The organism is Facklamia sp. P12950 (genome assembly GCF_050409465.1).
In the GTDB taxonomy this organism is placed as follows: Bacteria; Bacillota; Bacilli; order Lactobacillales; family Aerococcaceae; genus Facklamia.
The window spans coordinates 173,015-230,685 of the sequence record NZ_JBNUPK010000001.1 but is presented as its reverse complement, the minus strand read 5'-3'; the positions used below and the strand labels follow the sequence as shown (position 1 = coordinate 230,685).

Annotated in this window: 55 protein-coding genes, 1 tRNA gene and 1 other annotated feature (2 of these 57 running past the window's edge); of the genes, 11 read left to right on the top strand and 45 right to left on the bottom strand. The window is 35.3% G+C overall.

The features are described 5' to 3' along the window. The 7 genes from ACQV2Q_RS01230 to zapA all read right to left on the bottom strand — a co-directional run. A protein-coding gene (locus tag ACQV2Q_RS01230; RefSeq protein WP_428872966.1) for a hypothetical protein crosses the window boundary here: on the bottom strand, positions 1 to 135 show its 5' portion. The gene continues 1,614 nt to the left of window position 1, outside the view; only the first 135 of its 1,749 coding nucleotides appear in the window; it begins with the start codon at positions 133 to 135; its stop codon lies beyond the left edge, outside the window. 1 nt (position 136) lies between these two features. Next, positions 137 to 1,030, bottom strand: a complete 894-nt coding sequence (locus tag ACQV2Q_RS01225; protein ID WP_428872965.1) for a bifunctional hydroxymethylpyrimidine kinase/phosphomethylpyrimidine kinase — start codon at positions 1,028 to 1,030, stop codon at positions 137 to 139. Positions 1,031 to 1,147: 117 nt separating this feature from the next. Further along, entirely contained in the window at positions 1,148 to 2,254 is a 1,107-nt protein-coding gene (gene ald / locus ACQV2Q_RS01220; RefSeq protein WP_428872963.1) for an alanine dehydrogenase, read from the bottom strand. Positions 2,255 to 2,378: 124 nt separating this feature from the next. Further along, entirely contained in the window at positions 2,379 to 2,690 is a 312-nt protein-coding gene (trxA, locus tag ACQV2Q_RS01215; protein ID WP_428872961.1) for a thioredoxin, read from the bottom strand. Positions 2,691 to 2,772: 82 nt separating this feature from the next. Next, positions 2,773 to 5,130: an endonuclease MutS2 gene (locus ACQV2Q_RS01210; protein WP_428881703.1), complete on the bottom strand. Its 2,358-nt coding sequence runs from the start codon at positions 5,128 to 5,130 to the stop codon at positions 2,773 to 2,775. Positions 5,131 to 5,160: 30 nt separating this feature from the next. Beyond that, entirely contained in the window at positions 5,161 to 5,700 is a 540-nt protein-coding gene (locus ACQV2Q_RS01205) for a CvpA family protein (RefSeq protein ID WP_428872958.1), read from the bottom strand. Positions 5,701 to 5,772: 72 nt separating this feature from the next. Further along, entirely contained in the window at positions 5,773 to 6,021 is a 249-nt protein-coding gene (zapA, locus tag ACQV2Q_RS01200; protein ID WP_428872956.1) for a cell division protein ZapA, read from the bottom strand. Between the two features lie 135 nt (positions 6,022 to 6,156). On the opposite strand from zapA, the gene rnhC reads away from it, so the two are divergent. Further along, the gene (rnhC, locus tag ACQV2Q_RS01195) at positions 6,157 to 7,095 is read left to right on the top strand and encodes a ribonuclease HIII (RefSeq protein WP_428872954.1); all 939 of its coding nucleotides are present in this window, start codon (positions 6,157 to 6,159) and stop codon (positions 7,093 to 7,095) included. A 58-nt stretch (positions 7,096 to 7,153) separates the two neighbouring features. Here the strand turns inward: rnhC and ACQV2Q_RS01190 are convergent, their stop codons facing one another. The 4 genes from ACQV2Q_RS01190 to ACQV2Q_RS01175 form a co-directional block, all read right to left on the bottom strand. Beyond that, entirely contained in the window at positions 7,154 to 7,729 is a 576-nt protein-coding gene (locus ACQV2Q_RS01190; RefSeq protein ID WP_428881702.1) for an NADPH-dependent FMN reductase, read from the bottom strand. Between the two features lie 11 nt (positions 7,730 to 7,740). Beyond that, positions 7,741 to 8,361, bottom strand: coding sequence for an NADPH-dependent FMN reductase (locus ACQV2Q_RS01185; protein ID WP_428872950.1), 621 nt, complete (start codon positions 8,359 to 8,361; stop codon positions 7,741 to 7,743). Between the two features lie 32 nt (positions 8,362 to 8,393). Then, entirely contained in the window at positions 8,394 to 9,113 is a 720-nt protein-coding gene (locus ACQV2Q_RS01180; protein ID WP_428872948.1) for a DUF554 domain-containing protein, read from the bottom strand. Between the two features lie 101 nt (positions 9,114 to 9,214). Beyond that, on the bottom strand, positions 9,215 to 10,471 hold the full coding sequence (locus tag ACQV2Q_RS01175) for an AI-2E family transporter (protein WP_428872946.1): 1,257 nt from the start codon (positions 10,469 to 10,471) through the stop codon (positions 9,215 to 9,217). Positions 10,472 to 10,599: 128 nt separating this feature from the next. Here ACQV2Q_RS01175 and ACQV2Q_RS01170 point away from each other — a divergent pair, with 128 nt between their 5' ends. Next, positions 10,600 to 11,640, top strand: coding sequence for a lactonase family protein (locus tag ACQV2Q_RS01170; protein WP_428874648.1), 1,041 nt, complete (start codon positions 10,600 to 10,602; stop codon positions 11,638 to 11,640). Between the two features lie 99 nt (positions 11,641 to 11,739). Here ACQV2Q_RS01170 and ACQV2Q_RS01165 read toward each other — a convergent pair whose 3' ends face one another. Then, entirely contained in the window at positions 11,740 to 12,225 is a 486-nt protein-coding gene (locus ACQV2Q_RS01165) for a PTS sugar transporter subunit IIA (protein WP_428872944.1), read from the bottom strand. Between the two features lie 148 nt (positions 12,226 to 12,373). Between ACQV2Q_RS01165 and ACQV2Q_RS01160 the strand changes: the two genes are divergently transcribed. Beyond that, a complete protein-coding gene (locus ACQV2Q_RS01160; RefSeq protein WP_428881759.1) occupies positions 12,374 to 13,189 on the top strand; it encodes an undecaprenyl-diphosphate phosphatase in 816 nt (271 codons plus the stop codon). Positions 13,190 to 13,567: 378 nt separating this feature from the next. On the opposite strand, the gene ACQV2Q_RS01155 is transcribed toward ACQV2Q_RS01160, so the two are convergent. From ACQV2Q_RS01155 to ACQV2Q_RS01125, 7 genes are all read right to left on the bottom strand, one after another. Next, positions 13,568 to 15,103: an ATP-binding cassette domain-containing protein gene (locus ACQV2Q_RS01155; RefSeq protein WP_428881701.1), complete on the bottom strand. Its 1,536-nt coding sequence runs from the start codon at positions 15,101 to 15,103 to the stop codon at positions 13,568 to 13,570. A 279-nt stretch (positions 15,104 to 15,382) separates the two neighbouring features. After that, positions 15,383 to 16,675, bottom strand: coding sequence for a serine--tRNA ligase (gene serS / locus ACQV2Q_RS01150; RefSeq protein WP_428881700.1), 1,293 nt, complete (start codon positions 16,673 to 16,675; stop codon positions 15,383 to 15,385). Between the two features lie 41 nt (positions 16,676 to 16,716). Continuing rightward, positions 16,717 to 16,940, bottom strand: a binding site (T-box leader). A gap of 33 nt (positions 16,941 to 16,973) precedes the next feature. Further along, positions 16,974 to 17,501 (bottom strand): tRNA (uridine(34)/cytosine(34)/5-carboxymethylaminomethyluridine(34)-2'-O)-methyltransferase TrmL, encoded by a 528-nt coding sequence (trmL, locus tag ACQV2Q_RS01145; protein ID WP_428872940.1) that lies wholly within the window; start codon positions 17,499 to 17,501, stop codon positions 16,974 to 16,976. Between the two features lie 3 nt (positions 17,502 to 17,504). Continuing rightward, complete coding sequence (queG, locus tag ACQV2Q_RS01140) at positions 17,505 to 18,686, bottom strand: tRNA epoxyqueuosine(34) reductase QueG (protein ID WP_428881758.1); 1,182 nt, start codon at positions 18,684 to 18,686, stop codon at positions 17,505 to 17,507. Between the two features lie 70 nt (positions 18,687 to 18,756). Continuing rightward, complete coding sequence (locus ACQV2Q_RS01135; RefSeq protein WP_428872939.1) at positions 18,757 to 19,368, bottom strand: 50S ribosomal protein L25; 612 nt, start codon at positions 19,366 to 19,368, stop codon at positions 18,757 to 18,759. Between the two features lie 653 nt (positions 19,369 to 20,021). Further along, positions 20,022 to 20,093, bottom strand: a tRNA-Arg gene (locus tag ACQV2Q_RS01130). A 120-nt stretch (positions 20,094 to 20,213) separates the two neighbouring features. Continuing rightward, positions 20,214 to 20,981: a hypothetical protein gene (locus ACQV2Q_RS01125; RefSeq protein WP_428881699.1), complete on the bottom strand. Its 768-nt coding sequence runs from the start codon at positions 20,979 to 20,981 to the stop codon at positions 20,214 to 20,216. 240 nt (positions 20,982 to 21,221) lie between these two features. On the opposite strand from ACQV2Q_RS01125, the gene ACQV2Q_RS01120 reads away from it, so the two are divergent. The 3 genes from ACQV2Q_RS01120 (at position 21,222) to ACQV2Q_RS01110 (ending at position 23,144) form a co-directional block, all read left to right on the top strand. Beyond that, positions 21,222 to 21,656 (top strand): HIT family protein, encoded by a 435-nt coding sequence (locus ACQV2Q_RS01120; RefSeq protein ID WP_428874644.1) that lies wholly within the window; start codon positions 21,222 to 21,224, stop codon positions 21,654 to 21,656. Position 21,657: 1 nt separating this feature from the next. Continuing rightward, positions 21,658 to 22,017 (top strand): YtxH domain-containing protein, encoded by a 360-nt coding sequence (locus ACQV2Q_RS01115; protein WP_428872935.1) that lies wholly within the window; start codon positions 21,658 to 21,660, stop codon positions 22,015 to 22,017. A gap of 140 nt (positions 22,018 to 22,157) precedes the next feature. Next, a complete protein-coding gene (locus ACQV2Q_RS01110) occupies positions 22,158 to 23,144 on the top strand; it encodes a peptidylprolyl isomerase (protein WP_428881698.1) in 987 nt (328 codons plus the stop codon). A 67-nt stretch (positions 23,145 to 23,211) separates the two neighbouring features. Here ACQV2Q_RS01110 and ACQV2Q_RS01105 read toward each other — a convergent pair whose 3' ends face one another. From ACQV2Q_RS01105 to ACQV2Q_RS01040, 14 genes are all read right to left on the bottom strand, one after another. Then, entirely contained in the window at positions 23,212 to 23,865 is a 654-nt protein-coding gene (locus ACQV2Q_RS01105; RefSeq protein ID WP_428881697.1) for an SRPBCC domain-containing protein, read from the bottom strand. Between the two features lie 8 nt (positions 23,866 to 23,873). After that, positions 23,874 to 24,821: a 3'-5' exoribonuclease YhaM family protein gene (locus tag ACQV2Q_RS01100; protein ID WP_428872931.1), complete on the bottom strand. Its 948-nt coding sequence runs from the start codon at positions 24,819 to 24,821 to the stop codon at positions 23,874 to 23,876. Beyond that, positions 24,822 to 27,641 (bottom strand): AAA family ATPase, encoded by a 2,820-nt coding sequence (locus ACQV2Q_RS01095; protein ID WP_428881696.1) that lies wholly within the window; start codon positions 27,639 to 27,641, stop codon positions 24,822 to 24,824. Then, positions 27,631 to 28,899, bottom strand: coding sequence for a metallophosphoesterase family protein (locus tag ACQV2Q_RS01090; RefSeq protein WP_428874640.1), 1,269 nt, complete (start codon positions 28,897 to 28,899; stop codon positions 27,631 to 27,633). The genes ACQV2Q_RS01095 and ACQV2Q_RS01090 overlap by 11 nt, the downstream gene beginning before the upstream one ends. Positions 28,900 to 28,995: 96 nt before the next feature. Further along, positions 28,996 to 29,340: a YlbF family regulator gene (locus ACQV2Q_RS01085; RefSeq protein WP_428881695.1), complete on the bottom strand. Its 345-nt coding sequence runs from the start codon at positions 29,338 to 29,340 to the stop codon at positions 28,996 to 28,998. Positions 29,341 to 29,432: 92 nt separating this feature from the next. Beyond that, positions 29,433 to 31,559, bottom strand: coding sequence for a transglycosylase domain-containing protein (locus tag ACQV2Q_RS01080; protein ID WP_428881694.1), 2,127 nt, complete (start codon positions 31,557 to 31,559; stop codon positions 29,433 to 29,435). A 218-nt stretch (positions 31,560 to 31,777) separates the two neighbouring features. Continuing rightward, the gene (glgA, locus tag ACQV2Q_RS01075; protein WP_428881692.1) at positions 31,778 to 33,229 is read right to left on the bottom strand and encodes a glycogen synthase GlgA; all 1,452 of its coding nucleotides are present in this window, start codon (positions 33,227 to 33,229) and stop codon (positions 31,778 to 31,780) included. Between the two features lie 10 nt (positions 33,230 to 33,239). Further along, positions 33,240 to 34,394, bottom strand: coding sequence for a glucose-1-phosphate adenylyltransferase subunit GlgD (glgD, locus tag ACQV2Q_RS01070; protein WP_428872924.1), 1,155 nt, complete (start codon positions 34,392 to 34,394; stop codon positions 33,240 to 33,242). Further along, complete coding sequence (locus ACQV2Q_RS01065) at positions 34,395 to 35,531, bottom strand: glucose-1-phosphate adenylyltransferase (protein ID WP_428872923.1); 1,137 nt, start codon at positions 35,529 to 35,531, stop codon at positions 34,395 to 34,397. Between the two features lies 1 nt (position 35,532). Further along, complete coding sequence (gene glgB / locus ACQV2Q_RS01060; protein WP_428881691.1) at positions 35,533 to 37,467, bottom strand: 1,4-alpha-glucan branching protein GlgB; 1,935 nt, start codon at positions 37,465 to 37,467, stop codon at positions 35,533 to 35,535. Between the two features lie 489 nt (positions 37,468 to 37,956). Continuing rightward, complete coding sequence (gene gloA / locus ACQV2Q_RS01055; protein WP_428874635.1) at positions 37,957 to 38,349, bottom strand: lactoylglutathione lyase; 393 nt, start codon at positions 38,347 to 38,349, stop codon at positions 37,957 to 37,959. 20 nt (positions 38,350 to 38,369) lie between these two features. After that, positions 38,370 to 38,777 carry a cytidine deaminase gene (gene cdd / locus ACQV2Q_RS01050; protein WP_428872834.1) on the bottom strand — a complete coding sequence of 136 codons (408 nt, stop codon included), beginning with the start codon at positions 38,775 to 38,777 and terminating at the stop codon, positions 38,370 to 38,372. Between the two features lie 36 nt (positions 38,778 to 38,813). Beyond that, positions 38,814 to 40,094 carry a hypothetical protein gene (locus ACQV2Q_RS01045; protein WP_428881690.1) on the bottom strand — a complete coding sequence of 427 codons (1,281 nt, stop codon included), beginning with the start codon at positions 40,092 to 40,094 and terminating at the stop codon, positions 38,814 to 38,816. Next, positions 40,081 to 40,332, bottom strand: coding sequence for a hypothetical protein (locus tag ACQV2Q_RS01040; protein WP_428881688.1), 252 nt, complete (start codon positions 40,330 to 40,332; stop codon positions 40,081 to 40,083). The genes ACQV2Q_RS01045 and ACQV2Q_RS01040 overlap by 14 nt, the downstream gene beginning before the upstream one ends. A 140-nt stretch (positions 40,333 to 40,472) precedes the next feature. Between ACQV2Q_RS01040 and ACQV2Q_RS01035 the strand changes: the two genes are divergently transcribed. From ACQV2Q_RS01035 to lepB, 3 genes are all read left to right on the top strand, one after another. Then, positions 40,473 to 41,306, top strand: a complete 834-nt coding sequence (locus tag ACQV2Q_RS01035) for a DUF368 domain-containing protein (protein ID WP_428881687.1) — start codon at positions 40,473 to 40,475, stop codon at positions 41,304 to 41,306. Positions 41,307 to 41,493: 187 nt separating this feature from the next. Next, positions 41,494 to 43,779, top strand: a complete 2,286-nt coding sequence (gene glgP / locus ACQV2Q_RS01030) for a glycogen/starch/alpha-glucan family phosphorylase (protein ID WP_428881686.1) — start codon at positions 41,494 to 41,496, stop codon at positions 43,777 to 43,779. Between the two features lie 354 nt (positions 43,780 to 44,133). Further along, the gene (gene lepB, locus ACQV2Q_RS01025) at positions 44,134 to 44,640 is read left to right on the top strand and encodes a signal peptidase I (protein WP_428872828.1); all 507 of its coding nucleotides are present in this window, start codon (positions 44,134 to 44,136) and stop codon (positions 44,638 to 44,640) included. A 65-nt stretch (positions 44,641 to 44,705) separates the two neighbouring features. On the opposite strand, the gene ACQV2Q_RS01020 is transcribed toward lepB, so the two are convergent. The 10 genes from ACQV2Q_RS01020 to ACQV2Q_RS00975 form a co-directional block, all read right to left on the bottom strand. Next, entirely contained in the window at positions 44,706 to 45,371 is a 666-nt protein-coding gene (locus ACQV2Q_RS01020; RefSeq protein ID WP_428875756.1) for a YggS family pyridoxal phosphate-dependent enzyme, read from the bottom strand. A gap of 10 nt (positions 45,372 to 45,381) precedes the next feature. Then, positions 45,382 to 46,317, bottom strand: coding sequence for an AEC family transporter (locus tag ACQV2Q_RS01015; protein WP_428872826.1), 936 nt, complete (start codon positions 46,315 to 46,317; stop codon positions 45,382 to 45,384). A 135-nt stretch (positions 46,318 to 46,452) separates the two neighbouring features. Further along, positions 46,453 to 47,937: an N-acetylglucosamine-specific PTS transporter subunit IIBC gene (gene nagE, locus ACQV2Q_RS01010; RefSeq protein WP_428881685.1), complete on the bottom strand. Its 1,485-nt coding sequence runs from the start codon at positions 47,935 to 47,937 to the stop codon at positions 46,453 to 46,455. Positions 47,938 to 48,135: 198 nt separating this feature from the next. Further along, positions 48,136 to 48,339: a cold-shock protein gene (locus ACQV2Q_RS01005; protein WP_258435605.1), complete on the bottom strand. Its 204-nt coding sequence runs from the start codon at positions 48,337 to 48,339 to the stop codon at positions 48,136 to 48,138. Between the two features lie 189 nt (positions 48,340 to 48,528). Continuing rightward, the gene (locus tag ACQV2Q_RS01000) at positions 48,529 to 49,059 is read right to left on the bottom strand and encodes an NADPH-dependent FMN reductase (RefSeq protein WP_428872823.1); all 531 of its coding nucleotides are present in this window, start codon (positions 49,057 to 49,059) and stop codon (positions 48,529 to 48,531) included. A 111-nt stretch (positions 49,060 to 49,170) separates the two neighbouring features. Continuing rightward, entirely contained in the window at positions 49,171 to 50,025 is an 855-nt protein-coding gene (locus ACQV2Q_RS00995; RefSeq protein WP_428872822.1) for a glutathione S-transferase C-terminal domain-containing protein, read from the bottom strand. 700 nt (positions 50,026 to 50,725) lie between these two features. Further along, positions 50,726 to 52,027, bottom strand: a complete 1,302-nt coding sequence (gene grdB, locus ACQV2Q_RS00990; protein WP_428874630.1) for a glycine reductase complex selenoprotein B — start codon at positions 52,025 to 52,027, stop codon at positions 50,726 to 50,728. 23 nt (positions 52,028 to 52,050) lie between these two features. Further along, on the bottom strand, positions 52,051 to 53,337 hold the full coding sequence (locus tag ACQV2Q_RS00985) for a glycine/sarcosine/betaine reductase component B subunit (RefSeq protein ID WP_428872819.1): 1,287 nt from the start codon (positions 53,335 to 53,337) through the stop codon (positions 52,051 to 52,053). A 36-nt stretch (positions 53,338 to 53,373) separates the two neighbouring features. Then, positions 53,374 to 53,772, bottom strand: coding sequence for a GrdX family protein (locus ACQV2Q_RS00980; RefSeq protein ID WP_428872818.1), 399 nt, complete (start codon positions 53,770 to 53,772; stop codon positions 53,374 to 53,376). 299 nt (positions 53,773 to 54,071) lie between these two features. Continuing rightward, a complete protein-coding gene (locus ACQV2Q_RS00975; protein ID WP_428872816.1) occupies positions 54,072 to 54,587 on the bottom strand; it encodes an SGNH/GDSL hydrolase family protein in 516 nt (171 codons plus the stop codon). Between the two features lie 204 nt (positions 54,588 to 54,791). On the opposite strand from ACQV2Q_RS00975, the gene ACQV2Q_RS00970 reads away from it, so the two are divergent. Beyond that, positions 54,792 to 55,019, top strand: a complete 228-nt coding sequence (locus ACQV2Q_RS00970) for a DUF3343 domain-containing protein (RefSeq protein ID WP_428872815.1) — start codon at positions 54,792 to 54,794, stop codon at positions 55,017 to 55,019. A 106-nt stretch (positions 55,020 to 55,125) separates the two neighbouring features. Next, entirely contained in the window at positions 55,126 to 55,656 is a 531-nt protein-coding gene (locus ACQV2Q_RS00965; protein WP_428881684.1) for a hypothetical protein, read from the top strand. A 684-nt stretch (positions 55,657 to 56,340) separates the two neighbouring features. Here ACQV2Q_RS00965 and grdD read toward each other — a convergent pair. Together grdD and grdC are read right to left on the bottom strand one after the other, a co-directional pair. Continuing rightward, on the bottom strand, positions 56,341 to 57,495 hold the full coding sequence (grdD, locus tag ACQV2Q_RS00960) for a glycine/sarcosine/betaine reductase complex component C subunit alpha (RefSeq protein ID WP_428874629.1): 1,155 nt from the start codon (positions 57,493 to 57,495) through the stop codon (positions 56,341 to 56,343). A 15-nt stretch (positions 57,496 to 57,510) separates the two neighbouring features. Then, on the bottom strand, positions 57,511 to 57,671 hold the end of the coding sequence (gene grdC / locus ACQV2Q_RS00955; RefSeq protein WP_428875758.1) for a glycine/sarcosine/betaine reductase complex component C subunit beta. It continues 1,387 nt past the right edge of the window; the window shows 161 of its 1,548 coding nt (coding positions 1,388-1,548); its start codon lies beyond the right edge, outside the window; it ends in the stop codon at positions 57,511 to 57,513.

Sequence of the window (57,671 nt, the reverse complement as noted above, 5' to 3'; positions counted from 1 at the left end):
GATAGGTGGTAGTGTGAGATAATAATAAACAAAGATAGCCAATGCTAATAATACATACAAATAGTTTGGATTAAATGAACGCTTGTTGGCTTTTTTATTAATCGTTTTTTCAGGTGTCACATCTTTAATAATCAATTTAAAACCCACTTTCTTTTTTCTGACTGAAATATGTAGAAATTTCTTTTATAAAAGGCTCAAAATGAATAGGACCCACATTACTTTCATTTTGACTAATAGAAAAAGGAATCATTTTCTCAATAATATCTGCTGTCAATCTAACAGAGTCTTTCAAGCTGTCACCAGCGATTCGACTGGCAGTAATGATTGAAGCAACAGTGTCTCCAGTTCCAAATATGTAACCATCAAAATACTCGTGAACTACAAGTCCTTTTTCACCCGATTGGCTGGCATAGTAGAAACCTAAGCGATTATTATCACTTCGATCATCTTTAGCTCCTGTAATAATGACATTTTTACAACCTAAAGTTAATAATTCATCGGCGATATCAGCAATCTCATTTAATCTGAAGTCCTCTTTGTAGTCTCGTCCTAAAATCAAACAAGCTTCTGTTAGATTGGGCATGACTAATTCTGCATACGGTATTAATTCACGCAAATGATGAGCGACGTCTTGATCAAAACCAGCATAGAACTGACCATGGTCCCCCATAATCGGATCCATATATAATGCAATGTTTGGATTGATTTCTTTTTCTTTTAAAAGATAGGTTTTCAAATCATCTATCTGCTGAGTATCAGCAAAATAACCCGTTAAAATTGCATCAAAATGATAGTCAACTTGCTGCCAATGGTGCAGCATTTCTTGATAAGCATTTCCCATGGAATAACGAACTAAATCCCCTTTTTCTCCAGCATGCGAAGAAAGGATTAAAGTTGGCAAAATAGTAGCTTCTAATTGGGCAGCAGCTAAAACTGGCAAATTAATTGAACCCGCTACTCTTCCGGCACCAGGAATATCATTAACAACTAAAATAGTATTTGAATAATTATTGCGATTAAGTGAAAACATAAGAACCCCCTACATTTATATAATCATAGTACCTCTTTTAAGCAAATAAATAAAGATAATTCATACTAAAAAAATAGCAGAGACATTGTCTCTGCTAGGGTGAGTGGTTTATCTTGTTTATAAAACTGTTTCAATATCAAAAAACTCTCTGTCTTGCGATTCAGCCACGGCAATGGATGTTAGATGTCCAAGATAAGTATTGATACCTAATAAAATCGCATCATTTTGCTTGGCAGCTTCTTTAATGCCTGCCCTAGCAATTTCTTTAGCATATTGTAAAGTAGCATTGGTCAAAGCAATGGTGGAAGTTCTTGGGACAGCTCCTGGAATATTAGCCACTGCATAATGAATAATATCATGTTTAAGGAAAATCGGTTCCTTATGAGTAGTTGGTTTAGTTGTCTCAAAGTTTCCACCTTGGTCAACTGCAATATCAATTAAAACGGAACCTGGTCTCATTTCTTGAATGGTTTCTTCTTTAACAAGAACTGGTGCACGGCGTCCAGCTATTAAAACTGATCCGACAACTACGTCTGAATCGATCACAGCTTTATGAATGTTTGTTTCATTCGACATCAATGTCTGTACACCATTACCAAGAATATTTTCAATCTCAGCCAAACGTTGTGGATTAATATCAAGAATTGTCACATTAGCACCTAAACCGTAAGCCAATTTAGCGGTATTAAAACCGACAACCCCTCCACCAATCACTGTCACATTGGCACGACGAACACCTGGTACACCACCAAATAAAATACCTGGACCACCGTGGTTCTTTTCTAATAAACGCGCTCCGATTTGAACAGCCATTCGACCGGCTACTTCAGACATGGGTGTTAATAAAGGAAGTGTCCCCTTATCGGCAACCGTTTCATAGGCTACTCCAATCACACCCTTATCGAGCAAGGCTTGTGTTAATTCTAGTTCAGGAGCAAGATGTAAATAGGTAAATAGAATGAGTCCTTCATAAAAATAGTCATATTCCTCTTTAACTGGCTCTTTCACTTTAATAACCATTTCTGCTTTCCAAACTTCTGCAGCTGTTTCAACGATACTTGCTCCAGCATCAATATATTCATGATCAGTAAACCCTGAACCCAATCCAGCCTCTTTTTCAACAATTATCTCATTTCCAGCTGAAACAAGTTCTTTAATATTATTAGGGGTGAGTCCTACACGATCTTCATTTGCTTTCAATTCTCTAGGTACTCCAATTTTCATTAATAAATCCCTCCTTTGTTTTTTTATTATACCACATGCTCTTTTCATCACAAATAAATTATATGATTATATCTTAAAATTTAAAGGGCCCAGCTTCTGAAGTTGGGCCCTTTTCTTAGTTATTCTAAATATGCTTTTTAAGCACCTCAGTCAAACGATCTTTATCATGAAAACCGACAAGTTTTTCTACAACCTGTCCATCTTTTTTTATAACCATGGTTGGAATGGACATAATACCGAATTCACCGGCTATTTTAGTTTCTTCATCGACATTCATCTTGAAGAAATTTACTTGTCCTTCCATCTCTTCTGATAATTCATCAATAATTGGAGATTGCATGCGACACGGTCCACACCATGGTGCCCAAAAATCTACAATGCTTACTCCTTGTGCTGTTTTCGTTTGAAATTCTGAATCTGTAATTGCCTTAACCATCTTAAAGCCCCTTTCACTAATCACGTTGATAGATGTATCTTAGCACATCAAAAAGGTCTTTGACTATTTATATGCTTACTAACTAATCGAAGTAAACCCTTGTTGAACCATCTCCTCCAGCGTTTGGTGGGGAGTATTCGAAGTGATCGACATGAGGATGATTGCTTAATTGATCTTTGACACCCTGTCTCAATGCTCCTGTACCCTTACCATGGATAATGGTGACCAGTGAATGGTTGGATAGAAGAGCTTGGTCTAAATACTGTTTCAACTTACTCATCGCTTCTTCGTACCTCAAACCACGTATATCTAAAGTCGTTTTTACCTTAGATCCAGCTTGCCTTTGTACATTAACCTTCTGCTTAGGCTCAACCTTACCAATCGGTTTTAGCTCGTCAGCCGCAATCTTCATCTTAATAATGCCCATTTGAACAACATACTCATTTTTTTCAACTTGTTCAAGCACAGTTCCTCTTTGTCCATAGGATAAGACCTCGACATCATCGCCCACCTGAATCTTTTTAGACTTTTTAACCCGTTTTAAGACTTTATTCTTTTTCAAGTTTTCTGGTTGTTTTAATTGATCAAAAGCCTTTTTCTTGTCGATTAAAACATGTTCTTTAATGGTTTGATTTTGTCCTTGGACTAACTGTAAGTCTCGAATTTCTTGCAGCAATTCTTCGGCCTCTTTTTGAGCTTGTTCCACTTTCTCATTAGTCTGACGCTTAGCTTTTTCAACTAAGTCATGCTTTTGCTCAAGATAGCGGTCATATTCAGTTCGTAAATCTTGCCATAAGAGTTCTGCTTTTTCTAAGAAAGCTTGAGCTTCTTTATTTTTTAGCTCACTTTCTCTTCTTTCACGCTCTAATTTAGCAACCATTTCGTTCAAAGATTGACTATCTTGTGAAATTCCTTCTTGAGCCCCCTCTAATATATCTTGTCTCAAGCCTAATCTTCTTGAGATTTCAATAGCATTGGACCGACCAGGTACACCTATCATTAAGCGATAAGTTGGCGATAAGGTCTGAACATCAAATTCCATAGAGGCATTAATTGTTTTTGCTCGTTCATGGGCATAAACTTTTAATTCCGGATAATGAGTTGTTGCTAAAACAGTAGCCCCTACTTTCCTTAAATAATCTAAAATAGAAATAGCTAAGGCTGCACCTTCTTGCGGATCAGTTCCAGAACCGAGTTCATCAAATAAAACGAGGGATTGATAGTCTGCTTCTTCGACTATATTCACAATATTCGTCATATGACTGGAGAAGGTAGAAAGAGACTGCTCAATGGACTGCTCATCTCCAATATCAGCATAAATCGATTGGAAAACGCCTAATTGAGAACCAGAATCGCAAGGAACATGAAGTCCTGATTGTCCCATTAATTGAATGAGACCAATCGTTTTTAAAATAATCGTCTTACCACCGGTGTTAGGACCTGTGATTAAGAGAATATGATAGTTTTCACCAATTAATATATCATTTGCTACAATATCGTCCGAATCAATTAAAGGATGTCTGGCTTGCCATAGAGCTACTTGGTTATCAATTGAAAAAACAGGCTTTGTCGCCTTAATCGCTTTAGCATACTCAGCTTTAGATTGAATAAAATCTAATTGGGCAATCATGGATTGATTATGTTTAATTTCTTCAACATAAGGCGCAATCATTAAAGATATTTCAAGAAGAATTCTTTCAATTTCGGTACGCTCATCTATCTCCAATTGGGCTAAGCGATTATTTAACTCCACAACAACCTTCGGTTCCATAAAGACTGTCTGACCAGTTGCTGACTGATCATGAATGGTACCACCAAATTGACCTTTATACTCCGCCTTAACGGGTAGAACATAACGATCGTTCCTGATAGTTATTAAGCGATCGCTCAACTGATTCCCTTTAGTTTTTAGTAATTGATTCAGTTGGTTGCGGATTTGATTTTCTGTTTGACTTTGATTTTTTCTAATAGCTGCCAATTGAGTGGATGCGGAATTTAAAACCGCCCCCTCATCACTTACCGTTGATTGTATTTCTTTGATAACTTGTGGAAGACTCACGCATTGATCCACCCAATACTTCAATGAAGGATAGATTTTTTCTTCAGCTTCTAAATCAGCAAAAAATTGTGTTACTTGATTGGTAGTAGTCAATAGGCGGCCAATTTGTCCTAACTCCTTAGGGTTTAAAGCAGCTGAAATCTCCAGCCGTCTAAAGGACATACTTAACGCTACTAAGCGAGGAATAGGTATGTTCTTACCTTGTTGAAGAATTGCTAAATTTTCTTCCACTTCCTCTTGCCATTTTTGAATTGTTTCCAAATCGGTGGATGGCTGCATTTTGAGAATCTTAGATTTAGCCATCTCGGTATTTGCAAAGTGGGAGACTTGCTGAATAATTTTATGATACTCTAATTTCTCCAAAGTTTTACTATTAGTCATCAAAGATTCCCCCTTTCCTATTAATAATCATTAGGATCCCAAGCCAAACTTCCCTACAAAGTCGGTCAAAATAGGCGTGGAATCCACCATTCTAAAAATCAATGGGTTGTTAACAAATTGCTGTTGGATAAATTCTATAGGAATTAACGATAATAAGTATAAAACCATAAATACGATAAAATAGACAACAGCGAAATTGAGTACACCACCAATTAACCGATTACTAATATTTAAAACACTATAATAAGTTACTTTGGTAAATAAAATGGATAATACATTCGTTAACAACCAGCCGATTAACCAGATAATTAGAAAAGTAATCAATTTATAGAAAGTTTGATCGAGTAGAAAAGTTTGAGCTTCCGTATATAGAGCGAGTTGACTATCTGGTTGGACAGCTGGAAATGGTATAATCATCTCCACCCACTTGCTCAAAACATCAAAATATTGTGTAGCAATGATATAGGTAATAATATAACCTAACAATCTTACAATCTGCATAATCATTCCTGACCGATAGCCAGAGTAAAAGGCGAAGGCCAAAATTAAAATTACAATAACACTTAACATAAAGTACCCCCTCTAATGATTTCCTCATTAGTCCTGTTCAAAAAATTCATAATCATTCTATTTCTTTAAAAATTAGCCTAAGCCTAGTCTTTTCTCTAGCGCTGCAATTTTTTCTTCTTTTGTAATCTGGTCTGAAATAGCATTAATTGCCATCAAAATAGCGCGATCTTCTTGAGTCAAATTGGGATCAAGTTCTTTTAATTGTTGTAATTGTTGAGTCAGTAATTGAACAACTGCATCCATGTGCTCTCTCGAACGATGACCCACAATGGTATAGACTCTGCCTTCAATCAATGCCTTATAACGGTTCTTCTCTTCCATGTAATCTCCTCTTTAAGCTTGATTCTCCCACTATTTTACCAAAAGTCCCTCTATAATGCACCTTTCCTATACGAATATTAAAGAAGATGGTAAACTGATAATTATGATAGCCAATTCATAAAAGGTGGGATATAAATGAACAGCGTCACTCTCGAAGTAAACCCAGCAACTCTTAAAGTTATGGAAGAAAATTACCAAAGACACTTAATTGACCCCGTTCCCTATAGCCTCTTTAGAGCTAAATTAGCTTATGTAACCATTACAGCTTATAAATCTGGCAAAGTCCTCTTTCAAGGAAAAGCAGCTGAAGAAGAAGCGCGAATATGGGCTAAAGACTTGCCTCAATCAATCCACACGAATTTTCTCGAAAACAACACTCATTTACCTGACCGGATTCAATTTAAGAATTTAATTGGGTCGGATGAAGTGGGAAACGGATCTTACTTTGGACCCTTGACTGTATGTGCAGTCTATCTTCCTTTTGAAAAACAAGAATTAATTAAAGAACTTGGCGTAAAAGATTCTAAAAATTTATCTGATCATGAAATCGAAAGCATTGCGGCTAATCTCATACACTCAGTTGATTATCATTTAACAATTGCTAATCCACAAAAATACAATCAAATGATTAAAAAATATAATGCTAACGGACTTAAGGCGAGATTACATAACTTTACTATTAAAGAACTATATAAAAAACTATCTCCTGAACAGAAAAAGCAACTTGATGGAGTAATAATTGATCAATTTACGTCAGAAAAGAATTATTACCAACACTTAAAAAACGAAAAGGAAGTTTATCGCGCCCATGTCTATTTTGCTAAAAGGGCCGAATCTATTCATCTGGCCGTTGCTTGTGCTTCCATTATTGCAAGAGATGCCTTTGTTAAAAAACTTCATTCGCTCGGTGAAACTTTTGGCGGCAAACTACCTTCAGGGGCAGGCAGAAATGTTGATCTTTATGCATCAAAATTAATCGACCGCTATGGGATTGAAAGTCTCAATCAAACAGCTAAACTCCATTTTGCTAACACACAAAAAGCTAAAAAGTTAAGCAAAAAATATCGTCATTAAGAAAAAGCTGCCGATTTTTATCGACAGCTTTTTTATAGTCAATGCGAGGGGCATTTATCTAGTCAATTGTAGTTTCAGGAATATTTTCCAGTTGATTGATTAATTTTACATAGCGAATAAATTTAGCTATACATTTTTCTAAATGGTCAACTGTTTTAGGGTCGGTAATGTTCCCTTCAGCATCAAATTTATTTTTAGCACCACCTAGTAAAAATTCATTTCCAGGGAAGACATAAGCATCCACTCTAGGAGACTCCAAAATTTGATCCATATGTAATTGAGCACGCGAGGTCCCTTGTTCCAAATAGGATGCTCCAATAACATACACAGGCTTATGAATAAAAGGTGTAACTTTATAAGATAGCCATTCAATTGTAGATTTTAAAGCAGGTGGAACAGTATGGATATGTTCTGAGGTGGCTATTAATATACCATCCGCTTGAAGTATTTTTTTATTTAATAACTGAATCGCCGGATGATCTGTTTGATCATTACTAGCATCAAACATCGGAATTTGGTTAATTTCAAGAATTTCTAATTCAAAATATTCAGCAAAGTGCCGCTTTATATACTGTAATAATAAACGATTAGACGAAAATTCTGCATTAGAGCCTACGATTCCTACTAATTTCATATTATCCCCCCTTACTCTTTAGCTTCGAACTGTTGATGATAGAACTTGCGAGCTTCATCCACATTTGCTTGATGCCTTTCTTGTAATAGTTCTGTGACACCAATAAATTGAAGAAAATCATTAAAATAAGCTTCTAACTGATTGACCTTATCTGGGAAAACTAAATTCCCTTCTTTATCAAAAGCCTCTAAAGAGTTCCCCATTAAAAATTCACAACCAGGCATAAGCATTGCACGAATAACTGGTGCATTCATAATTGAACGCAGGTGTTGTTGGGCTCTAGAAGTCCCTAAAACACCATAGGAAGTTCCCACAATCATTAAAGGTTTATCCACAAAAGGAAATATATTATAAGATAACCAAGATAAAGCGTTCGTCAAAGCGGCTGGAATAGAATGATCGTACTCTGCAGTAGCAATAACCACCCCATCGGCTGCCTCAATTTTTTCAGCCATTTCAATGATTACCTCAGGTAATTTTCCATCCGCTGGTTTATTAAAGATTGGCAGGCCTCGAACTTCAAGTAATTCGATATTCGCTCTATCTTGAAAATGTTTTTGAATAAATTGTAATAACTTACGATTGGTAGATTCCGTAGAATTATTTCCAACGATGCCAACAATTTTCTTCATATTATTATACCTCCATAGAATAGTATTCCTAATTAGAATAAAGATAATAGCGTCAAGAAAATAGGGGGTAAAAAGATTGCCGGTGTATAATTTAAAATCTTTAATTCAGTAATATTTAAAATATTCATGCCTAAGCCAATCAATAATAGTGACCCTACTGCAATAATCTCATTTACCACTGCTACTGATAAAATAGGAGCTAAAAAGCCTGCTAAGATTACTAATAAGCCTTGGATGATTATTACTGGAATTGCCGATAGTAAAACACCTGCTCCCAAAGATGAACTCAATAGAATGGCGGTAATGCCATCTAAGATAGACTTGGTATAGAGCGTGGTATTATCACCGGTTAATCCACTTTCTAAAGATCCTAAAATAGACATTGAACCAATACAAAAGATCATTGCTGCTGAAATAAAACCTTGCCCTAACTGACTATCAGATCCTGGTTTTGATATTTTTTTTTCAATTAATGAAATCCCATAAGTTACCTTTTGATCAATATCAATTGATTCCCCAATCATTGCTCCTACAACAACTGACAAAATCATAACAATCGTATTTTCTCCAGCTAAGGTGCCATCAATTCCAATTGCGAGCACGCATAAAGCAATACCATGCATCAATCGCTCATGGATTTTTACAGGGATTCCTGCCTTTAAACCCATACCGATTAAACTACATATAACGATTACGATACCATTAATAATTACACCCATCTTAACAAATCCTTCACATAAAATTAAGAGCATCCAAAGGATACTCTTGCTTGACTGGCGTACTATCTCACCTTGACACTTAATTATTATAAAGATAAATTCATGATTTTTCCATAGAAAACCAAGAACTAATTTTATTTTAATAATTGATTGGAATTTAGTAATTTATCAACTTGATCTTCTGCAGCAAAACCATCCTGCCCATCTTCAACCAAACACATATCAATTAAAGTTTCTTTAGAAAGCGATTGGTTCTTTAAATCATCACCATATAAATTAGAGTGTTTGCGGTAAATACGATATAGTTCTGTTACGATCACTTTAAGTACTGCAAAAGCAGGAACACCTAGAATCACACCCGTTACACCAAATATGCGCCCCGCTCCTAACAGAACAATTAAAATTGTAACTGGATGGATTTTTAAATTCGAGCTAAGAATTTGCGGTTGAATAAGTCTTCCTTCAACTAAAGCCTCAATCCCTATAACCAATAAGACCTTTATTAACATAAAAGGAGAGGCAATTAAACCAATAATTATGGCAGGAATAGCGGCAATGACTGACCCAATATAGGGAATGACATTAAGAAAAGTAGCAAGTACTCCTAAAGTAATCGCATAGTCTAGGCCTATAATGGAAAAACCAGCAGCGAAAATCATGCCCACAATAATTGCAACAATAATTTGGCCACGAATATATTGACCAATCTGATAGTGAGATTGATAAATCATAGTCTTAGTCGTTTCTCTATAGCGATCAGGAATATAATAAAGTATTTTAGGGAATAGCTTATAACCTTCTAATAAAAGATAATAAAGTAAGACAGGAATAGTAACTAAGCCGGTTACAACCGTTGAAACCGTACCTATCACGCTACCTAATCCACCAAAAGTCGATGTAATTAGCGGTTGAATTTGCTGGATAAGTCCGTTTAAATCAACACTCCCCTCTTGATTAGCCAGATTAGGAAAGACTTCATTAAAATCAGGTAGTAAAGGAAGCTTGTTAAAAACATCTTGAATTCCTGCTACATATTTAGGTAAATCATTAATAAATGAGCGCGTCTGACTTTGTACTATCGGCACGAGTGTAGCTACACCCCAAGTTACTAATAATGAGAGGCCAATAAAAATTAACCATATTGATAAATGACGGTTTACACCGCGTCTAGAGAGTTTAACCACTAAGGGCGAGAACAGATAGTACATAATGCCCGTTCCAATGAAAGGAAAGGCAAAGAAGTTCAAGAAATCAAAGAGTGGTTGAAATAAATAAGAAATTTGTGTAAAAGCATAGATTGCCAAGACAATTAAAATAAATTTTAATAGCCGAATAACATTGCGATCATTCAAGAATTCTGACTTAAATAAAAACTGATTTAATTTTCGCATCAATACCCTCCTATCCTATATGAATTCATCTCAATCATACCACAAATAGAATTAAAATGATTGGCTTAACTACGATATAAATCTACCCTTATGCTATAATACTTTTGAAGAAGAAAGGAGTCCATCTTATGAAAGAAAAATATTTTTTAGGTGGTTATACCCGTCGAGTTAATGAAGGATTAACATCGATCACTTTTGATTCTCAAAAAGAAACTTTCACAGAAAGAGAGTTAATCGATACAATTCAAAACCCCACCTATCTTGCCCTCTCAAAAGATAATCGCTATTTATTTACAATTGAAAAAGAAGAACCTTTTTCAGGAGTGGCAGTATACAAAAAAAAGCATAATGATACCTGGATTAAAAAAAATTATTTTTATCACACCAAAGCAGCAGGATGTCATCTTTTCTATTTAGATTCTAAAAAAGTCCTCTACCTATCAAACTATCATGAAGGCACTATAGAAATCTATCACTTAAATGATGATGAAATAAAACATATACAGACTGTTACCCACGATGGTTCATCTGTCCATCCTAATCAAACTCAGTCTCGTATCCACTTTACCTCTACTTTCAATCAAGATAAGTTTCTTTATGTTTGTGATTTGGGTAGTGATAAAATTTATGTATATTCCTTAGCTGAGAATGGCTCAATCTCCCATCTTGAGCAATCTTTAAATATTCCAGCTGGAACCGGTCCACGGCATTTAGCAATCCATCCTAATCAGAAATTTATCTACATTATTGGTGAGCTGAATAATACCACGATTTTATGTCATCTAAAACAAAATGGCCATTTAGAGATTATTGAAAGTTATCATAATATTCCAACCGATAGTCACCCAGAAGCCACCGGAGCTGCAATTAGAATTTCAAAAGATGGTAACTTTTTATATGTTTCGACACGCTATCAAGATCAAATTACCCTCTTTGGAGTGGATAAAACTAGCGGTAAGTTAAGCCTTCTACAAAGTATTTCATCATATGGAAAGGTTCCAAGAGATTTCTGCTTATCGCATGATGAAAAATATTTGATTGTGGCTCATCAAGATTCTGATTACCTCACTTTATTTAAGAGAAATTCTGCAAGTGGAATAATTTCTTTAACCGATACAAAAGCTTATGCTCCTGAATGCGTTTGTATATTAGCATTAAATAATAAGTAAATTTCATTAAAAAATATATTCAAAAAGTTAGTGATTAGTTAAAAATCAAAATGATTAGCAGATTCAATAGAATTTGCTAATCATTTTTTTGATAACCTTTTACCTTAATGTCACATACCCAATTTCTTGTCCTTTAGTAACTGAACCGCTAGCAGTAATCTTAAACTCATCGATGACCTCTGAACCATTAACAAAGATAACTAACATCACATTATCCTTACCTGCTGCTTCAATTTCTTGATAATCAACTTCTGAAACAGCAGTGGTTGGTGTTAAGTTATCCCCTTCATTAACCAAAGTATTAAAAGGCTTACCTTCTAATTCCACCGTATCTAATCCCATATGAAGTAGTAATTCTAAATTTTCTATTTGTATTCCCATCGCATGTTTAGTCGGAAAAACATTCATTAATTTACCCTGAACTGGTGAGTAGATGGTTGATTGACTCGGTTGAATAGCGTAGCCATCTCCCATCATTTTCTGAGAAAAAACTTGATCGTTGACTTCTTCTAAAGGAATTATTTGACCATCACAGACAGCATGTAAGCTGATTTTTTTAGCTTTTTTCTTAAATAACCCAAACATTTTATTCCTCCTCTTGACTTAATTTTATCATATTTCTTCACAGACTCCTATTTTAAGAATTGACCACATAGTGACATTTGTTTAATTGTTAGCTATAATAAGCGAGAAAAAGATCACGAGGTGATATATAGTGCAAAACCTAGAATGGATGGAATTATTAAAAATTATTTTCTTAAGTATTGTTCAAGGAATTACAGAGTGGTTACCCATTTCTTCAACTGGACACTTAATTTTAGTTGAGGAATTTATTCAATTAAATCTCAATCCAAATTTTGTTGAAATGTTTCGAACTGTTGTACAATTTGGTTCAATTTTAGCTGTAGTCGTCCTTTATTTTAATAAACTTAACCCTTTGGATTTTAAAAAGTCTAGCCAAGAAAGAAAAAATATCTGGGTAATTTGGTTTAAAGTTGCTTTTGCTACCCTGCCAGCAGGATTTCTGGGCCTATTGATCAATGATTACATGGAAGAGTATTTTAATACTCCTTATGTGGTCGCTGCTGCCTTAATCATTTATGGTTTTGCTTTCTTGTGGATTGAAAATAAAAAGCCAGCTCGTCATGCTAAACAAGTTAATACTCTTAAAAAGATTTCTTTCCCTACGGCTTTTAAAACCGGTCTATTTCAGGCCTTGTCTTTAATTCCAGGTACTTCACGGTCGGGGTCAACCATCCTCGGTGGACTTTTATTAGGAATGGAAAGAACAGTTGCGACAGAGTTTTCTTTCTTTATGTCAATACCTGTTATGTTCGGAGCTTCTTTAGTTAAGTTAAAAGACTTTGGCTTTGCTTTTACTAGTGCTGAACTTGTTTACCTCTTGGTAGGTATGTTTGTTGCCTTTCTTGTTTCCTTAATCGTCATCCGTTCACTTCTTAAATTCATCAAAACGAATGACTTTAAACCTTTCGGTTACTACCGTATTATTTTGGGTGCCGTTGTCATTTTGTATTATTTATTTAAGTAAACTAAAAGAAATAAGAGTTGACCCTATAGTGACCCCAAGAAGTTGGACCAGAAAGATGCGTACATGTTATATGTGCTTGTCTTTCTTATTTTATTGTTTTCTAAGCAGCTTGAAGTGATTGGCGATAAGCAAATCGGGCTCAGCCAGATCAGGCTTTAAGATACAAAATATATACTTCTAACTTGTTTACGTATAAGGACTTATTTTTATTTCAATTTTATGATTGTTTTTATCTTCTTTTGATTCGCATAAATAATAATTTTTTAAGTTGGTCCATCATACTCAAAGCCAATGGAAGCCCAAAAGCTAGACTTTCGGTCTCACGCTTGGACTTCGGCTTTAAAACTACTCATTAACTAAATTCATAAACGTTTGAATTTAATCAATAAGTTTAAGACCCTCTGGTTTAAGTAGATACAGTTGATGACATACCTCTTTTAAATATAAACGATCATGGGAGACGCTAATAATAGTTCCTGGAAATTCGCTTAAAACTTTCCGTATTTTTGGTTGTGAATTCGGAGAAAAATTTCGCGTCGGCTCATCTAAGAAAAGAAGATTCGCTCTCATCAAATCCATTTTTAAAAATAATAATTTTGCTTTTTGTCCTCCTGATAATTCGTTGATAGGGTGAGACATTTCCTCAGGAAGAAAATTCATACTGGCCAAAAAAGTCATTATTTGTGTTAATTCTTCGCTACTTCCTTCCTTAGCAAGTAACTGAATCGGTGTCAAATTCGTATCAACGAATTCACTATGATTTTGAGGCATATAGGCAGGTATAATTCCTTCTCTATCACCATCTTGATTGAATAAAAGCCACATATGCTTTAAAAGCGTTGATTTTCCTACCCCATTAGCTCCCACAATTCCTATTTTATCCTGTCCTTGAACCGTTAGATTAATGTTTGGTGCTAGTAAACGACCTTCAACCTTTAAATTAAAATTGCTTACCTCCATAATCTTGCGCGAATCAGCAATTGGAATGGAGTGGTTAAAAAATATCTTAATTGGGTCTTCAATTATCACTTGCTGACTTCCTTGTTGATGTTCGCGTTCAAGTCTTTTGCCCAATGACTTAACGGTCTTCATCTTTTTCGCTAGTAGTCGTCCGCTTGCTGAATCCTTAGTATGATTTAAACGATGATGCAAAGCTGACTCAAGCCTTTGTTGACGAGCAAACTTTTTAGCATATATTCTTTCATTTTGCTCAAAGTCTTTTTGCTGACTCGCGATCCTCTTATCACGATATAGAAGATAGTCCTTATAAGCTAATTTCGAAACTGTATGACATGGGTCTTTTCTATGCAACAATCGCTCTAAATGAATAATCGAAGTGGCTGTTGATTGTAGTAGCGATTCATCATGTGAAACAAATAATATTGCTTGTTTACTTTCGCTAATAAATTTTTCTAAATACCTTATTGAATCAATATCTAAATCATTAGATGGTTCATCTAGTAGAACTAAATCCGCTTGCTGAGCTGCTATCCTTAACAGTGATAATTTTATTTTTTCACCACCTGAGAGGGATCTCACTATTTGTTCAGAATGTAGTCGCTCCCAATCAAAACCTATTTTCATTCCAAATTTGATTATTTTATTATAATCCATTAAAAAGGGATCTACCTTTGCGAAAAAGAACTTTTCAATACTTAAACTAAGATCTTCCTCCTTCATTTGTTGAGGGAGGTATGCCATTTGACTGAAAGAATTAATTTTTTCGCCTTTAATAATTAGATAGTTACTAAGTGATTCATCATTCATTAACCACTTTAAGATAGTCGTTTTCCCATTACCTTCTTCGCCAATAATCGCTACTTTTTCGCCGGGATGAATAATAAAAGACAAGTCATCAATAATTTTAACGAAATCCTTACGATGGTATAAGCTTAGACTATTTACCTGTAACATAAAAAAACTCCTTTCTACTCTTGTGCCAAAAATCCATTATTAGCAGCTTAGAATAGAATAGAAGTATCCCCTATGTAACATTTGATACTTTCTAAAAAAGTTCACACTAAATAGAAGTCACTTCTACTCATGCTGCTTTCTTAGAAATTGTTCAAATGTAACACTCCTCTTAATAAGTTACTTTGATTAAAGCATATCTTTTTTTAAAATTCAAATTTCACACTCTAAATACTTATACAAAAAGCTTTCCTTAAAAAATTTTAAGAAAAGCTTTGTATGTTATCCCATTGCATTCTCTTTGGTAATTTCAGTCACTCCACCCATATAAGGTACCAATACTTCTGGAATTTTAACACTGCCGTCCGCTTGCTGGTAGTTTTCTAGGATGGCTACAACTGTTCGACCAACAGCTAAGCCAGATCCATTCAAGGTGTGAACATAATTCAACTTGCCTTCAGCGTTGCGGTAACGAATCATGGCGCGTCGCGCTTGGAAAGCTTCTGTGTTAGAGCAAGAAGATATTTCTCGATAGGTATCTTGAGCTGGAACCCAAACTTCAATATCATATGTTTTAGCGGCTGAAAAGCCCATATCTCCAGTACAAAGGGTGATTACCCGATAAGGTAGTTTTAAAGCTTGTAAGATACCTTCAGCATCTTTGACCATAAATTCTAATTCTTCATAAGAACTTTCTGGATGGGCAAATTTAACCATTTCAACCTTATGAAATTGGTGCATACGAATCAGACCTCTAGTATCACGACCGGCTGATCCGGCTTCTGATCTAAATGATGGAGACATGGCGGTAAATTTGACCGGTAACTCTTCCATTGCAATTACTTCATCTCGATAGTAGTTGGTTAGAGGAACTTCCGCTGTTGGGATTAAGACAAATTGACGATCATCACTCAACTCAAAAGTATCTTCTTTAAATTTAGGATATTGTCCTGTTCCAAACATTGACTTTTCATTAACTATATAAGGCGGTATAACTTCGGTATAACCATTTCTAGCCGTATGAGTATCTAACATAAAGTTATAAATAGCGCGCTCCAACCTTGCGCCTAACCCCTTATAGAATACAAAGCGTGAACCTGATACTTTGCCTGCTCGTTCAAAATCAAGAATGCCTAAATTCTCTGCAATATCCCAATGATTTAAAGGTTCGAAATCAAAGTCTGTAATCTGACCCCAACGGCGATTTTCAACATTATCTTCTTCATCTTCACCTATTGGTACTGATTCATGAGGTAAATTAGGTAATCCATGTTCAATTTGAGCCAAGGCAATGTCTAGCTGATTTAAAGTCTCATCTATTTCAGCTATTTCTTGCCCTATAACTTGCATGGCTTGAATCTGTTCATCCACATTTCCTTTATTGCGCTTAATAGTGGCAATTTCTTGCGAAACTTTATTACGGACCCCTTTTTTCTCTTCTACTTGAGTTAATAGAGCTCTTCTTTTTTTATCCAACTCTTTAAATTCATTTAAAATTTCTGTTTTTACTCCGCGATGACTTAATTGCTCAACTACTTCATCCATATGGTTTCTCAAATAGCGCCTATCTAACATCTTAATTCCTCCTTTATGTAATAAAAAAGAGACCTCCGTCTATTTGGGACGAAAAGGTCTCTTGTTCCGCGGTACCACCCGTTTTTAAGAATTGATTTAAATTCTTACACTTGTATCATAACGGCGATGACCGGCTTTATTTATGCTTAGCTTTCATAAAGCAGAATGAATACGTGGATTCACTGAATAAGTGATTAGCTCTCATCAACCGCTAACTTTCTGCTTGACCCTTATTTCAGATACTATTCGTACTAACTATTAAATTTATTATATTAAATAGATTTTATTTGTCAAGCTATTACCATTTAAGTCTTTGAGCCTTTTCAGTATCACGATAATGATGTATGGCTTCCAATCCTTCATAGTTCTGTTGTCTTAGAGCTTCATAAATAATAATATTAGCCGTATTAGATAAATTTAAAGAACGAATATGCTGATCATTCATCGGGATTCTTAAAGATTGATCTTTATGAGCTTGCATAAAATCTTCAGGTAGCCCAGTCGTTTCCTTACCAAAGATAAAAAACTGCTCATCAATCGTTGAATCAGCTAAATTAGCTTCGCTATAAACTCTTGGTGCAAATTTAGAAATCAAGTACAATTTACGATTACCTAAAAACTTCATAAAGGCTGGTAAACTGTCATGGTAAGTAATGTCGACATGCTCCCAATAATCTAGCCCTGCTCGTTTAAGCATTTTATCCTCAGTAGAAAAACCAAGCGGTTCAATCAAATGTAAACTAGTATTAGTTCCTGCGCAAGTTCTCGAAATATTGCCAGTATTAGCTGGCATTAGGGGCTCATAAAGTACGATATGGTTTTTCATCGTTTAACTCCTTTTAGACTTTAACTCTTTTTTATTTTTGAGACGTTCAATAGCTTTTTTCATTTCTTTGATGGTTTCTGGTTCAGATTCCTTCTGCAGTTGGTCATAAATCATACTAATCATCGCTTGATTTTTATCTCTTTGGATTACACTAACAGCATAGGCAGCAGTTGCTCGAATCACTGGTCGTGGATCTTTTTCAATTAATTCAAGCAGATGCGGCAAGGCTGTTCGGTCCCGATAATTAGCCAAAGCGATAATTGCATTTCTTTGCAAGGGCTTCTTGCCTCGCCAAGACCCCGCTAAATGTCCAAATTGTCGTTTAAAGGCTCTATTGCTAAGTGATAACATATTCTTTAATATTGGTTTTACTTCGTCTTGGATAGGCTCCATTTCAGGATGATGATGAAAATCAATGCCCTTGTTATAAGGACATGAAATCTGACAAATATCACAGCCATAAATGACATGAGTCATTTTTCGGCGATAGTCTTCAGCTAAATGTCCTTTGGTTTGAGTCTGATAGGATAAACATTTCTGCGCATTCATCTTACCGTCACCAAAAAGAGCTTGAGTAGGACAGGCTGTCACACAACGATAACAATCGCCACAACCATATGTAACCCTTTGATCTGGCATAAAAGGAATGTTCGTGATAATTTCACCTAAATAAACGTAACTGCCAAATTCTTTAGTGACCAGCAAACCATTACGACCTATAAAGCCCAATCCAGCTCTTTCAGCCACAACCACATCAATCAATTCCCCCGTATCAACCATCGGTTTAAAACGAGCATCAGGAATTTCTGCTTGGATAAGATCAATAACCCTTTGCATACGTTCTGATAAAATATGATGGTAGTCTTCCCCCCAAGAAGCACGAGCAAAACTACCACGACGTTCTTCTTTATTAGAAGCTGGTTCCTTTCTAAAGTTACTAGGATAAGCCAAAGCAATCGAAATAATTGATTGGGCCCCTTCAAAGATTTTTTCAGGATAGATTCTCTCCTCAATGATAGGATGTTCAAAACCAGTGGTATGTCCTTTCGCCTTTTGCTCTCTTAAACTTTCCTCTAAATGGTCAAAAGGTTCCGCTGTCGTAAAACCGATCTTATCCACTCCTAAGTCTTTCAGCGATTTTTTTAAAATGGATTTGACTTTAATAGCCTCTTCTTTTGAGATCAGTTTGTTCAACTCCTATCTAAAAAAAGCACCATAAACGACAAGCGTTTACAGTGCTTCATAATACAAATTTTTACTCTTCTTCTTCGTCTTTAGCACCAATTACTTCAGGTTCTATCACTTCAGTTTCTTCCTCTTCTTCTGGTTCTTCTGTTGGAGCAGAAACTGAAACGATTGTTTCAGTTGAATCTTCTAAGATTTCAACGCCTGCTGGAACTGCTAAGTCAGCAATTGTCTTAGTGTCACCAATTTCCATTCCAGTAACATCAATTTCAAATGAGTTCGGAATAGTGTCTGGTTTAGTTTCGATTTCCACTGTATTAAGTGTTTGTTCCACAATGCCAATTTTAACTGTTTCTTCGTTAATAATGCTTAATGGAACTTCAACAATAATCTTCTGATCAGCAGAGATAGCTTCTAGGTCAACTGAATAGAAAATATCTTTTAAAGCTGCTTTAGAAAAGTCTTTCAAGATTACTTTTTGCGTTTTACCGTCGTAGTTTAAATCAAAAACCGCGTTAGATCCTTCTTTTTTTAGAAGTGATTCGAATTCGCGACGATCAACTAATAAAGAAGTTGCTTCTAATTTTTGTCCATATAAAACTACTGGGATTTTACCTTCACGACGTGCTTGTTTAGAAGCACCGGTACCTGTCTTTGTTCTTAATTCTGCACTAATTGCCATATATAAGAGCTCCTTTATAACTTATTGCATATAGAATGCTAGATTTGCTGTAAATTTTTACACATAAATTATCATATCAAAAACCAGCTCACAATACCAGTGTTTTATGACTAGTCTTAGTGATTTTTCTATATAATTTTCTTTTTTGCCCTTATTCTTTTAAAAAAAAACTACAAACTTAATTTATTTATCTTTGGTAGTGGTTTTTCTACTAGTCGTTTTATCTTTTGTTGTTACTTTTTAGCGCTTTTTTTCCTTTTCATAAATATTTGAGGGATTATCTAAATCAATATTTTGTTTATCTTGATTACCTTCTTGAGCAGCCTTAATAAGAGTATAAGTTGACATCTTATAAGCATCACTTGCAATATTTGTTTTATTGGTACTATCACAAGCAGCTAATACAAGAATGGTAATAAGAAATAAACTTAGTCTTAAAAATGGGCTTTTTAATTTTCTAAGTTTTCCTTTCTAATTGCTTGTCTTCTAACTAGTTAAATCTTAGTCAACCCTTGTGCGATTGTCTAGTCAATCCCCTTATTCTAGCTAGTCTAATTTAAAATAAAAAACAGCCAATCTGGCTGAACTCTCTAAAAAGTATTTTTTAAAAAAATATGAGATTTTTTGCTAAAAATCTTTAGCTTTATTACAAATACCGCCGGAGGGAATCGAACCCCCATCGAAAGAACCGGAATCTTCCGTGATATCCATTACACTACGGCGGCCTAACGATTACTTATTATACCAAACTCAAATTGCTAAAAGCAAGAAATAAGCCAATAAAAAAGGACTAACAATTAATGATGTTAGTCCTATTCTAAAAATAAGATTGTAAAAATTATCCACTATTGGTCCATGATTGAACCTTGTCTAGACCTAAGGTAAATTATTGGTGTGGTTGTGCCATCTGGATGAAGACGCTCAATTAAAATCAAACCTGCGTCATTGGCATAATAGATACGGATTGTATCTCCGTTATTCTTTGCCATCTCTTCAACAAGCAAAACATCAGTATAAATTTCTTGACCAATTGTTAGCGAGTCCACCCTACCAATTACTTTTTTCTTAATTTCTTCTTGATAGCCTGATTTAAAAATTGTTCCTTCACTTATATCTACAGGTAGAATGAGTGAAACATTGTCATCTGAAGCATCAGCGGAATACCTCAGGTCTTCCACTACCGTATAATTATCAAAGTAAGCGAGTTCATATAGACCATCGGGCTTAATTTGATAAACGTAGGCTACGGCTTTTGTATCTGTAAACTCTGCGACTTGAAAAACTCCATTTGCATCAGGCATGAATTCCATGATGATATCTTTAGTAAAGTATTCACTTCCATCTCCCACGTATTGATAATTTAAATAATGCACATAAGGAATGAGTTGCTTAAATAGACCGACATCAGGTAGAGGGTCAAAAACAGCTTCATTACTTGTTTCAAAAATTTCTTGACTAGACGGCTCGTCAGTTTGCTCTATCCCTACTTGCTCTTCTGTCGTTTCCTCTTGGCCGTGAACTATTGCTAAAGGATTTAAATTAAAAACCAGGAAAATGCCTAAAAGAGTTAAGAGCAGGTACATTTTTTGAAATTTACTTTTATTCAAATTCATTCTACCTCCCATGTAATTGTTATTATATCTATAATATATCCTTCTTCAACATAACTATTATATCATAGCTAGTTTAAAGGAGGCTTGAGTTAAAATGGAATATTTAATGAAATTAAGCCTGTAACACGCTAATCTTATGAATTTTTTATGAAGACTCATTTTAAGATGTTATTAATAGCGTTTTCTAAAATCCTTATGATATGCTATAGAGACAAGACGTAAGTTAAAGGAGAGAAAAAAATGACAAATTGTATTTTTTGTAAGATTATCAACGGAGAGGTTCCTAGTGCTAAGGTCTATGAAGATGATGAGGTCTTTGCCTTTTTAGATATCACTCAAGTTACCAAAGGACATACTTTAGTCATACCAAAGAAACATGTTAAAGATATTTTTGAGTATGATCCAGAGTTAGCAAGTACCGTTTTTAGTCGAATTCCGAAAATTGCCGACGCCATTAAAAAAAGCATACCAGGTGTTAAGGGCATGAATATTCTCAATAACAATGGAGAAGTCGCCTATCAATCTGTTTTCCATTCACACATTCACCTGATTCCACGTTATCATAAAGAAGAAGGATTTAAATTACATTTTGAAGACCATTCAGATGGTTACACTCAGGATGAATTTCAGCAATTGGCAGCATCAATTAAACAAACAATAGAAAGTGGCGATTAGTATGAAAAATTTCCCACAAGGTTTTCTAACTGGCTTAGCTCTTGGAGTACTAGCGGGGTTAATGAATGCTAAACAATCTGGTGAGAAAACAAGACATCAACTAAAAAAGACTTATAAAGATTTTAAAGTTGATTTCCAACAAGTTGATCAAGACTATGCCCGTTTTCATTCAGCTATTCAGTCATTGACTGCAGAAGCTAAGCAAACTATGGACTTTATTTCTCATTTAACCAATCAAACTAAACAAAAAGTCATGGATGAAACAGAACCTAGAATAAGAAGAATTAAAGAAAATGTTAAGCAATTAAATGAAGATATTGAGGGAATGTCTTCAGCTAATTTAAACTCATATAAGAATTAAATTCAGGTTTTAATTTATAAAAATTATGATGTTTTTTAGAATTTCTAGCTTATATTATCTTTTCTAATCATTAAGTGTTAAGATATATTTATGCTTATGTTATAGCAAATTATAGTAGAACTATAGGAGTGAAAATTAATATGAAAAAATCAATCCGTACTTGGATTTTAACAGCAGCAAGTGTCGCACTTGTTGCATTGCCGAATTTAACAAGCGTTTCAGCTCAAGAGGGTGTAATTGCCACTATTGGAGAGACAACTATCACTGCTGAAGATTTTTATCAAGATATGAAAGAACAATTTGGCTCTACTGCTCTACGCTCAAAAATTATTGAAGCTGTTTTAATTGAAAATGTAGAAGACGCTGAAGGAGCTAAAACAAGAGCTGCTGAAGAAGTTCAGTCACAAATTCAAGAATTGGGTGGAGAAGAGGTATTCCAACAATTCTTATCTTACCAACAATTAGGTAGCGCTGAACAATATGAATACCAATTATATATCCGTAATCTTTTACAAGAAATTGTTGAAGGTCGCATCGATATGTCAGATGAAGCCATTCAAAATTTCTATGATAATGATTACCAACCAATGATGGAAGCACAGCATATTCTAGTTGATACGGAAGAAGAAGCTTTAAATGCTATTGAACGCATCAATAATGGCGAAGAATTCGATACCGTTGCTCAAGAATTATCTAAAGATGGTTCTGCAGAAAATGGTGGATTATTAGCCCCTTTCTCGCCAGGACAAATGGTTCCAGAATTTGAAGAAGCAGTTAAGTCTTTAGCTAATGGAGAAATGACGAGCGAACCTGTTCAATCTGAATTTGGCTACCACGTTATTAAAACAATCAACAATGGTGAAAAGAAACCATTAGAAGAGAGTAAAGAAGAAGTAGTTGAAGCATATAAACAAAGTAAGTATGCTGACTCTAACTTTACCTATGGAATTGTCGGAGAGCTTATTAAAAACTCTGACTTAAAGATTGAAGATCCTGAATTAAAAAATGCAGTGGATGATTTAATCAATTTAGCTGACCAACCAGAGGATGCTTCTGCTGAGGAAGTACCTGCTGCTGAAGAGGCTCCTGCTGAAGAGTCTCCTGCTGAAGAAGCGCCAGCCGAATAGAAACTATTTTAAATATAAAAAGGTTGAGGAAAATCCTCAACCTTTTTTGTTTTACTGTATTAAAATATTAAAGCGTTTCACGTGATTTTTGCTCTTTAATTAAGTTATTAACTTCTGCCATCAATGCTTTCGGCAAGTCTTTAGTATCCATTAATTCATTATGAACAATAAAGTGTTCAAGTTCATAAAGATTTATAATCCATGGAGCTACATCCTCAGCATTGGCTTCTTCTCTATCAGCAAACCAATATTCAAAAGTAAAGAGCGTAGTATCTTTTTCTCCAGGTTCGATTGTTAGAACCATATCGTCATTTTTCCATAAATAGGCCAATAAATGTCCTTCTTCAACATCTGTTAACATCAAATGATGCGCTTGTCCATTTCTTGTTACTTTAAATGACCCACCTGGTTTGCAGTCAATCATCCTCATATCTGACTTCCACTTAGATAAGTATTCATTATCAGTCAAATGGTTCCATACTGCTTCTGGAGTTGCATTAATTTCTCCTTCAAAGAATAGAGAAAAACCAAGATCAGTTTGAGGGTTTTCTACTTGTTCATGGTGACAACCACATCCATGATGGTAGTTATGTTCTGCATGATGATGGCATCCACATAAGTGCTCAGAGTTCGATTTAGAATGATTAACTTGGCATTGACTCTCATGATTAGACCCATGATTTTTGCAATTACATTTCTTTGGATTGCTATTATCTGTCATTTATTTGCCTACTTTCTGAAATTTGGTTTATAAAAACTACGACGATCCAATGGGAAAATTTGAGCACTTTCTTGACCTTCTTGTGTCTTATCTAAAACAGACAAAATCATATTAACAGTAGCATCTAAATTATCAATATGGTGAAGAATTTCTGCTTCAAGAATACGCGGTTGAACAGGACTACCATATTCCAATTTACCATGATGTGCTAGTACAACGTGCTTTAATAAAACAACGGCTTCTTTATTAGGATCAATACCAATTTGTTGACATACTTGTTCAATCATTTCTGACATAATGACGATATGACCTAACATTTTACCTTTAAAAGTATATTCGGTTGAGATAGCTCCAGATAGTTCAATTGTTTTGCCGATATCGTGAAGTATCAGTCCACCAATAAGTAGGCTAGAATTTATTTGCGGATAGATAGCCAAAAGTGCTCTAGCAATTTTCAACATAGAAACAGTATGATAACTTAAACCGCCTGCCATTGCATGATGGTTTCTTTTAGCAGCTGGATAGCTGTAAAAAGCTTCTTCATGTTCACTCAAAATTTTTCGAACAATTCGATTAATATTCGGTTCTTGAATGAGAAATAAAGCGTCATTAATCTGTTCTTTTATATCATCAATTTTCATAGAAATTCGTTCAACATAAAGTGTTGGATCGTTGGGTTCTCCTTCTTCAGCTAAACGAAGTGCTTTAATTTTTACTTGAGGACTTCCTTGATAAGTATCCCGATTAGCTCTCAGAAAAACAACCTTACCGACTTGGAATTTGTTAATTTCTTCTTCAGTAGCAGACCAATACATACCATCCATGGATCCAGAACGGTCTTGAAAACGGAAGGCAATAAATGGTTTGCCATTTCTAGCGGTTCTCACATCTGCTGCTTTAATAAGAACATAAATTCCAAATTCGTCTCCTTCATTAATCTCATATAATAAACTCATTTAGCTCTCCTCCTGGGTTGAATTCGTTTCTATTAGCTCGTCTAAGTTAATCATCGAATCAATCGCTAATGTATCCGCAGCCATTTGATCAAAAGTAAAGAATAAAACTTGATGATTTTGACTGATGGTCTCTAAAACTTTATACATGCTTGCTTTACGTATTTCGTCGAAGTTCACAAAAGCATCGTCGATTATGATAGGCATTGATACCATTGAAGAGGCATTCACTATAAAAGCTAAACGTAGAGCGACATATAATTGCTCCAAGGTTCCTTGCGAAAGTTCATGGGGTGAAAACAGCACATCTGAAAACTGTTTAACTTTGATTCCGGTTTTATTCAATTTAATTTGATCATAACGCCCATAGGTTAATTTAGAAAAAATTTCATTAGCCATTTTATTCATTTCAGGAATCGGATTATCCATTCCTTGTCTTAATGTTTGATAGATTAAATCGACAGCAATTTTTTTCTTACTCCACTCTTGAACATATTTAATGATTTCTGCTTTCTTATCTTCCAGTTTTTGTTGTAAGACTTGATAACTTCCATCTTGCTCAAGCTGATTTAAAGCCACTTCAATATTTGCACGCTGATATTGATGAGGTTGTACACGACTTTTATTAAGCGTTAATTCATTTTGAACCTTATTATATTGATTGATTAATGACTGTTTACTTTCGATAGCTGACATCTCATTTTCATAACCCCTAATCTGCTCACTATACAAGTGACGTTTTTCTTTGAGTTGCTGAATTTGATTATTGGCTTGAACTTTTTGTCTAAAGTCAACTTGGTCAAAGGAGTTTGTTGATTGATAAATTGATTCAATGATTTCTTGCTGCTCTTGTAGATGTTTTTTCTCTTGAGCAATAATATCTTGAGCATTTCTTATACGTTCCTCCATCGCTTTACCACGTTCCACTTGACGGGCGATTGAAACTTCAGTTTCTTCAACGTGGTGTATAAGAACCTTGATACTTTGATCTCCCAAAGGAAAACGCTCAAGTAGTGGAGCGATTTGTTTGCGCCATTTGGCAATCTCGACATTGAGGTCATTTCGCTCTTCTTCATATTGTTGACGAATTGTTTCAGCTTGAAAGTACTCTTTAACCGGATTCGATTTAAGAACAATTTCTGCATCTGCAGTTGGATAAAAGCCTAAGGCAACTAACCATCGTTGCTGCTCTTGTCTTTTTCTGACTAACTCTTCTTCAACCGATCGAAGATTGGCTTCTCGTTGATTGATGTCTTGACCTAGTTCTTGACTTCTATCTTGATAATGGCGCTCTTTTCTTTGTAATTCAGCCATTTTCTCAATTGCTGGAGAGGAATGAAATTTCTTTTTATATTTTAGATGCTCAAAGAAGACATAAGCGGTTGAAAGTATACCTAATCCGATTAAAATCAAAGCAATCCAACGGAAATTCGCCCCTGTCTGATTAAGTAAATGATAAATACCCATTGCTAGTCCTAAAATGATTGAAAGAGCCCCTATAAGATAATGCCTAATATTTGTAGCTTGTTGTAATTGAGCTCTTTCATTCATACGCATACTTTCTAGTTTTGCGTGCTGCTGTCTAACTGTGACAGAGTAGGTTTGCAATTCTTTTCGCTGATCTAGGAAAACTTTTCTCTCTGCTTGAATAGAATCTTTTTGTCCTTCAAAATCATCTATGGCCGCTTGAATTTCGTAACCTTGCTCGATTTCACGGTCAAACTCTGAGGACTTCTTTACTTTTTCAGGATAAAACTGTCCTTCACGAGCCAGTCGAGCCATAGTATTGGTTTGTTCTTGAATTCTTTCTAAAACGTGTTCTAAACGTAAATCCACCTTTTTAATATGGGCGGTATCACTTGACCATTGTCTCCTTTGGTCTTCGTGGTTTTTTCCCCAATTTAGACGGGTTAGGGTACTCATTTCATTGTTTAAATTGTGAATACGCTCTTGCATTTGTTGTATAGTCTTTTGACTATCATTTTTGGTCCGAACAGCCTCTTCTAATTTTTCTGGCATATCCTTATCCATTTTAGTAAAAACTAATTGCTCTAACTCTCTTTGAGCGACGAGGTCTTTTTGATAAATATCAAACCTTGTCATCAACTGATCCAATTGTCTTTGCTTTTCTTCTAAATCATGAATAGACTGATTAAGGGCTTCAATTTGATCTATTTCAGCTTGCTGTTGGTCGAACAGGTCATCATACTTCGCCATATTTTGCTTCATTTTCTCAATGGATTGACTAAGTTCTTCAAATTCCAATAACGCTTGATTAAGTTTAGGATTTTTCCCCTTTAATTTATAAAGTTGCCCCAGATCTTTTTCGAAATATTTAGCCACAGAAAGAAATTTATCTGATCCAACCGTTCCGATTGATAGGAAATAATCACCCAATTTTTCTGCATCAACATTTGACAGTTCCTGCAAATTTTGCAGTGAAAAGGCATAAAAGGAGTCAAAGAGGTTTTCATCTAATCCACTTAAGATTTGATCTAACACTAGTTGTTCAAGCTCATGCCCTTTTGTATCTGTTAAAGTTAGACCTCTATTAGTTCTTTCCACCCAAATATCTCCATGGCTAGTTTCTTTTAAAAGAATTCTGCCCCCATATACTTCACTAAGTTTGGGTTCATAGCGATTAATTTGATTGACCCGTCGATGTTTAGAAGGAAATCCGAAAAGAATACTTCGAATAAAAGATTGGAGTGTTGATTTCCCAGCTTCGTTCTGACCAAAAATCAACTGTAATTGATCATCTAAATCAAAGCGTTGATTAACCCATTTACCGTATCCATAGATATCAAGGGTGCTAATCTTCACTATCAATCGCCTCCTTAAATTCAAATCCGATTGCTTGAATCATTAACTCTTGTGCCGATCGAATAGATTCCTTCTTCAATTCTTCATCCAATGATAAATCTGACATCCTTTGCTTAATAATTGGGTGGTCAAATAATTCTGCTAGACTTTCATGATATGCTTTACCTTCTTGCATATCTTGACAAGCCGCTTGGAAGCTAGTTTTTAATGTTTTATCATATTCGAAGGCATCTAATACCATTTGACGCTCAAGCTTTACCCTAACAATAATCGCGAATTTTTCGATCGACTGGGGTTCAGTGAGTATCGATTCAACCTCACCTTTTTCAATTTGTTCTTGTATATCGATTGGCAACCGTTGTGCATTTTTTAAAGTTAAAGAAATAATCTTCGAAGGTAGGCCCTTATCAACCTCATCTTTAAAGTTATTGACTAAGGATTCTATCGCCCATAACAAATCATTAACTTGCCAGTTTTCCTGACACTCTATGATTTCATCTCTCCATTCAATTTCAGCTAAATGAATAAATTCAGATTTTACCTTTTGATCGACTTCTAAGGTGACTAAATAGGCTCCCTTGTCGCCAATCTCCAGGCGATTTCTACCTTGAGGACTACCAGCATATTGAATAAGCGGGAATGTGGATAAAGTATTTGCCTGATGGATATGTCCAAGAGCCCAGTAATCATAATTTTTTGAGATTAGTTGCTCCAATGTAAAAGGAGCATAATTTCCCTTTTGCGTCGTACTTAACAATTCCCCGTGATATAAGCCTACGGTAAAGTCCGTTTCATTGTTTTTTACAGGGAATTCTTGGGCCTTGGACTCATGAATCCAACGTTTATTATAAGAAAAACCATAGAAGCGACAAGTTTGATTATCATTTGTCTTTATATCGATATGGTCAATCGACTCATCTTTAAAGACGTAAACATTTTCAGGATATTGCATCAGTAAGCGTTGGTTATTAAGAAAGTCATGATTCCCATGACAAATAACCACTGGGATTTCTGCTGCTTTCAGTCGTTCTAATTCTTTTAAAAAAGCATGTTGAGCATAAATTGTTTGTTTTTGAGTATCATAAATATCTCCTGCAATAACAACAGCGTCTACATCTTCTTTAATAGCGTATGAAACGCCTCGATGGAATGCCTTATATGGAGCTTGGATTAGAACTTCTTGTAAGCTAGGGTATTGTTTTTGCATTCCAGCAAAGGGGCTATCTAAATGTAGGTCAGCAAAGTGCATGAAACGCATCTCGGTCTCCTCTCTCCAAAATAATTGGTTGATAAAAGCAACTGAAAGAACCTCGAAAGATAATTGTTCGATGGCTTCCAGTTGCCAAATTCAAATTTATTCAGTTGGCGCTTGATATAAGTCTTGTAGTGGCTTGGTAATAATTTGATTGATTTCTTCCATTAGAAATCCGAGTTGTTGTTCGTTTTCCATTAACTTCTTAATTAAAGGGTTTTCCATTACTTTTGCATACAAGTTTTGAACTTCTGTGATTTTCTCTTCACTCGGCTGTTCAGTCATTGTCTGAAGTGACTGTGAGACCTGACGAAACTCTTCAAACAACTGATTGCTTTCAGGATCTTTCTTTATTTCTTCGAGTGCCGATTTTACATTCAAATAAGCTGGCAACTGTCGTAATTCGCGTTCTAAAGTGTTAGCTGTATCATAAATATTAATGTTCATAATAACCTCATTTCTATATGATAATAGTATCAATTTTTAGTCTTTTTTTCAATCAAACTGAGGTGAAAGCACCCATTTTTATTGGGCGTTTTTTAAATAGGTAGGTCTAAGTTTTCGATCCAATTGATAACCTCTTGTGTTTTTTCACTACTAAAAGATTTAACCTTTTCCCAAAGATTACTTCCGTTCTCTTTAAGTGTTGAAAAAAGTTCTCCGTCAAAGTTGAAATCAACATTTTCCAACCAATCACCACCCATTTTACCATTGGTATCTGCTTCCATTTGCGAAGCGTAGCTGACTTCAAATGGTGTTTGTGGCGAGTATGCCATCATGTAAGAAGTTTGACTATTAAATAATCTCCCCATGCCAGTTGGCATAATTTCATCCAAATTAGCACTTTCTACGTCATCCAGACCAATCCATGTCGCTATCGCAAAATCTGGGGTATAACCAACCATCCAACGGTCTCGCGTTTGGGTTGAACCGTCTGATACTTCAGTTGTTCCTGTTTTACCAGCAATCAAACCTGTATTAGGGCCTGCGCCATATCCAGTACCATTGCCACCATATGTATCTAACATCATGCTGGTCATATCTGCGGCAATCGTTTTGGTCATGATTAAGTGACGTTTAGGTTTTTCGTTATCATATACAACTTTCCCAGAAATATCTTCAATTCGTCGAATAAAGTAAGATTCATTTCTTATTCCCTTATTAGCAAAAGTCGCATAAGCTGAGGCTAATTGCACAGGGCTTACTCCTGTCGAAAAAGCCCCTAAGGCCAAGGTCAACTGCTGGTCTTGTTGGGGAACTTCAATACCAAATTGATGCAGTTTATCGACTGCGGTTTGAATTCCTAATTTATCTAGTAAATAAACAGCGGATGTATTTTTACTTTGTGATAAAGCATAGTATAAGGGGACTTCTCCTCTAGGATCCGTTTGACGATTAAAGTTTTCTGGAGCAAATTGATCCTTACCATAAGCCTTAACAACATCAGGAACCATCGAATGCATATTAAATCCATTCTCAAGAGCTGGTAAATAAACTGCTAAGGGCTTAATGGTCGATCCAGGAGCACGATACATATCGCTAGCACGGTTAAAGCCGCGATAGACATATTCTCCTCTTCCTCCATAAATTGCCATAATTCCCCCAGTACGAGTATCAACTATCGCACTTGCGCTTTGAACAATCGGCGCATCATATGCCCCATCATTAAATAAATAAGCATTCTCTTGATAAGCGTTATTAAGACCTTGTTGAGCATTGATATCTAAATTAGTATAAATTCGATAGCCCTTGGACATAAGGTCTTCTTCAGGGATGTTTACCTTACGAATAGCTTCATTGATCACCGCATCAAAGTAAAATGGATATTCATGTCCAGAACTGGCTGGAACATAATTGTCTAAAAGAGGTATAGACATTGCTTTGTAATCCTCTGCGTTAGAAAATGAGATAACCCCTTCATCAGCCAAAAGATCAGCAATGACATTTCGTCGGTCAATAGCTGCTTGATAATCATCAATTGGATTATATAAGGAAGGACCTTTTAAGATACCGGTTAGAACCATTGATTGATTCTGATCTAATTGGTAAGCATTAATGCCAAAGTATTTTTGAGCCGCATCTTGAATGCCCCAGACTCCATTACCAAAGTAGGCATTGTTTAAATACATTTCAAGAATTTGATCTTTTGAATAAGTTTTCTCAATTTCAAGTGCTAGAAACAATTCTTTTAATTTACGTTGAAAAGTTTGATCCAAGCTGAGAAAAGCATTTTTAGCTAATTGCTGTGTTAAAGTGGAGCCTCCCCCACCAGAAGTATTGCGATTAATAACTAAACGCAAAAACGCTCGACCAATTCCAATTGTATCGAATCCATTGTGATCATAAAAGCGCTTGTCTTCAGTTTTAACAACTGTTTCTTGCATTAAGGGAGATATCTCATCTAAGGTCACATAGCTTCCTTTTTGCGATAAGAGTGTACCTACATATTGATCTTGTTTGTCATAGATTTCTGTTTTTGTTTGCAGGGAATCTTGCAGTTGTTTAACATCAGTCGTTTTCGCAATAAAAACCAAATAAGAGGTTAAGAATAAGGTAAGTGATAAAGCAATAAACACTAACCACTTCCATCCTCGGTAATAGCGCCAAATATTTTTGATCCCTTGAAATATTTTATGTTTACTCGATTGCATTTTAAATTTCTCCATTTAATCATTCACCTACTTTGTTAATTCTATCCTAGACAGAATTATATCGACCGCCTTCCAACTAAAGTCCGAGGTTAATCTTTTTATTAAATTATACTAAATGATTAAGAAAATTTATGAAAGATTGTATGACTTTTGCCTAAGTATTCAAATAGCCATCTAACTGATGTCTCAATGAAACATTTTTAGAAGGCTAATAATTGAAAATTAATTAAATTCTATAAATTGACAGATGTATTTAAAAGTTCATCATAAACAGCTTTATATGCTTTAGCAGGTGCAGTCCAAGAGAAATCTTTACCCATGGCTTGCTTCACTAACTTCTGCCAAACTTCCTTTTGATTAATAAAAATATCTAAGGCCATATTAATGGTAAAAAGTAAATTGTCGCGGTTAAAACCTTTAAATGAAAAACCGGTTCCCTGGCCAGTATATTTATTATAAGCTTCGACAGTATCTTTTAAGCCTCCTGTCTCATGCACCAGAGGCAGTGTGCCATAGCGCATGGCAATCATTTGCGAGAGACCACAAGGTTCAAAAGCAGATGGCATCAAGAAAATATCGCTGGCAGCATATATTTGCTGAGCCAGTCCAAGATCAAATTGAATGCAAGCTCTCAGTTGATCAGGGTATTTCTGCTCGAAATAGCGAAATGAATCTTCAAAGTGTTGGTCTCCAGTACCTAAAATAACCATTTGAACATTTTGTTGCAGTAAATCATCCATAATTTGCTCAACTAATTGCAAACCTTTTTGGTCTGTCAGCCGGCTGACGATTCCAATTAAAGGGATCTGATTATCTTGTTTAAGAGTAAGTTGCCTTTGAAGGTAGCTTTTTACTTTAGCTTTGTTTGAAAGATCTGATTGATCATAATGATAAGGCAAATAGCTGTCTGTCTTGGGATTATTGATTTCTAGATCGATTCCATTAATAATTCCTTTAAGTTTCCATTCATTTCGCCTTAATACTGCATCTAAACCTTCACCAAATTCTGGAGTTAATATTTCTTGAGCGTAGGTCGGACTGACCGTTGTTACTCGATCGGCAAAGTTAATACCACCCTTAAGGTAATTCATATTGTTGTGGTACTTCAAACCATCGTCGGTAAAGGTATTAAAGCCAGTGCCAAAGACATTCGAAAGCATGGATGCATCATAAATCCCTTGAAAACGTAAATTGTGAATAGTGAGTACTTTTCGAATATTTTTTAAGGATTCCTTCCAGTGATAACGATCGATTAAAAGAGCGGGTATCATAGCCGTTTGCCAATCATTGCAATGAATAATTTCTGGTATCCAATTAATTACTTCCAGCATTTCAATGATAGCAGTTGAAAAATAGGCAAAGCGTTCGCCATCATCCCATTCTCCATATAAAGAAGCGCGATCAAAATAAGCCAAATTATCAATGAAGTAATAGGTTACTCCATGGTCCTTCAATTGCTTAATTCCACAGTAGACATTTCGTTGCCCCAGTTGGAAACGAAAATGTGCAATTTCTTCTAGCTGTTGCGCATATTCATTAGCCATTTGACTATAGAAAGGAAGCGCCACACGAACATCAAGCTCGGGTTCCTTCGCTAACTCTTTTGGCAATGCAGAAGCGACATCTCCTAGACCTCCTGTTTTAAAGAAAGGAGCCGCTTCAGCTGAGGCATAAAGTATTTTCATTTAAATCCTCCTAATCTACCCTTGCATCCACAATTTCATTTTTAGCTTTTACAATTAATTTATCAGGGCGTCCACGAATCACTGTGCCGGGCTTAACCACGACATTTTTATCTAAAATGGCGTACTCTACTGTGGCTCCCTCTCCAATTTCAACCCCTTGTTGAATAATTGAATTTCTCACACTAGCATTCTCCCCAATTTGAACTCGCCGATTAATTAAAGAGTCGATTACTTCACCGTAAACGGTCGTTCCAGTTGCTAAAATTGCATTTCGCACATAGGAACGCTCATGGTAATAGGTTGGAATTCCATTTTTGGATTTGGTACGAACAGCCTGATCCGTATGGAATAAAGCTGCAAAGGATAAATGGTTTAACATGTCCATATTGGCTTGATAGTAGGCTTCTACCGTATTAATATTTGCGGTATAACCAGTATATTCATAAGGATGAATGCTATAATCCAATAAATAAAACTGAATAAGATCATCTATTTCAAGATACTGCTCTTCTCTATCAGCTCGGTCAATTAAAGCTAAAAGAATGTCTACAGATAGAAAATACATATCTAAGCTGGAACTAACGGATGCAAGAGCGGGTTTTTCTGAGTTAGGTAATAGATCGACGATATTTTTTTCTTCATCAAACGCAACGATGCGTTCGTTGGGATGGTCCATCCCTATAGTCGATGCAATCACATTTTTATAAACTAAAGTTACATCTTTCTTACTTCTAATGTGCGATTGACGTAAGTCATTAATATTTAAATTAGCGATAATCTTCGATCCAGATACAAAGACATACTTAGCTTTCGATCTTTCTAAGAAGATTCGATGATTATAATAGTAGTCTTCATGGTCGTTCTCTCGATGATAACGCGCCTTCCAGTCTTGTTGAGAGAAGGTGAAAATACCTCCTCTAATCCGTGAATCAAGATTCCATGAGGCTCCTGAGCGGATATGATCATACAGAGAGCGTCCGGACTCACCAATAAACATAGCCACCGATTGAACTTGAGCGTAAGAAAGAGAAGATAAAATAAAATCAATAATGCGATAACGACTCGCAAATGGCAAAGCTGCGATAGGACGATTATAAGTTAAAGGATATAGAGGTTGATTGTCTTCTGTTAAATTTAAAATTGCACAAGTCTTATGCTGAACCATTTAATTCTTCCTTTCTATCTGATCGCCAAAACCGACAACTGCAATGTCTCTTTCTGTTCCAATCACCATTGCTCCATCTGCTATTCGAGCATTCTCGCCAACAATTGCATACTCAATTCGACAAGATGCTCCAATCCTAGCATTAGCCATGATCACTGAATCGGTAATCTGAGAATCCAGCCCCACCTTTACGTTTTCGGAAAGAATAGACCGGTGAATTTCTCCTGATACATAACATCCATCAGTAACAAAGGAATCATAGATCGCCGCATGGTCCGTCACTACTTGCGGAGGTAGAACCGGATTATTCGAGTAGACACGCCAATCAGGATTGGAGTGATAGAGTGGGTGATCTTGATTCAAAATCTCCATATTTGCTTCCCATAAGGATGAAATAGTTCCCACATCTTTCCAGTAACCGTCAAAGGCATAAGCATAAGATGCTTCATCATTGGCTAAATAAAGTGGAATAACGTGTTTACCAAAATCTTCTAATTGATTATCTTGATCTTGATCTTCAATTAAATAGTTACGTAATTTCTGCCAATTGAAAATGTAGATCCCCATTGAAGCCAAATTTGATTGTGGCTGATCAGGTTTTTCCTCGAATTCAACGATACGATCATTTTTATCTGTGTTCATAATTCCAAAGCGTGTTGCTTCTTTGATAGGCACAGGTTTCACAGCAACTGTTAAAGAAGCGCCTTTTTCTTTATGAAAATCTAACATCTTTGAATAATCCATTTTATAAATATGATCTCCAGATAAAATTAAAACATATTCTGGATTAACAGAATCGATATAGGTTATGTTCTGATAAATAGCATTTGATGTCCCTTTAAACCACTTTTCTCCATCAGTGGATGAATAAGGTTGTAAAATAGTTGTGCCACCACCGCTAGCATTAAAGCCCCAAGCCTCCCCATTAGCGATATGACCATTTAATTCTAGAGGTTGGTACTGAGTAATGACCCCCACTTTATGAATGTTAGAATTTGCACAGTTACTTAAAGCAAAGTCAATAATACGATACCTTCCTCCAAATGGCACTGCGGGCTTAGCAATCTGCTTGGTCAAAACGCCTAACCTACTTCCTTGACCTCCGGCTAGTATCATCGCAATCATTTCATCTTTCATTTTAGCGTTTGGATACTAACTGCTTAGCATCCTTCTCCTTTCTATCTTGATGCAAATTTATATGTTCAATAAATTGAACGGATAAAGCTGGAACTTCAATCAAACAACAATAATCTTGCTTACAACAGCTTTTATTTTTTGCTTGGTAAAACTTTTGCCAATTTTGTTGATAACCTGCAAATTGATCTGCTTGACTATTAAGATAGACAAGAAAATCTCCACTTTCAGGGACACCTAATTCCACATCATAATAATGATTTTTTGAAAAATTAATCATTATCACAGAGTATGATTGTTTATTTTTAGACCAACGAATAAAACTTAGCAATCCTCTCTCTAAATCATCCGCATCCAAAACTGTTATTCCTTCTGGATGATGATCCAATTGATAAAATTCTGGCCTATTTAAGCCAATCTTATTGATGGTTCGCATAAACGCTTGATATTCACTATTATATTCTTGCTTTAGTCCTTGCCAATCTAATTCTTCATAATAGCGCCACTCTACAAATTGTCCCAATTCATTACCCATAAAATGAAGTTTTTTACCAGGTTGAGCTAACATATAGGCATGTAAAAGTCTCAAATCAGCAAATTGATCATAGCGACTACCTGGCATTTTAGCTAGCAAGGATTTTTTCCCATGAACAACCTCATCATGAGAGAAAGGAAGTAAGTAACGTTCTTTAAATTGATACATAAAAACAAAAGTAATGAGACGTAATTGAGCTGGCCTTTGATTGTAAGGAAGTTGGAAAAACCGTAAGACATCATTCATCCAACCCATATTCCATTTATAATCAAAACCCAATCCTCCATGAGCAATATCCAAAGTTATTCCGCTAGATGAAGTGGCTTCTTCAGCAATCATATAAACCTCAGGATAGTAATCTTGAACCCATTGATTCATTATGCGTAAGAAATGATAGCCTTCAAGGTTGTCATTTCCTCCATATTTATTAGGCGTCCAGGGACCTTGATCAAAATCGAGATAAAGAATATTTGAAATAGCATCTGCTCGAATACCATCCAAATGAAATTCAGACAGCCAATAATTTAAATTTGAGATTAGAAAAGATTGTACCTGTAATTTTCCAAGGTCAAAATTTAAACTACCCCAGCTAATATTTTTAGCTCGTTGAGGATCTGCATACTCATAACAAGCCTGACCATCAAAATATGCCAAAGCATTCGCATTTTGATTGAAATGACCAGGTACCCAATCAAGAATGACACCAATGCCTTCTTGATGAGCATAATTAACGAAATATTTAAAATCTTCATTACTTCCATATTGACCAGCGACTGCGTAATAGCCGGTTACCTGATAGCCCCAAGAAGGAGCATAAGGAAAGGCAGTTAGAGGCATAAACTCAATGTAGTTATAACCCATTTCTTTAACATAAGGAACTAAACTGTGAGCTAACTCTTTAAAAGAATAAGATCTTCCATCGGGATGCTGTCGCCATGAACTCTGATGAACTTCATAAATTTGTAAAGGACTGTCAAATTTATCTTTAGCCTTGCGTGCTTTTAGCCACTTTTGATCATTCCATGGGAATGGTGTGAGATCTTCGATAATCGATGCATCTTGAGGGGGTTTTTCAAATCGCATAGCGTAAGGATCAATTTTATATTCAATGTGATTATTTCCATGATCCATTCCATATTTATAACAATGTCCTGCTTGAGCGTTTTCAACATATAGACTCCATACACCGCCATCAAGTTTTTCCATCCATAGATTTTTCCAATTAGAAAAATCGCCTTGTAAATATACCTGCCAAGCATTGGGTGCCCATACACTAAACTGATAACCTTTTGAATTTGACTGAACCTGCTTGGCACCTAAAAAATGATAGGCTTGGTCATGCAATTGTGTTGAAAACTTTTCTATTTCTTTGTTTAAGCTACTTCGATCCAAGGAAAATGTCATTGGCAACCTTCCATTCTTATAATTGATAAGTTTGAGACGGACTATTAAGTGAATTAGGTAACTTGTTCAATTACCAATATTGTAACGGAACGCCCTCTATTTTAAAAGAATAATCCCATGACAAAGCCCATTTTAAAGTCAAAATGATATGTTCATTAATATTGAAATTATTTAGTTATAAATATTAAAAATTTAAGCTCTAAAACTCTTGTTTTTTAAATTCATACAAAAAAGCCTCTAACTGACTGAATTTCAGAAAGTTAAAGGCTCTTTTATAAGGGACACTCCATAAGAGTGTCGGTGAGTAACTAGTACTCACGAATCGCAAAATATCCTAAGATACTGCAAGTTGCAGTTCACAGCTCCAACTTGCTCTGTCGCCTTCCTGGCTTGAGCTCTTAGCTCTAGACAGCTTGCTTCCAATCTACCAGATTGTATTCGACTCATCGCAAGTATAAATCTTACCATAAGCAACGGGCATAGACAAGCTTATACTGCTAAGTTTTTATTATCCATCACTTCCAGTCGATAGCCATCAGGGTCAGATACAAAGAAGTAAGAAGCTTTTTGACCTGGAAGTCCTTTGAGCTCTGTTGTTTCGTAACCAGCTTCCTTACATTTTTGATGTTGCGCTTGAAGATTATCCACTCCAATAGCCATGTGAGAGAATCCATCTCCGATAGTATAGCCTTCCGAGTCATAGTTATAGGTTAACTCTAATTCAAAATCTGATCCAGGAACTTGTAAATAAAGCAAATCGAACTGATGTTCTGGAAAGCGACGATCACGCATCACTTTAAAATCAAAAACTTCCGTATAGAAAGTCAAGCTCGCTTTTCTATCTTTAATTCGATAGCAAGTATGTAACAATTTTTGTGTCATTATAATTCCTCCTGTATTTTTTACATATCTAGGCTTTGGAAAGCCATTGGTACAAGTTCACTGACTGTTGTTTGATAGATGGATTGGTCCTTACGTGTTAAATAGACAGGAGTGTCAGGCTCTGCCATTTCTACCAATACTTGACGGCAAATTGAGCAAGGCATTAAAAAGTCTTCCGTATCCCCTGCTACTGCAATTGCCTCAATAAAACCTGGACGGTATCCTTCGGATACAGCCGTAAAGATTGCTGAGCGCTCTGCACAATTAGTAGCACCAAAGGACACATTTTCAATATTAACACCTGTATAAACTTTACCGTCCTTAGTTAACAATGCTGCTCCAACGGGAAAATTTGAGTATGGGCAATAGGCTCTTTTTACTGCTTCACGAGCTTGTTCCATCAAAGAATTAATTGTTGTTTGATCCACTTTGATCCTTCTTCCTGTGTGTGATAATTAGTGATTTTATTCATCAATTTGAAGATTAATAATTTGATCTTGTTGTATACTTGCAATTAATTGGCGGATATTATCCGAAAAGCTCACCCATGAATAATAAGAAAAGCCAGTCATCATATAATATGCCGCACTATCAGCTGAACCGAGGTCTTCTTCAATTTCTGCTACTGTGATAGAACCATTGTTTTCATAATCTGTTAGCAGAGACTGGAAATCTTTACCTTCTTTAAAACAATTTTCATCGAAATAATGGAAATTAGCTTGCAACAATTGTTCTTCACTATAAATAAAGTTAAGATAGACTAAATTATTTTTAGAAAGAAAGTAATATTCGTCCGACTCTAAGTTATCTTGCTTTTTGCTCTTACTTGCTTGTCCTAATTGTTCGATAATAGATTCTCGAGAAAAATTATCAGCCGTAATCTCTGTCTGGATTCTGGATTGATAAAGCTTAATTTGATCTTCAAGACTTATAATATTATCTTGATAGTCATCAAATGCAACTATTTCAGACTCAGCTAAGGAAGCGGGTATCATGCCCTTTATTTTCTCTTCTAGAGGACGCTTATCGTCTTCTAAATCCTCTGACTTTTCATCTGTTGGATCAGGAATTTCTTTCTTTTCTGCTAATTCAAGGGTTAGTTGAGAATTGATGCCCTCAATCTTTTGGCTTTTTAAAAATTCATTGATCAGATAGTCTGATAAAACCGCTTGCTCTCTAAAATAAGCTAAACGATAGTCATCTTGCTTGTCTTTAGACGATACTTCTACTAACAGGCCGTCATCTTCCATAATATTCCCTTGCAGACTGGCCATTATTTGAAAATCTTTGGCAACAGCACGAGCTATTTCAATGGATTGATTTTGTTCTTCAATAAATTCGAGGGCCCCATAATATTGACTGGCTAAATAGACTAACTGATCGACTTGATAGATAGCAATTAATTCCATACCATATGGGGCATCTTCTCTTAAAAGGAAGGACTCCATACGGTAATTTTCTTCTAAATCGAGGGTCGTTCTTTTAGGTTCTAGATCATATTTCTTAGCCAATTGTTCTACTTTATACTCCACATCAAACTCTGTTAAGGAATCTTTTAAGGTTCGTAACTGTTGATCTTCTTGATCACTAACTTCAGTTGTTAAGTCATTTACTATCTCAATAGACATGTCATAAAAATCAGACTCCGTTTGGGCGTGGCTAGTCGGCAGTCTTAAAAAGAGGCTGAAAATAATGAAGGTAATACTTATAACTATTCTCTTGAAGACTTGTTTACTTTTTTTCATTAATTGTATCCAAATCATAGATTAACCGATCCTCAGAATATAAAACAGGAATACCCACATTGCCATTTTTTTTAACTTCATCGAATTCATTACGACTATCTCTTAATTTAAGAAACTCTTTTAAATTCTTCATTGAATCAGTTATATTGACTGCTTTGTAGCTCACTTCCATTTGATCTAAGCGGCTAATAAAAGCCTCCGTATTCGGACATTTATCAGAAAAATAAACTATGTTCATAACTTTTCCTCCTATATCATACTAATATTATTATACAATAGATTCCTCAAAAGACCTACTCAAGCATCATGCTAACTTTCATTGAAAATTTTACCAAGAAGGGCTAAACTGAAAAAGTATTGAACTATGGAGGGCAATTTATGAAAAAAACAATTGATTGGATTTGGCGCTTTGTCAAAGGCATGTTCATTGGATCAGGCTTTATTTTACCCGGAGTCTCTGGTGGTGCTTTAGCGGCAATTTTTGGTTTATATGAACGAATTATCCGTTTTCTAGCTAATATCACCAAAGACTTCGTTGAAAACATCATTTTCTTCATACCTGTCGGTTTAGGTGCCCTGTTTGGCATAGTCATCCTATCCTTCGGGGTTAGCCATGTTCTCGAAAATTATGAAACTTATGTCATGTGGTTTTTTGTAGGATGCATAGTGGGTATGATTCCTTCACTGTGGAAAGAAGCTAGTCAAGAAGGACGCAATCAGTCAGATTTGATTGTAATGGTTCTTTCTTTTATTGCGGCCTTATGTTTGCTTATATTTGGACAATCATGGTTTGGCGGACAGGTTTCAGCAAACTTCTTTACTTGGATGATCGCAGGTGCTTTGATTGCATTAGGAGTTCTGATTCCGGGATTGAGCCCTTCAAATTTTATTCTTTACATGGGCATGTACAAGCTAATGTCTGATGGGTTCAAAAGTTTAGACCTGACTGTAATTATTCCAATTGGAGTTGGTGGTCTATTAACAATACTGCTCTTGTCTAAACTAATTGAGAGAATTTTTGACCGCTACTATGCAAAGTTCTTCCACTTTATTTTCGGTGTTGTTCTGGCATCTACCTTTATGATCATTCCAACCGAATACACAAGTTTTCAACTTACTGACTATGCAATTTGCGGCCTCATGCTCTTATTAGGAAGTGCTTTAGGTTGGTGGATGGCACGCTTAGAAGAGAAGTATAAAAAAATTAATTAATTATAAATATTCACACTCCACCCTATTCATCAGCTTTAATCGATGGATAGGGACTTTTTTCGTCCCATTCAGTAGTAGATTAAATTGCAGGTCATTGCCCTTTCACTTATAATGAAGAAGACAAAAGGATATTTGAATTTTGTTATAAAACGATTCTTTTCAATAAATCGCTATAAAGGAGAAACTTATGACTTTACTAGAGCGTTATACTCAAGACCTCTTTCAAAAAAAAGTTTATGATTGTGATAATAAAGAACTATATACCGTATTAATGGAAGTGGTAAAAGATGAATCTCGCCGATTACCCTACCGAGATCAAGACCAAAAGCGAAAACTCTATTACTTTTCTGCAGAATTCTTAATTGGAAAAGTATTGAGTAACAATTTAATTAATTTAGGTATTTACAATCAAATTAATAACGAATTAATCGCTAACGGAAAGAACTTAATGGACATAGAACATGCTGAAAGAGAACCTTCCTTAGGAAACGGCGGCCTCGGTAGACTCGCTGCTTGTTTCGTCGATTCTATTACCAAGATGGGGATTAATGGTGATGGAATTGGCTTGAATTATCATTTTGGTTTATTCAAACAAGAGTTTTTTGATAATCAACAACACACCGTGCCAGATGCATGGTTAACTGGTCAAGACTGGATTAAAAAATCTCACCTGACTTTCGAAGTCCCCTATGCTTCTTTCACTCTAAAATCAACTCTGTATGACTTAGATGCTTTAGGTTATAAACAAACTCATCGTAATCGCTTGCGTCTATTTGATTTAGACACTGTCAATGAGTCTATTGTTTCTGAAGACTCAATTGATTTTGATAAGACAAATATTAAAGAAAACCTTACACTCTTCCTCTATCCTGATGATTCAGACCATGAAGGAAGATTGCTACGGATTTATCAACAATATTTTATGGTTTCAAATGGAGCGCAACTTGTTCTACATGAAGCTAAAGAAAAAGGTAGCAATTTACATGATTTAGCTGATTATGCCGTTATTCAAATCAATGATACCCATCCAAGCTTTATAATTCCTGAATTAGTGCGCCTTTTAATGAAGGAAGGCATTGACTTTGAAGAAGCCTATCAAATTGTGACTAAGATTACTGCTTTTACAAATCATACTATTTTAGCCGAAGCCTTAGAAACTTGGCCTTTCAATGATATTCAATTAATCATGCCAGAAATCGCCAATATTATTCAACGGCTCGACCAAGTGATTAGAAAACACTATCCCGATCAGGCTGAAGTTTGGATTATTGATAATTCAAATTATGTCCACATGGCTCATTTAGCCATTCACTTTGGTTTTTCTGTCAACGGTGTCGCAGAATTACATACTGAAATCTTAAAAACAACGGCTTTAAAACCTTTTTATGAGATCTATCCTGACAAGTTCCACAATATGACCAATGGCATCACCTTCCGCCGTTGGGTAATGGACGCTAACAAGGAACTTTCAGAATATCTAGACCTTAAAATCGGAACGCTTTGGCATAGAAATGCTGATCTTTCACAATTTATAGATTTTAAAGACGATGAGCGCACATTAAGTAAACTAAGAGCCATCAAACACAATAACAAGATGCGGTTGAAGAAAAGATTGCAAGACCGAATGAAGATTACAATTAATGAACACTCAATTATTGATATTCAAATCAAACGATTCCACGAATATAAACGACAACAGATGAATGCTTTATGGGTAATTCATAAATATTTAGATATTAAAAAGGGGAATATTCCTGAAACACCTATTACCGTTATTTTTGGAGGAAAAGCTGCACCCGCCTATACAATTGCACAAGATATTATTCATCTTATCTTAACTTTGTCACAATTGATTAGTTTAGATAAGGTGGTGGCTCCACACTTACAAGTAATAATGGTTGAAAATTATAATGTTACCAATGCTTCCTATCTTATTCCGGCAGCCGATATTTCTGAACAAATTTCCTTGGCTTCAAAAGAAGCTTCGGGTACAGGAAATATGAAATTTATGGCAAACGGTGCCCTAACGATTGGTACCTTAGATGGTGCTAATGTTGAAATTTTTGAAAAAGTTGGCCAAGATAATATCTATATTTTTGGAAAAGAAAGTCAGGAAATTATTCAACTCTATAAAAGTAATGGTTATTCATCCAATGAATATTATCAAAGAGAAACGATCAAACCTCTAGTAGACTTCATTGTTTCCCATGGTATGTTGTATTTTGGTAACGAAGAGCGTTTAAACCGTCTGCATCAGGAGTTAATTCATAAGGATTATTTTATGACTTTGATTGATTTAGAAGACTATATTGCAACTAAGGAACAGATGCTAAGAGACTATGAGGATATTGACACTTGGTATCAAAAATCAGTTGTTAATATTGCAAATTCTGGCTTCTTCTCAAGTGATCGGACCATTGGAGACTATAATGATGCCATTTGGCATTTGCCGGTCTCTTATGGTGATGAATAAATGAAAAGAGAGGGTGTTTTATCTATTATTAAACGGTAGCTCTCCTATCTAATTAATTGAATAAGACTATTTAAATAAATCTTTCTTAGCGCTGATCTTTTGATAATTCAATTAGGTAAAGACACTCGATAATATCATTCTACTCAATGTAACACCTACTAAATCAGAAATAACTTTAGAGAATGGATATTTTTTACAATTAGTTTCAAAATATGCTATGAAGAAAGAATAGGAGAAAAGCTATTGCCTTTATTTAAATCTTTTTCTTATAAAATTTTTTATTCATAACTTAGTTCTATTTGCATAATTATTAAAAAATGTTTTCGTGATTTATGGAATGTAAGGAGACATATAATGAGAATTGAAATGAATACAATCCAGTCTTTAGTAAGAGATAATAAGTGGTTTATTTCACTCTTTATCGTCCTAATGATGCTAAGACTTTTTATCTTCAGTGTTTATAAAGTTGAAGGAGCTTCTATGATGAATACCTTTGAACAAAACGATATCGTTATAGGAAGTCAAATTACTAAGATTGACCGTTTTGATATAGTAGTATTTAACGTTCCGGAAAAAAAGAAAAAATATATTAAGAGAGTTATTGGCCTTCCGGGAGATACCATTGAATATATTGATAATATACTTTATATCAATGGTGAAAAAATTGATGAGCCCTATTTAACAGACCAAGTAACACAGGATCTTAAAGTCGATTCGATCCCAGAAGGTTACTTATATTGCTTAGGCGATAATCGTAAAAGTTCGGTAGATTCAAGAAAAATCGGTTTAATACCTGAAAAAAATCTACTTTCAGAAATTAAAATAATCCTCTTTCCTTTTGACAAACTAACTACCTTCTAACCGAAATATAATAATCATAATAAAGAGGAGTTTAAACGATCGTTTAAACTCCTCTTTAAAAATATTTATTTTTGATCATACAAGGCACTGCCCACTCGAATGTAAGTCGCTCCTTCTTCTAAGGCGATGCGATAGTCCCGTGACATCCCCATACTTAGCTCTCCACAAGGAGCCCATGGATAATTCTTGCCAAGTATTAATACTTGTAATTCTTTTAATTCGGCAAAATAATGATGAAGTTCCGTTTCGCTGGCATCAATCGGCGCCATCGTCATTAAACCGACTATTTCAATTTTGTTATAGTCTTTAATGGCTTCTACCGCCTCTATGACACGATCCGGATCAAATCCGCCTTTCGTCTCTTCACCTGAAACATTGACTTGTAGAAAGCATTTTACTGTCCGATCTGCTCTTTTTTGAATTTCTTTGGCTAATGATAATCGATCCAGTGAATGTAAATAATCGATCTGATTAATAATCAATTTCACTTGACGAGATTGGAGGTGACCAACAAAGTGCCAAGTAATTTCTGATGCAATATCATTCAAAGCTTCTAGTTTTGCTAAGAATTTATCCGAGCGATTTTCGCCCATATCTCGAACGCCTAAATTATATAACTCTCTCGTCGTTTCAGCATCCACAAATTTAGTAATCGCCACCATATGAGTCGGATAGGTAGAAATGTCTTCGAGTACACTTGCTAAATTGGTTGCTAATAATTTTTTATCCACGTGATTCCTCCTAAGAAAATAGATAATAGTTTTCAAAAAGCCATGTAGCTAAATTGAGTATTAAAGGAATGGTAACAAGTGAACACATTGTTGTCAGTAAAACAATTTTTGCTCCACTTAAATAATCACCACCTACAATTTGACTTAAAAGAGCTGTCATCATAGCAGAAGGTCCAGCTAGTATCATTACTAAAATAAAAAAACTTTCAAAGGTTAAACCAGGGATGAACAATAGCATAATCAAATTAATTAAAGGCCAAATAATAAGCTTTATGCTAGCTATTTTCCACAATTTCCAATCAAGATAGTCAGATAAAGTAGCAATGTCTTCAAAATAAGCACCTAGAATAATCATAGCAATCGGGGAATAAACCTGATTTAATTGATGAATCCCTTCGGATACAACCGATGGAACAGAGATCTTAAAAACTTGAATGACTACTCCTATCAGAAAAGCAAACAGAATTGGACGAGCAGAGAATGTTATTTTTGGTTCTTTTTCTTTGGCTCTAATCATTTTTAAACCAAGTGTCCAAGAAAAGAAATTTGTAACTAGAAATAAGCCTGTGGTAATCATGACATAGGAAGGTTCGAAAACTGCTAAGGTCAGAGGAATACCAATAAAACCAACATTACCAAAGACTGTTGCAAACTTGGATACCCCATCCTCATTTTTCCCAAAATACCAATGCCCTACATAGATCCTCATTAACAGAAAAATAATATAAATAATCATTGCTAAGAAAAACTGAGTCATAAGGTCTTGCTGAATCGGCTTAAAAAAAGCTTCGATAATTATCAAAGGGGTCAAATATTTAACAATTACCGTATTCAATTGACTAATGGTCGTTTGCGTCAGAAGTTCTTTTTTAACTAAACTAAACCCAATCACCGCTATGGAAATCAGTATAATTAATTGCTTAAAAATGATGAGTGCTAAATCCATATCTCCCTCAATCTTTCATAACATTTTACTAGATATTATTATAACTCAACTTATCCCCTGAAGGAAGTTACCACCAATCAAGTAGGAGGCTAGTCAACTAATGGCTAGCCTCCTACTCGATTTATATCTAACTTATTATTCTTCGTCCATAACATCATGTAAAGCATCTGCCACAAATTGAACATTCGTTCCAATAATTACGTGGGCTGCATTTTCTCCCATGATCTTAACACCCGCAGCGCCAGAAGATTTTATTTTTTCTTGGTCAATTACTGAGGTGTCTTTAACATTCAAGCGAAGTCGTGTCGCGCAATTGGTAAAGTTTTCAATATTGTCTTTACCACCTAAAGCTTCAAGAATGCGGCGAGCTTGTTGGTATTCTTTTTCGGCTTTTGAATCCTTTAATTCTTTAGAATCCTTTTCAGGTAATGAACCTTTTCGCCCTCTTCCAGCATCAAAGTCTAAAGACAAAGGACCTTTTCTTCCTGGTGAAGCAATATCCAATTTTTCAATTAAGAAAGAGAAGACCAAATAATATAGACCGGCGAAAACTAAGCCTTGTAATATTAACATAAAGGGCTTGTTCGCTATTGGAATTTGTGAAGATAAAATAAAGTCGATTGCTCCGGCAGAAAAGCCAAAACCAGCTGTCCATTGCATAAAGGCAGCAAATCCTAAAGATAGCATTGATAAAATAGCATGAGCAAAATAAAGAACTGGGGCTATAAACATAAACGAAAATTCAATGGGTTCAGTAACACCTGTAACAAAAGCTGTGACTGCGCCTGCTAAGTATAAGGACCCTACTTCTTTACGGTAGCGAGGATCAGCCTTACGATAGATCGCTAAACCAGCAGCTGGTAAACCAAACATCATAACCGGGAAGAAGCCAGCTTGATACATTCCTGTAACACCCTTTTCACCTACAGATGCCCAGAAATTACCGATATCATTAATACCTATTAAATCGAACCAGAAAACAGCATTTAAAGCATGGTGTAAACCGGTAGGAATTAGTAGACGGTTGAAGAAACCATATAAGGCTGCTCCGAACCAGCCCATCCCTGAAATCCATTCTCCAAAGCCTACTAGCCCTTCATAAACAGGTGGCCAGATAAAATATAATAATCCTGAAACAAAAATCATAGCAATTGAAGTCAAAATGGGAACCATTCGACGCCCAGAGAAGAAAGCAAATGCATCAGGTAATCTAGTTTTTGAGAATTTATTATAAAGTGATGAAGCGGTAAGACCGGATATAATTCCGATAAAAGCATTATCTATTTTTTCAAAAGAATAGGATAATTCTTCTAAAGGAATATTGACAATATCTGTTAATTTATCCGGTTTCAGTAATGTAGTAACCATTAAAAATGCGACTAAACCTGATAAGGCACTTGACCCATCTCGATCGTTAGACATACCTAAAGCAACACCCAAAGCAAATAGAATGCCTAAATTACTGAGAATGGTATCTCCAGCAGTCATCAATAAAGCACTGAACTGGTTCCCACCTTGAGAGTCAATTGCATAGCCGATCCCTAGCATTAAGGCAGCAACAGGTAGTACCGCAACTGGTAACATTAATGAACGTCCCAGTCTTTGTAAATATGGATACATATTTTTCACTCCTTTTTATTTATCATATATAATATACCTCAATTTCGAAGCGTTTACAATCATAAATGTAAATTTACATTTTAGTGTGAACACTAAAAGGAGGTGTTGGGCTAATTTTTTTAACGATCTCTTCTAAAATCTAGCAAAAAAAAGAAACGACAAACCAAAAGTTTGTCGTTTGAATGTTTATATTTAAGATTATGCTACAACTGACACATTACTAGCTTGTAAGCCACGTTCTCCTGATTCAACATCAAAAGTTACTTTTTGGCCCTCTTCTAAAGTCTTGAAGCCTTCGTTATTAATAGCTGAGAAATGCACGAATACATCTTCACCATTTTCTTGTTCAATAAAGCCAAAACCTTTTTCTGAGTTAAACCATTTTACTGTTCCATTATTCATAAATGAAATCCTCCTTGCGCTGAGCGCGATTTTTTTGCAGATGTTACATAAGATAAAGAAAAGGATTAATTATGATAATGAATTAAGCTTTTAAATATTTTATTACTCTCTACTCAATTAAGTATACTGTAATTAGTCATATTAGTCAATCACTACTATCCTTCATACTTTATAATTCGAAAAACGAACTTATTTTAATAAATTTAAGTGTGCATCTACAGCAGTTTGTAAGAAGTCTAAGGTATCTTGAGGAGCTTTACCATCGTTCAATAAATTAGCTGAACTTGGTAACATAACCTCAGGTTGTCCCACTGTTGGCATATTTAAAAATGAAAGAATCTTAACCAAATCTTTATTGGCTATTGAACCACCCATAGCAGAAATTGAATGGGACGCAATTAAAGCTGGTTTGCCATTCCATACAGATTGTCCCCATGGACGAGAAGCAACGTCTAATGCATTTTTTAATGCTGCTGAGATTGTACGGTTATGCTCTGGAGTTACGAATAAAATCAGATCTTGGCGTTTCACTGCTTCACGGAAATCAGTGTAGGCTTGTGGTGAATTTTCATCCAAATCTTGGTTATAAAGAGGTAAGTTTGCAATATCTAAAAACTCTACTTCTGTTCCCTCAGGGTATAAAGTCACAATATTATCTGCCCATTGTTTAGAAAAAGAATTTTTCCGAGTTGATCCTACAATTACACCTAGTTTAGTCATATTTAATCATCCTTTTTATATGTATTTGTTCTAGTAGTTAATTTACTGAACATATGTATTTTATCTCGAATTCGGAATAAAAGCAAGAGGAATAGTTAATTTTTTTATATTTTATTTCTCCCAATGTGAAAGATCTGGTAGCATTGGAACTACTTCTCTGCGGAAAAAAATACGTCCTGTTCTTCCAGAATATTGTCCAATTTGATAGTCTCTAAAGCTAGTAGTGGCTTTGAAGGCTGGCATTTGATAAAGTTGTTTCATATAGCGCCATAAATTAGGGTAATCGCGCAATGAATGATGGAATAAGCCATAGATTGGCATATAAAGTAAATCATGACGGATTAAAGGGGTATATAATATTAAATCGGCTTCAGTCAATTGATCACCTAATAAAAACTGATTCTCAGCGAAATGTTGATCTAACTCGGCTAATACTTTAAAGTAAGCCTCTGCATTTTGATCAAATTCTTCTTGAGAGCGAGTATATCCCGCACGATTTGCTCCTCCCAATACTTCATCAATTATTTTTTGGATCCAACTATCAATCTCTGATCTCAAATTTTCTGGATAAAGATCTGGAGCATTGTCAGCATGAAAAGGTTTAAAACGGGTTGTAAAGTCTCTTAAAATATCTAGTGACTCAGAGTTAACCACTGTCTTAGTTTTAATATCAATTAATGCAGGTACAGAAAAAGGACCCTCATATTCTGGATCAGTATTTTTATAAAGTTCCGAAACATATTCAACTTCTAAAATCGCATCTTTGCCTCCAGTTTCATTAGAAAAATCCCATACTTTACTAGTTTTTATTGGACTAGCGATAGCTAGACTAACTACTTTATCCAAACCTAGTAATCTTCTAGCAATATCAGCCCTTTGAGCATAAGGACATGGAAAACTAAACGCAAGACGATAACGATTTGCTTCTACTGGATAAGCAAAATCTTCTTTATATACTTTTGGCATAAAATCACTCCTTTGTCTCATTATAGCAGTCTCTTACTCTTCTTTAGAATTTAATGCTCACTATTCGTAATTAAATTGGCAAGATTATAAATAAATTCTTTACAATCCATTGGATTATACTTGCTAGGCCCCTTGATTCTTTTACCAGCTTTCCACATTTTGTCCTAAATGTCTTTTGAAGAAAAGATGGTCTCTATTATATTCAATATATAATCTGTCAGAATGATAATTCACGCGATATTTTGAAAATAATAAAGAAATTATGCCATAATCTTGAGTAATTATAATATTAGCTTTTTAGCATTGGGAAAAAAATTAATCGTATCTGCAACTGCTTCAATATAGATGGTCTCTACCAAATCAAAAACAAATATTCTATTTGAAAAATAATCTATTGTCGTTATAACAAAGACCTTAATCTTATAAGCTGAGCTATTTGAATGGCTTCAGCCTTCACAGGACAAGCATCTATTAAAATCCTCATAACTCCTATTGTTTCAAAAACGGGTTGGGACAAAAGCCTTAAAGAAAGTCCGGTCAACGATACAATCGTTAATCGGACTTTTTCGGTTCTATAATCTACGTAAATACACAAAGCAGCGAGCCTAGATTAGAAAGTTACTTTCCAATCTAGGCTCGCTGTAAGTTTTGAGGCGACTGAGAAGACCTTTTATCCTAGCCCCTTTATAATGAAGATTAATTAGTCTTCAAAAACAGTTTGTTCTGTAACTTCGGTAGTTAAAGCTTTCAAAGCTTTGTCTACTAAGTGAGTGCGTAATTTGTATTCTTCTTCCATTGATAATGAAGGATTACCTAGTGGGTGAGGAATAGCAATTGCAGGAACGATACGGTTAGCACCTACTGTTAATGAGATAGGTGTTACAGTTGCCATATGTACTACAGGTAAACCTGTTTTTTCGATTTCTTTTACCATTGTTGCTCCGCAACGAGTACAAGTACCTCAAGTGGAGGTTAGAATAACTGCATCTACATTATGGTCTACTAAGTCCTTAGCAATTTCAGAAGCAAATGCTTTTGATGATGCAACTGAAGTACCATTACCTACAGTAGTATAGAAATAGTTATGTAATTCGCCAATTTCTCCATTACGTTCTTTTTCACGTAAAACATCCACTGGAATAACACGATCTGAATCTTGGTTAGCATAAACTGGGTCATAACCACCGTGAGCTGTTTCATATTCGCCTTCTTTAAGGTCTTCAACACCAGAGATGTCATAACGACCATATTTAGAAGCTGAAGAGGATTCAATATGGTCAGGGTTACCAAATGGAACAATACCACCTGAAGTAACAATCGCAATTTTAGCTTTGGTTAAGTCTTTAATTGCTTTTCCTGGTTCTACATTATCAAAATCAGGCATTGGGAATTCAGTAGTGAATTCTTCACCAGCTAATTTCTTAACTAACATATCCACTGCACGTTTAGAACCGCGATCTTCTGTAAAGAAGTTTTTACGGTGACGCTCAAAGTATTCGTCAGTAATTGGGTCTAATTCTTGGTCTGTCAAGATTTTGTTAACAACATTTGCAATTGCAGGAATTGCTTTACGCATTGTTGCAGCAGAGTTACCAGTCTTAACAATGTAAGGAACTTTCTTATACATGTCAACACCAGGGTTCTCTTCATACATACCGGCAACAGCTGGTACATTCAATTCTTGCATAACTGCAGTTGCAACAGCTCCAGCAGCTACACCGTATCGTCCAGCGTTAAATGCAGGTCCAGTGATTACTAAATCTGGTTCAAATGACTTAATCATTTCGATTACTTCATTAATAGCATCTGTATTTTCATTAAAGTATGAGTCACCACATACCACAGTTCCAACGATTTCTCCATTTTCAGCAATTGCACCATTGATTCCAACACCTGGTCCTACAACACCATCTTGTTTGAATGGTTTTGTATCAGCTTTTTCTTCTCCACCGATACCAGCGTAGAATTGATTAATGTAATGAACTACACGTTTTTTTGTCATGGTTTTACCTCCTTATTTAATAATTATACGCCACGAGCTGTGCGTTTGTTGAAGCCTAATTCGTTTGTAGCACCAGTAATTGCTTGAATTTCAACTTCAATTTCGCCATTTTCACGTAAGCTTCCGTCAAATCCGCCGGCAATTGTATCAACATAATCTAATGTTCCGATAACTTTATCCATTGGAGGTAAAACAACTACTTCATTGGCATTTCCACCTGTTACAACTGCGTTTGCAGATTTATCAGCGTCTGCTAATCCTTGAGAAGCTCCATCGCGTCCAGCGTACTCATCAGTAACAATTACTGTTTTAACGCCTTCAGCTTCAATCTTCTTAGTATTCATGATCAAGTCAGTATCAGGGTTACCGAATCCTTCTTGAGAAACAATTACACCATCTAAACCTAGGAATGAACATAATTTAGATGTCCAATCAGATGAACGTTTCTTATCATTTAAATATACAGCTTCGTTTGTGATGATAACTCCCATAAAGTTGATATCTTTACCATGACGCTCATAAAGATCCTCAATGATCGGATTGTTTAAGTGGTGGTAAGTAGTATTCTTATCACATGCAGACACACAGTTACCAGAAATAACTGCTCCATCCATTACTTCTGTAGGATATAAAATTGAAGGAACAATATGCTTAGCATCAGTTCCATAAACATAAGTATCATGCAATAACCCTTGAGTTTGTAACATGTATACATAACCAACTTTTGGAAGATCAGGATATTCTGAAATTTGTTCCAATAGTGGTTTTGTTTCATAAGTTACCACTTCGTCTGCTTCTGTTGCTGCAGCTAATGTTCCTAAATGCTTAGCAACCTTCAATCCAGCTTCACGAACTGCTTGCTCATAAGCGTATGTTTTTACACCTTCAGCTGGCTCAACCACTAAACAGATGTTGATTAATTGGGAGAATGGTGTTAATTCAGCACCAGGCCCTTGCATATCAACAATACCTTCTTGAAATCCTACAATTTTACCAACTGTAGCGACCGCACAACCTTTTAATACATGAGTACGGCCTTCCCCAACGCGATCAACTTTGCTGACTACACCTGGGAAAACTTCTGATGTTGAATCTACTTTACCACGTGGCTCAATAACATCTTTAATAGGTGTAATACGTACTGACTCACCAGGTTTTGCAATTTCGATTGAAACATTAGCAATATGATCGTCTTCTAAAACGATATTTTTAATTTCTTCTTCATTGATGTATAAAACATTGCCTTCTACTTTAGATGAATCTGCAAGTTTTACATCGTTAATTTGAATTTTACCTAATTCAAGTTTCATTCAATCACCTCTATTGTTATTTTCTAAATTCAGGAGTTAGTTAAAGCGTAATTCTGGTGAAAAATGAATACGCTGAAGGGTACTCTCCATTAAATCTAAATCGATCGTGGCAAAATCCTCCAAGACTGAATCTAGCCAATTTGGAGTTGCTCGGTCCTTGATGAATTTTTCATAAACTGCGATGGCTTGTTCAATTATCTCGAGACTTTCTAGATCGATTTGTGATTGTTTAGTAGTAGTGATAATTATTGATTTGTAGAAAGTTTCGTTCGGTTTGATTGAACCACTCAGTGGATGAGTCAACAACACATAATGTTCATTAATAACGAGCTTTTTAGTCTCATAAAGAACATCACCATAGTCCCCATCAATAAAAATGATTGGACATTGGTCGATAGTTTCATTCACTTTTGGATTATTCGATATGATTTTCATGGTTTCACCTCTAGACGCCAGTGCTTGCCATTTAACTAAGAACGATTACATCGGACTTTTCTAAATGTTAAGAACAAAGCCAAAACTTGGCCGCACTCTCCTTAGTTCTTGTGAACATTATAACAAAAACAAAAAAAATTTACAACAAAATTCCCCAATAAAGTATATTTTCCAAATGTGTTCTGTTTATAAAATCAATATAAAAATCACCTAAAACTCTAACAAGTTTAAAAAAATTTATTAGATTAGTGAACAATATATTGGAATAGATAACTGGTAAAATGTGAGTGATTTAGACTCTAATTTAACAATTGGAGTAAGTTATCTTCAAAAATTGCATAGCCTTCTTTCGTTAAGTGGATACCATCAATAGTATATCTATCCGAAATCTTACCGTTTGAGTCATAAACTCGTTCCCATGTTAATAATTTTATTTGAAATCTTTTTGATAGTTTTCTAAGTTCTTGATTTACCCAAGTGATTTTTTCTGGTTTTAGCCTTTCGGTTTCATCGGTTTGAATAATTTCAGAAAGGACTATTCTTATTTTAGGGTTCAATTCACTAATAAAAACTAATAATTGTGTCAAATAGGTAATAATAGACTCTTTTTTCATTTGATAATAAAGTTCATTAATTCCAAACATAATAAGAACTGCATCACTTTCAACTAATTCATTAGCAATTTTTTTAGCCATCTGCAGGCCCTCTTTAGCAATAATACCTTGTTTAGATACGTTAATAATCTTCCAGTCTCCCATACTTTCTTTCTTATAAAATGAGAGAATAGAATGTCCTAAAAATATAAGCTTTTTCATATTTCCTCCATTTTGAATTTCCTAAGTTACCGATTCATATAATCTTATTATAACATCATTATAATTTTGTGAACAAGATCACATGTTTATGGGTTTATTAGTATTATTTAACTTAAATTGTTAGAATTATAAATAATTATCCATTATAATTAATATCAGTTAGAAACATTAAGCTATCTTATTGTTTTAGAAAGAAGGTTTAATATGACTAAAAATAAATATTTGTATTTAACATTTGATTCTACAACTGATGCCATAGCTGCTGAAGCACAATTTAAAGCCGCTAATATTAAAGGTCGTCTGGTTATGATTCCTCGAGAACTTTCAGCAGGTTGTGGAATGTCTTGGAGATCTGAACCTCATTTAAAGGAAGTGTTACTAACGGTTGCTGAAAAAAATAATATAAATTTGAAACAAGTAGAAATCTTATAGCTTCAGATTTTTTACAAAGTATATCTATTTTCTAGTATCAGCTATTTATTCAGTTCTTATATCTGTTATAATTATGGGTGTAAATTGTTAATTAAGGAGAATGAACATGTTAAAAACGATTAAAATTAATTTTGAAACCATCGAATTAATGGACTTCTTTTGGCAAACAGCTGCTCGTCGTGAAAAATTAACCGATTCTTACTTTTTAGATATAGCCAATCGTCCAGAAATGGAAGTTATCTATACTGAGGGATTCGATTCAAACTCAGTAAGAAAAGTTTTATCGGCCGTTATTAACTATGAACCAGTCAATGAAGCAACTAAAAAAGAATTAGAATTCTATCAATCAAACAAATTCTTTGCTGATGATCCTGGAAATGTCGAACTCACCCTCCCTACTGTTAAAACTTTAAATGTCGATGAAATGAAAGAAACTTTTTCAGGAGACACAAAGTATGAAGAAATAAAAATTAATTTTGTTCCTGCATACGACATCGTGGATCAAATTGATGGTGATACACTGACAATTAATTTCTTCAAACTTGGTATTGATTTCACAGATTTCGAAACGGTACTCATAGAAGGTAAAAAGCTTAAGGACTATTTAGAAGAAAAACTTAAAGAATTACTCGAATAAAGCTTAAACCTCATTTGAGGATAACTTAATCGAGACCCTGGCTTCAGTCTGGGAGACTGGGCTAAAAGTCCTCAATACAACATAAAAATCAGCGAGCCAGAGTGCTTAGGCTCGCTGATTTTTGCTGTTTTGATTAAAATAATAATTCTTGCATACTATACATAATAGTAATTAACAGCTAGGATGCCGATAAAAAGGGGCTTTTATGGATAAAAATTAAACCGTAGCTAAATATATTATTCTACTTCATTTAAACTTTGATATTCCTATGGATCAGGAAGCGCCATTAATCAGTCGGTACTTTCGTCTTAAATGACCACCATCTCTTCCAAGATAAAGTTTATTTACTGATGGCACGAAGCTAGAAGCCGATGCTGATTAGCATTCCTAACATTTACGCTCAATCCTAGTTTGGTGCTGAGATAGTATTTGGTCGCAATTTTATTGTGCGAAGAATAAAGCTCAAGGGAGAAAAGGGATAAAAAATGACCGGAGTCTCCTTACAATGACTATGAATCTCACACAATCACCCCATTATTTACAAACTTCCCGACATTTTGGGCTTGTTATTCACTATTCTTATTCATTAAACGACAAAAACAGTGGCGAATCTCATGTTTAATGATTCGCCACTGTTTTTAGGACTTTTTGCTCAGTCCCGTTTTAATTACTTATGTAAAGTGTTTACATATAACCTTTTTCTTTAACAATTTCATTGGCTTTCTTAGCATTTGCGCCACTAATCATTACGATAGGACCTGAACATCCCATCCCTGATTCAGCGTAAATACCTTCTTTCCATAATGCTTTAACAGCATCTTCAAGGTCTAATACATCAATTCCGTTAATTTGAGCTGTAACTACTTCTTTAGCTGGTGCTTTAATTTCTTCCTCAGCTACAGTAGCCTTAGGTTGAAGTCCTTCACGAACATCCTTAAGACCTGCTTTTTTAGCAGATTCATATTCTTGCTTAGCTACAGTCGTTAATTTACCTTTAGCCATTTGGAAAGCATATTTTAATGCATTGGCAATAACAGGTGCTCCTGAAGCACGTGATACGATATTAATAATATGGTCGTATCCATCTCCAACACCTGGACCATATCCGAATCCAGTTGTTTCGTAAGTACCACCTGAAGTGTATGATCCGAATAGTTTCATTAAGATATTACCTGTTAAAGAATCACAAACCATTACGTCTGCAGAACCCAATAACAAGTCATTACCACGTAAAACTACGCCACCATCTGAACGAGCAGACTCGCCAAATGTAATATCATAGCCTTTTTCTTGTAATTGTCTTAAAGCACGTTCAACAGTATTAGCTCCGTCAACGTTCACAATTCCAACTGTTGGGTTTTGAATTCCTTTGGCTTTAGCCACTGCGATACCATTAATAGCGTTTAAGACCATTGCTTCTGTACGGACAGTAGCTGTAGTACCAGTAGTTGTAGCAATGAACATTTCACGCCCTAAAGCAGGTGAAATTACACGGCCTACAGTTGATACACCAATCGGGAATGTATGGTGAAGTGTTACTGCCCCATGAATAGTTCCATCATTTAATAATTTTTCAAGCGTTTCTTCAACCGCTGATTCATCATTAGCTTCATAATGTTCGTATTCTTCAGTCCAGTCTAATTTTTCACCAATCAGAACGACTTCAAATAGACCTTCTGATTTTGCCAGAGCAGCTGCTTCACGCATAACATCAAACCCTAGTTCAGAGCCATTGATGGTTAGACCAATCTTAATAGATGGTCCAACTTGACCGCTCTCTAACGTATGAGCTAATTCGTTTATAACATCTTTAATTGCTTGATTCACTTGGTTAGACATGCGTATTGCTCACCTCTATTCTTCTTCTGATGAAAAGTTTTCAGCAAATTGGCGTAATGCCTTAGCAACTTCTGCTTTAACAACTTCTTTCAAGTCGCCGTCAACAGCTGTTTCAACTTCTCCTGAGTTACGTTCAATAATTATTGATACCCCGTCAAATAAGTTAGTCATACGTC

Excerpts from the sequence above, each read along its gene's own strand:
- ACQV2Q_RS01225 (WP_428872965.1), bottom strand. The coding sequence starts at position 1,030 with ATGTTTTCACTTAATCGCAATAATTATTCAAATACTATTTTAGTTGTT.
- ald (WP_428872963.1), bottom strand. The coding sequence starts at position 2,254 with ATGAAAATTGGAGTACCTAGAGAATTGAAAGCAAATGAAGATCGTGTA.
- trxA (WP_428872961.1), bottom strand. The coding sequence starts at position 2,690 with ATGGTTAAGGCAATTACAGATTCAGAATTTCAAACGAAAACAGCACAA.
- ACQV2Q_RS01210 (WP_428881703.1), bottom strand. The coding sequence starts at position 5,130 with ATGACTAATAGTAAAACTTTGGAGAAATTAGAGTATCATAAAATTATT.
- ACQV2Q_RS01205 (WP_428872958.1), bottom strand. The coding sequence starts at position 5,700 with ATGTTAAGTGTTATTGTAATTTTAATTTTGGCCTTCGCCTTTTACTCT.
- zapA (WP_428872956.1), bottom strand. The coding sequence starts at position 6,021 with ATGGAAGAGAAGAACCGTTATAAGGCATTGATTGAAGGCAGAGTCTAT.
- rnhC (WP_428872954.1), top strand. The coding sequence starts at position 6,157 with ATGAACAGCGTCACTCTCGAAGTAAACCCAGCAACTCTTAAAGTTATG.
- ACQV2Q_RS01190 (WP_428881702.1), bottom strand. The coding sequence starts at position 7,729 with ATGAAATTAGTAGGAATCGTAGGCTCTAATGCAGAATTTTCGTCTAAT.
- ACQV2Q_RS01185 (WP_428872950.1), bottom strand. The coding sequence starts at position 8,361 with ATGAAGAAAATTGTTGGCATCGTTGGAAATAATTCTACGGAATCTACC.
- ACQV2Q_RS01180 (WP_428872948.1), bottom strand. The coding sequence starts at position 9,113 with ATGCTCTTAATTTTATGTGAAGGATTTGTTAAGATGGGTGTAATTATT.
- ACQV2Q_RS01175 (WP_428872946.1), bottom strand. The coding sequence starts at position 10,471 with ATGCGAAAATTAAATCAGTTTTTATTTAAGTCAGAATTCTTGAATGAT.
- ACQV2Q_RS01170 (WP_428874648.1), top strand. The coding sequence starts at position 10,600 with ATGAAAGAAAAATATTTTTTAGGTGGTTATACCCGTCGAGTTAATGAA.
- ACQV2Q_RS01165 (WP_428872944.1), bottom strand. The coding sequence starts at position 12,225 with ATGTTTGGGTTATTTAAGAAAAAAGCTAAAAAAATCAGCTTACATGCT.
- ACQV2Q_RS01160 (WP_428881759.1), top strand. The coding sequence starts at position 12,374 with ATGGAATTATTAAAAATTATTTTCTTAAGTATTGTTCAAGGAATTACA.
- ACQV2Q_RS01155 (WP_428881701.1), bottom strand. The coding sequence starts at position 15,103 with ATGTTACAGGTAAATAGTCTAAGCTTATACCATCGTAAGGATTTCGTT.
- serS (WP_428881700.1), bottom strand. The coding sequence starts at position 16,675 with ATGTTAGATAGGCGCTATTTGAGAAACCATATGGATGAAGTAGTTGAG.
- trmL (WP_428872940.1), bottom strand. The coding sequence starts at position 17,501 with ATGAAAAACCATATCGTACTTTATGAGCCCCTAATGCCAGCTAATACT.
- ACQV2Q_RS01135 (WP_428872939.1), bottom strand. The coding sequence starts at position 19,368 with ATGGCAATTAGTGCAGAATTAAGAACAAAGACAGGTACCGGTGCTTCT.
- ACQV2Q_RS01125 (WP_428881699.1), bottom strand. The coding sequence starts at position 20,981 with ATGAATTTGAATAAAAGTAAATTTCAAAAAATGTACCTGCTCTTAACT.
- ACQV2Q_RS01120 (WP_428874644.1), top strand. The coding sequence starts at position 21,222 with ATGACAAATTGTATTTTTTGTAAGATTATCAACGGAGAGGTTCCTAGT.
- ACQV2Q_RS01115 (WP_428872935.1), top strand. The coding sequence starts at position 21,658 with ATGAAAAATTTCCCACAAGGTTTTCTAACTGGCTTAGCTCTTGGAGTA.
- ACQV2Q_RS01110 (WP_428881698.1), top strand. The coding sequence starts at position 22,158 with ATGAAAAAATCAATCCGTACTTGGATTTTAACAGCAGCAAGTGTCGCA.
- ACQV2Q_RS01105 (WP_428881697.1), bottom strand. The coding sequence starts at position 23,865 with ATGACAGATAATAGCAATCCAAAGAAATGTAATTGCAAAAATCATGGG.
- ACQV2Q_RS01100 (WP_428872931.1), bottom strand. The coding sequence starts at position 24,821 with ATGAGTTTATTATATGAGATTAATGAAGGAGACGAATTTGGAATTTAT.
- ACQV2Q_RS01090 (WP_428874640.1), bottom strand. The coding sequence starts at position 28,899 with ATGCGTTTCATGCACTTTGCTGACCTACATTTAGATAGCCCCTTTGCT.
- ACQV2Q_RS01085 (WP_428881695.1), bottom strand. The coding sequence starts at position 29,340 with ATGAACATTAATATTTATGATACAGCTAACACTTTAGAACGCGAATTA.
- ACQV2Q_RS01080 (WP_428881694.1), bottom strand. The coding sequence starts at position 31,559 with ATGGAGAAATTTAAAATGCAATCGAGTAAACATAAAATATTTCAAGGG.
- glgA (WP_428881692.1), bottom strand. The coding sequence starts at position 33,229 with ATGAAAATACTTTATGCCTCAGCTGAAGCGGCTCCTTTCTTTAAAACA.
- glgD (WP_428872924.1), bottom strand. The coding sequence starts at position 34,394 with ATGGTTCAGCATAAGACTTGTGCAATTTTAAATTTAACAGAAGACAAT.
- ACQV2Q_RS01065 (WP_428872923.1), bottom strand. The coding sequence starts at position 35,531 with ATGAAAGATGAAATGATTGCGATGATACTAGCCGGAGGTCAAGGAAGT.
- glgB (WP_428881691.1), bottom strand. The coding sequence starts at position 37,467 with ATGACATTTTCCTTGGATCGAAGTAGCTTAAACAAAGAAATAGAAAAG.
- gloA (WP_428874635.1), bottom strand. The coding sequence starts at position 38,349 with ATGACACAAAAATTGTTACATACTTGCTATCGAATTAAAGATAGAAAA.
- ACQV2Q_RS01045 (WP_428881690.1), bottom strand. The coding sequence starts at position 40,094 with ATGAAAAAAAGTAAACAAGTCTTCAAGAGAATAGTTATAAGTATTACC.
- ACQV2Q_RS01040 (WP_428881688.1), bottom strand. The coding sequence starts at position 40,332 with ATGAACATAGTTTATTTTTCTGATAAATGTCCGAATACGGAGGCTTTT.
- ACQV2Q_RS01035 (WP_428881687.1), top strand. The coding sequence starts at position 40,473 with ATGAAAAAAACAATTGATTGGATTTGGCGCTTTGTCAAAGGCATGTTC.
- glgP (WP_428881686.1), top strand. The coding sequence starts at position 41,494 with ATGACTTTACTAGAGCGTTATACTCAAGACCTCTTTCAAAAAAAAGTT.
- lepB (WP_428872828.1), top strand. The coding sequence starts at position 44,134 with ATGAGAATTGAAATGAATACAATCCAGTCTTTAGTAAGAGATAATAAG.
- ACQV2Q_RS01015 (WP_428872826.1), bottom strand. The coding sequence starts at position 46,317 with ATGGATTTAGCACTCATCATTTTTAAGCAATTAATTATACTGATTTCC.
- nagE (WP_428881685.1), bottom strand. The coding sequence starts at position 47,937 with ATGTATCCATATTTACAAAGACTGGGACGTTCATTAATGTTACCAGTT.
- ACQV2Q_RS01005 (WP_258435605.1), bottom strand. The coding sequence starts at position 48,339 with ATGAATAATGGAACAGTAAAATGGTTTAACTCAGAAAAAGGTTTTGGC.
- ACQV2Q_RS01000 (WP_428872823.1), bottom strand. The coding sequence starts at position 49,059 with ATGACTAAACTAGGTGTAATTGTAGGATCAACTCGGAAAAATTCTTTT.
- ACQV2Q_RS00995 (WP_428872822.1), bottom strand. The coding sequence starts at position 50,025 with ATGCCAAAAGTATATAAAGAAGATTTTGCTTATCCAGTAGAAGCAAAT.
- ACQV2Q_RS00985 (WP_428872819.1), bottom strand. The coding sequence starts at position 53,337 with ATGAAACTTGAATTAGGTAAAATTCAAATTAACGATGTAAAACTTGCA.
- ACQV2Q_RS00980 (WP_428872818.1), bottom strand. The coding sequence starts at position 53,772 with ATGAAAATCATATCGAATAATCCAAAAGTGAATGAAACTATCGACCAA.
- ACQV2Q_RS00975 (WP_428872816.1), bottom strand. The coding sequence starts at position 54,587 with ATGAAAAAGCTTATATTTTTAGGACATTCTATTCTCTCATTTTATAAG.
- ACQV2Q_RS00970 (WP_428872815.1), top strand. The coding sequence starts at position 54,792 with ATGACTAAAAATAAATATTTGTATTTAACATTTGATTCTACAACTGAT.
- ACQV2Q_RS00965 (WP_428881684.1), top strand. The coding sequence starts at position 55,126 with ATGTTAAAAACGATTAAAATTAATTTTGAAACCATCGAATTAATGGAC.
- grdD (WP_428874629.1), bottom strand. The coding sequence starts at position 57,495 with ATGTCTAACCAAGTGAATCAAGCAATTAAAGATGTTATAAACGAATTA.